The organism is Cupriavidus taiwanensis (assembly GCF_900249755.1).
GTDB lineage: Bacteria > Pseudomonadota > Gammaproteobacteria > Burkholderiales > Burkholderiaceae > Cupriavidus > Cupriavidus taiwanensis_D.
Window position 1 is genome coordinate 55,302 of the sequence record NZ_LT976853.1, and the last position, 55,005, is coordinate 110,306.

Genomic DNA, 55,005 nt, shown 5'->3' on the forward strand with positions numbered 1-55,005 from the left:
GATTCGCCGAAGTCGCCGTGGCACGACGCGCACTTGCCGTCCCAGACCTTCTGCCCCTGCGCGACCGTGCCGCTGCCCTTGGGCAGGCCCTGGAAGTCCGGGCGCACGTCGATGTCCCACGCGGCCACCTCGGCCGGCGTGGCGGTGCGGCCAAGTGCCGCACGCGCATCGGCCGTGCCCGCCCATGCCGGCGCGGCGCAGCCGGCCGCCAGTGCCAGCGCCGCGGCGATCCGAAGCTCAACCCACATGGACATTGGTCACCTCGCCGCCCGCCGCCACCTGCCAGCTCTGGATCGCGTTGTTGTGATAGATCGAGCGCGTGCCGCGCACCGCGCGCAGCTGCCCCAGCTTCGGCTGCACGTAGCCGGTCTCGTCGATGGCGCGGCTTTGCAGGATGGCCGGGCCGCTGGCCCCCCCATCCCAGACCCAATCCAGGTTGAAGCGCGTCAGGCACTTGGACAGCACCGGCGCCTCCAGCCGCGCGGTGCGCCAGTTGCGCCCGCCGTCGGTCGAGACATCGACACGCTTGATGCGCCCGCGCCCCGACCACGCCAGCCCGCTGATGTTGTAGAAGCCCTTGCCCACCAGCTGCTGCCCGCCCGACGGCGTGGTGATGACCGACTTGCACTCCTGGATCGAGGTGTACTGGCGCAGCTTGCCGTCGGGCATCATGTCGACGTAGTGGATGGTCTCGTCCTTGGCGTTCCAGGGCTGGTCGCCCAGTTCGAGCCGGCGCAGCCACTTGACCCACGACACGCCCTGCACGCCCGGCACTACCAGCCGCAGCGGGTAGCCGTTCTCCGGGCGCAGCATCTCGCCGTTCATGCCCCAGGCGACGATGATCTCGTCGGCCAGTTCCATCGGGATGGTGCGCGTCATCGACGAGCCGTCGCCGCCTTCGGCGAGCAGGTAGCGGCCGCGGCGCAGGTCGGCGCCGGCGTCGTCGAGCAGCACGCGCAGCGGCACGCCGGTGAATTCGCAGCACGACAGCATGCCGTGCGTGTACTGCACCGTCGGCACCGCGACATTGCCCCACTCCATGCCGGTATTGGCGCCGCATTCGATGAAATGCATGCGCGACACCGCCGGCAGGCGCATCAGGTCGTCCATGGTGTAGACGCGCGGCGTGCGCACCAGGCCGTTGAGCATCAGGCGGTGGCGGGCCGGGTCGATATCGTGCCAGCCCTGGTGGTGGCGCTCGAAATGCAGGCCGTTGGGGGTGATGATGCCGAAGAAGCCCTGCAGCGGCGCGAAGGCCACCGAAGCAGCGGAGACGCGCGTCAGGCCCGGCGATTCGCGCCGGATCAGGTTTTTCTCATGGACAGAGGGCTGGCCGTACGGACGCGCCGCCACCGGCTGGCCCAGCGACGTGGCCCAGGGCTGAGGCTGCAGGATGGCGGGATCGCCGTCGGCCGCCAGCGCCTGGCGGCCCGCCGTGGCGGCGGCAATCCCCGCGGCGGCGCCCAGGAAGCTCTTGCGCAGGAAGTCGCGCCGCGGCGCGTCCAGGCCGTGCCGGCCGATGTCCTGCTGCAGCGATGCGCTGACGAAGTGCTCGGGCGCGGGCACGATGCGCCCGGGCCGGTTCCGTTCCTGCAATGCGGTCTCCTCCGGCGCGCTCGCCACGGTCGGTCGGACCGGTCGGCGTGCCTGTTATCGGGCCGCTGCAGCGGGTGCGGCAGCGCTCCGTTTGCCGGAAGAGCTGAACTAGCCTGCGGTGCGCCGCCGGCGCGCCGGGGCTTCGGGTGTCGGCTGTGCCATGAAGCGGTCGACCACGCCGGAGGGCAAGGCATTGTCCTCCAGCCGGCTCGCCACCTGCACGCAGACCGTGCGGCACAGCTCGATCACGCTTTCGTCCGCAATGGCGTAGAACACCAGGTTCGCCTCCTTGCGGCGCGACAGCACGCCCGAGCGGTACATCGCGTTGAGATGCCGCGACACGTTGGTCTGCGACGAACCCACCGTCTCGACCACCGTGCTGACCGGCTTCTCGCCATCGCACAAGGCGTGCAGGATCTTCAGCCGCGTCGGCTCCGCCAGCAGGCTGAAATAACCCGATACCTTTTCGAACACGCGATCCAGCTCTTCCATGCCGTTCAATATATTCGTATATGCGTGAATGCGCATATAGTGTTTACCCATGGATGCATCACAACATAAGGCGCCGCGCGCGCGGCGGCTCAGCGGCGCGCCAGCGCCCTGCCCGCCCACAGGCGCTGGCCGAACACGTTGAGCAGCAGCCCCGCCATCACCACCGCGGCGCCGATCCACTGCGCGCCGGACAGGTCCTCGCCCAGCAGCGCGTGCGCCGACACCAGCCCCACCACCGGCACCAGCAGCGTCAGCGGCGCCACCTGGCTGGCCGGATAGCGCGTCAGCAGCCGGCCCCACATGGTGTAGCCGAACACCGTCGCCGCGAACGCCAGGTACGCCACCGCAAACAGCGCCAGGCCCGACACCTGCGTCACGCTTTGCACGATGCGCGCCGGGCCCTCGAACCATAGCGACAGCAGCGCGAACGGCACGATCGGCACCAGCGCGCCCCAGATTACCAGCCCGAGCAGGTCCACGGGGCCGATCTTCTTGCTGACGATATTGCCGCTGGCCCAGCAGAACGCCGCGCACAGCGTCAGCACGAAGCCTGCGACGCTCATGGCGCCGGTGCCCCCGGCGCCGGCGCCGATCAGGGCAAGCCCGCACGCCGCCACCGCCATGCCCGCAATGTTGTGCCAGCGCACCGGCTCGCCCAGCCACAGCGCGGCGATCGCCAGCGTGAAAAAGGCCTGCGACTGCAGCACCAGCGACGCCAGGCCGGCCGGCATGCCGACCGCCATGGCGTAGAACAGGAAGGCGAACTGGCCCAGGCTGATGGTCGCGCCGTAGGCCAGCAGCAGCCGCCATGGCACGCGCGGGCGCGGCACGAAGAAGATCGCCGGGAACGCCACCAGCAGGAAGCGCAGCGCACCCAGCAGCATCGGCGGCACGCCGGCCAGCCCGACCTTGATGACAACGAAATTGACGCCCCAGACGCAGACGATGGCGAGGGCGAGAAGGCGGTCTCTGGCTTGCATGGGATTGCCGTGCGCGGGCGCGCGGGAGGTCGATCGGGACGCCTAGCGTAGCAGCGCCGCCGCGCGCGGCATTGCACGTTCCTGCGGTTTTGTGCGGGCAGCGCCGGCGGCCCGCACCACCGGACGCGCTAGCCCAGCATCTCCGCCCAGATTCCCTTTGCCCAGGCCAGCGCGTAATCGCCCTCCAGCGCCGTCGGCGCCGGCGACAGGCCGCCCGAGCCCGGCACCGTGACCATGGTCTTCTGCGCCGCGTCGTAGCGATGCACGCTGGCCACGTGCACCGCCTCGCGGTCCGAGGTGAAGCTGTAGCAGGTGTTGTTGTACAGCGGCTCCGGGTCCGGGGCGCGGCCCGACAGCAGCGCCACCAGCGCCGCCGCGGCGACCTTGCCGTGCTGGTTGGCCATATGGCCGGACTTGGGCATCAGCGGCGCGATCTGGATGGCGTCGCCGATCACATGGATATGCGCCGCGGCGCGCGACTCGAAGCTGACGAAGTCCACCTCGCACCACTTCGCATTGGCCGTGGCCAGCCCGGCCGACACGGCGATCGCGCCGGCGCGCTGCGGCGGCAGCACGTTGAGCACGTCGGCGCGCACATCGTCCTGGACCTCGAACTTGAGCGTGCGCGTGGCGGGGTCGACATCGGCCACTTCGTGCTGCGGCCGGTATTCGACCATGCCCGGGTATTGCGTGGCCCACACCTGGCGGAACAGCGCGGCCTTGGAGGTGATATCGGCGTTGGCGTCGAGGATCAGCACCTTGCTGCGCGGCTTGTGCTGTTTGAAATAATGCGCGACCTGGCAGGCGCGTTCGTACGGTCCCGGCGGGCAGCGGTACGGCGCCAGCGGCACGCTGATGGCATAGGTGCCGCCATCGGGCATCGCCTCCAGCTGGCGGCGCAGCGCGACGGTCTCGGGCCCCGCCTTCCATGCGTGCAGGATCTGGTCGCCGCCGGGCCGCTTCAGCCCGGGCAGCGCTTCGCGCATCATCTCGACGCCGGGCGACAGCAGCAGGCGGTCATAGGGCAGCACGCTGCCGCCCGCCAGGCGCACCGTCCGCTTGGCCGGGTCGATCGCGACCGCGGTGTCGCGCACGAGCCGAACACCGTGGCGGCGCACCAGCGCATCGTACGGCAGCGTCAGGTCGCCGAGCTGGCGGCTGCCGCCGAGCACCAGGTTCGACAGCGGGCACGAGATGAAGGCCGGATTCGGTTCGACCAGCGTCACCTCGATGGCCTGACCGCTCCATTCGCGCAGGTAGCGCGCCGCCGTGGCCCCGCCATAGCCGCCGCCGACCACCACTACCCTGGCGCGGGCCGCGGCGCGCGCCGGCCGGATCCCGGCCGTACCCAGTACTGCGGCGCCCGCGGCGCCGAGGAAGCTTCGTCTCTGCATGGCTCGCTCCTGTCAGCGCACGGCGGCAAACCACGCCGCGATCGCGGCGATCTGGTCGTCGCTGTAACCCTTGGCTATCTGGTGCATCACCGTGGCCGGGCGCGTGCCGGCCTTGAAGGCCTGCATCTGCGCGGCCAGTTCCGCCTGCGGGCGGCCGGCCAGCGCCGGGATCGTGCTGCCCGCCGGGGTGCGGCCGGACGGGCCGTGGCAGCTGGTGCAGGCGGCGGCCTGGCTGCGCGCGCGCAACGCGGTATCGATGGCGGGGGCGGCGGCGGGGGCGGGGGCGGCGGGCACGGCGGCTGGCGCACCGCCGGGTTCGGCCGACAGCGCCGGCTGGGCGCACAGCATTGCTGCCAGCAGCGTCCATCGCGGCGAAACACGCCAGGCAGGCCGGGGGGTCGTTGTTGTCATGGTCTCGCTCCGTCTGGGGCCGGCGCAGCGCTATCGCGATCCGCCAGCGTGGCAACCGTAGCACATCGGCCGGCCCGGTGTGCGTTGGAAACCGCAGAACAAAAAACGGCGCCCGCATAAGCGGACGCCGTCCTGACCAGCCCGAAAGCAGCGACTGTGCGCAGCCTCAGGGCAGGTTGCGGCCGGGCGGCAGCGCCACCGGCGACGTGACCGGTGCCGCGACCGGCGCGGTGGTGGCGCCAGCGCTGCCCGCGGTACCGGGCGCGGCACCGGGCGCGGCACCGGCCGGCGCATCGATCGGCCCGCCCACGCCAGGCACCGACTGCACCGGCGCCGGCGTGCCGACGCTGCCATCGAACGACGGGTTCTGTGAGGTCGAGGCCGCATCCAGGCGCGCGCGCTCGGCGTCGTTGACGTAGTCGAAGGCCTTGACCACCTTGGTCACGCCCGAGGCATTGCGCGCCACGTCGGTGGCCCGGTCGCCCTCGGCGCTGGTGACTACGCCGAGCAGGTAGACCACGCTCTTTTCCGTGGTGACCTTGATCGAGTTCGACGGCACGCCATCGGCGGTCATCAGCAGCGTCTTGACCTTGCTGGTCAGGTACGCATCCTGGCTCTGCGTCATGAAGCCCGGCGAGTTGACCACCTCCAGCTCATTGATCACCACGCGCGCATTCTGCAGGCCGCGCACGTACTGCTCGATCTGCTGCTTGACGCTGTCGTTCTTCGCCTCGCCGGTCAGCAGCACCTTGCGGTTGAAGACGGTCACGTTGACGCGGGCCTGGCCGCTGAAGCGCGAGTTGATGGTGTTCTCGGCCTCGAGCTGCAGCCCGCGGTCGACGGTCTGGGTGGCGGCCGGGCGGCGGTCGGTGGCCATCGCCACGCCGGTGCCCATGGCGCCGGCGATCACCGGGAAGCAGCCGGCCAGCTGCGTGGCGCACACCAGCGCGGCCGCGGCCAGGCCGGCGCGGCGCAGGCCGGAGCTGGCCAGGGGGCGGGAAGGATGGCGCGCGTCCGCGCCGTTCCGGGGAGCTTGCGTAGTGGGCAGATGGGTCATGCGGTCCTTGCTGTGTCGGGATGTTGGGAATGGGAGGGTCGGCGCATGCGCGGCATCACGCTTCGCCGAGCAGGGCCTCGTCGATGCCGTTGCACAGGCAGTGCAGCGTCAGCAGGTGCACTTCCTGGATGCGCGCGGTGCGCTCGCTCGGCACGCACAGGTGGATATCGAATTCATCGAGCAGGCCGGCGATGGCGCCGCCGCCCTTGCCGGTCAGCGCCACCACCGCCATCTCGCGCTGATGCGCGGCGGCCACGGCGGCCATCACGTTGTCAGAATTGCCCGAGGTGGAGATCGCCAGCAGGATGTCGCCAGGCTGGCCGAGCGCCTCGACCTGCTTGGAATACACCTTGCTGAAGTCATAGTCGTTGCCGATCGCGGTCAGGATCGAGCTGTCGGTGCTCAGTGCGATCGCGGCCAGCCCGGGCCGCTCGCGCTCGAAGCGCCCGACCAGTTCGGCGGCGAAATGCTGCGCCTGCGCCGCCGAACCGCCATTGCCGCAGGCCAGGATCTTGTTGCCGCTGGTCAGCGCGCCGACCATCCGTTCCACCGCGGCGTCGATATAGGGGGCCATCACCGCCGCAGCCTGTCGCTTGGCTTCGGCGCTGTCTAGGAACTGTTGCTGGATACTGTCGATACTCATGGCTCTGGGGCCTGGTTGTTCCCATGGCGATCCACGGATCGCCGTTCGTGTCTGCCGCGCATTATGACCCAGCCCCGGCGGCATCCGCGTCAAAGGCGTGCTGCAGCCACTCCAGCCGGCCGGGCTCGAGCGCCACCACGTCGAAGCGGCATGGCGGCACCCGCGCCAGCGTGGCCAGGTAGTGCCCGGCCGCCAGCAGCACGCGCCGCTGCTTGGCCGGCGTGATGCTGGCCGCGGCGCCGCCGAAGCCGCGCCCGCTGCGCTGGCGCACCTCGACGAACACCAGCGTGCCGTCCGGCGCGCGCATCACCAGGTCGATCTCGCCGCCTTTGCAGCGATAATTGCGGACCACGGGCTCCAGGCCCTGGCCTCGCAAGTGCGCCAGGGCCCGGTCCTCTGCCTGCGCCCCGCGTGCCTGCCGGCTCGGCTCCTGCGTGGATTTGAATGATCGCATCACCGGAAGTTCTCAAGCATGAGTGACTGGATCTCCCTGGCGGCAAGCCAGTCGTACCCGGCCGGCACGCTGTATGTCGTGGCCACGCCCATCGGCAATGTCGCCGACCTGTCGCTGCGCGCGCTGCACGTGCTGGGGCTGGCCGACGCCGTGGCCTGCGAAGACACCCGCAATACCGGCCAGCTGCTGTCGCGCGTCGGCCTGCAGCGCCCGCTGGTGGCGGTGCACGAGCACAACGAGCGCGAGGCCGCGGGCCGCATCGTCGAGCGCCTGGCGGCGGGCGAGCGCATCGCCTATGTCTCGGACGCCGGCACGCCCGGCATCTCCGACCCCGGCGCGCGGCTGGTCGAGGCCGTGCGTGCCGCCGGCCATCCGGTGGTGCCGCTGCCCGGGCCCAGCGCAGCGGTGGCGGCGCTGTCGGTGGCAGGCGACCTGCTCGACGCCGGCGCGGGCCGCTTCACCTTCGCCGGCTTCCTGCCGCCCAAGCCCAAGGCCCGCGCCGAGGCCATCGCCCGCCTGGCGGCGCTGGACCACGCCTGGGTCTGCTACGAGGCGCCCCACCGCATCGCCGACACGCTTGCCGCGCTGGCGGCGGGCCTGCCCGGCGAGCGGCGGCTGCTGGTCGGGCGCGAACTGACCAAGCTGTTCGAGGACATCGCGGTGTTGCCGGTGGCGCAGGCGCCGGCCTGGCTGGCGGCAGACCCGAACCGGGCCAGGGGCGAATTCGTGCTGGTGGTGGAAGGGGCCGGCAGCGCCGCCGCCGATGGCCTGCCGGATGCCGAAGCGCAGCGCGTGCTGTCGCTGCTGCTGGCCGAATTGCCGGCCAAGCGCGCCGCCAAGCTGGCAGCCGCGATCACGGGCGCTGGCACCGACGCGCTGTATCAACTGGCGCTGGCGCAGCGTGCCGGCGACGCCGACGATTGATGCCGCGGCTCGCGCGCAAGCGCGGGCCGGCTGGTGGGAATGTAAGGGGAAGGTATCAGCGCGCGGCGGCATGCGGCAGCGCTGGCCCGGTCAGCGGCGCTTGCGCTTGACGGACTTGCCGCTGGCCTTGCCGGCCTTGCCCGACTTGGCGGGCGCCAGCGAATTGGCCAGTTCCGGCACGGACACGTCGTCATCGCCGCTGCCGTCGCCGGCCTCGGTGCCGCCGGCATCCACCTGCGGGCCCAGCGCGGCCACTTCGGTGCGGGTCAGGCGGCGGATCTCGACGTTGGTGGCGCCGCGCTCGACAAAGCCCAGGCGGCGCGCGGCGCCGTACGACACATCCAGCACGCGGTTGCCGTGGTAGGGCCCGCGGTCATTGATGCGCAGCACCGCGACCTTGTTGTTGCGCAGGTTGCGCACCAGCACCCAGCTGTCCAGCGGCAGCGACGGATGCGCCGCGGTCATGGCGCGCATGTCGAAGCGTTCGCCGTTGGCGGTCTTGCGGCCATGGAAGCCCTTGCCGTACCACGAGGCCACGCCGCGCTGCTCGAACGTGCCGATGTCGGCGCGCAGGCCTTCGAGCGAGTTGCCGCTGCGGCCTTCGTCGGGGTCATAGCCGAACAGGTTCCAGCTGCCGGTGTCGGGCGCGCGCGCGGACGGCTTGTTCTCGGCGCGTTCGGTCCGGGCCGGCTTGCCGTTTTTTGCCGCGCGCGTGGGCACGGCATCGCTTGCGTCGGTGCCGGCGATATCGCTTTCCGGAGGCGTGGCACAAGCGGCCAGCACCACGGCGCATGCGGTGCATGCGCCGAGCTTGGCCAGCCGTTGCCAGCGCTTGGTGAGAGCGGAGATCCGTAACATGGGCGGCAGTCTAACATTGACTGTTTGGGACTATCTCTTTCAATTTGTTACGAAATCTGTGCGATTTCGCACGATCGGGGCCTAACTGGCCGGAATCCCGCTTGTGGCAAGGGATTCAGGCCCCTGTGGCACGACGCCGGCCGGGTAGTCGATTCGTCACACCGATCGCGCCGGGCCTGCCCAACGTCCCCGGCGCTACAATGCTGGGCACCGCCGCCGATCGCGCCGCCAAGACGCCTGGGCCGGCACGCGCCGGCCAGACAAGACCTCCATGAAAGCCCTGCTCATTCCCGTCACGCCCTTCCAGCAGAACTGCTCGCTGCTGATCGATGAAAGCACCGGCACCGCCGCGGTCTGCGATCCCGGCGGCGACCTCGACCGCATCCGCGCGGCGGTGAAAGAGCAAGGCGTCACGCTGGAAAAGATTTTCCTGACGCACGGCCACGTCGATCACTGCGCGGGCGCCGCGGCGCTGTCGCGCGAACTGGGTATCCCGATCGAGGGCCCGCAGCAGGACGAGCGCTTCTGGATCGAGCAGCTGCCCGAGCAGACGCGCCGCTTCGGCTTCGGCCATGCCGAGAGCTTCGAGCCCGACCGCTGGCTCGAGAACGGCGACACCGTGCAGTTCGGCAACGAGACCCTGGAGGTCTACCACTGCCCCGGCCATACCCCGGGCCATGTGGTGTTCTTCTCGCGCCCCAACCGGCTGGCCGTGGTTGGCGACGTGCTGTTCGCCGGGTCGATCGGCCGTACCGACTTCCCGCGCGGCAACCACGCCGACCTGATCCGCTCGATCCGCACGCGGCTGTGGCCGCTGGGCGAGGACGTGACCTTTATCCCGGGGCACGGCCCGGTCTCGACCTTCGGCGAGGAGCGCCGCAACAACCCGTTCGTCGCCGATCACGTGGTCGAGGCGGGCTGAGGCCATGGCCAAGCGACAGGCGCCCGACACCCGTCCCGATATCTACGTCAGCACCGACGTCGAGGCCGACGGCCCGATCCCGGGCCCGCACTCGATGCTGTCTTTCGCCTCGGTGGCGATGCTGGCGGACAAGACCGTGCTGGGCACCTTCTCGGCCAACCTCGAAACCCTGCCCGGCGCCGCCGGCCATCCGGTGCAGATGCAGTGGTGGCAAACCCAGCCCGAAGCCTGGAGCGCCTGCCGGCGCGACCCGCAGCGCCCCGAGGACGCCATGGTGCGCTACGTCGAATGGGTCGAGGCCCTGCCCGGCAAGCCGGTCTTCGTCGCCTTTCCGGCGGGCTTCGATTTCACCTGGATGTTCTGGTACATGATGCGCTTCGCCGGGCGCTCGCCGTTCGGCTGGGCCGCGCTCGACGTCAAGACGCTGGGCTTCGCGCTGACCGGGCGGCCCTATCGCAAGACCGTCAAGGCGGCCTTTCCGGCGGGATGGATGGATCCGCTGCCGCACACGCACGTGGCGCTCGACGATGCGATGGAACAGGGCGCGCTGTTCTGCAACATGCTGGCCACGCTGCGCGAGCGTGAAGCGGCGCTGGCGGCGCTGGCGCCGGCTCAGGCCGCTGACGCAAGCGTGCCCTCACCTCCTGCGTCCCAGTCCTGATCGTTCATTGCGCCGCGTCAAGCGCGGCGGCATGTCCCTTGCAGGCCCGCGCTCGCATCTGGCGCCAGCCCGGCTATAGTAGAAGCGGATATGGCGTTACCGGGCGAAACGAGCCATGACTAACCGGCGCACTTGCGCAGCCACGCCATATGCCGTTTGAGCCATCTTGCCCGGACCGCGCGGCGCCTGCCGAGGAGGTGTCGATCATGCGTTTCCCTACCGACCTGCACTTGAGAGACCTGGCTGGCCGGATCCATTGGCCGCATGCCACGCGGGACGCCACGCCCATTACCCATCGCCATTCCTCGGATGAGGACGCCGAAGTCGCCAAGGCCACGCTCTACGTCAGCACCGTGACGCTGGTGGTGCTGCTGGTGGTGCTGGCGGCCATCGCTTTCGGTCAGGAGGCCATGCACTGGCTGGGTGTTCATTAGACGACCCGCCTGAAGCAGACTGCCTCGCAGACCGGGCCGGCCCCCACACACCGTGGGGGCCGGTTTTATTTCAGGCCAGCAGCGGCGCGACGTTCTCGGGCGGGCGCCCGATCGCGGCGCGGCGGTTGCGCACCACCACCGGGCGCTGCAGCAGGATCGGGTTGTCGGCCACGGCGGCCAGCAGCTCGGCGTCGGTCAGGCCGGGGTCGGCCAGGCCCAGCTCGGCGTACGGCGCTTCGTTGTCGCGCAGCATCTCGCGCACCGGCACGCCCAGCAGCGTGTGCAACTGGCGCAGCGTCGACAGCGACGGCGGATCCTTCAGGTACTCCACGATCTCCACCGGTTCTCCCAGCCGCCCGGCGGCGGCCTGGACCAGGGCGAGGGTCTCGCGCGACTTGGAGCAGCGGGGGTTGTGGTAGATGGTGATCATGGCAGGTCCTTTCTTGTCATGGCCGCGCCCCGCGGCGGGGCGTCGGCACTCATGTGGTGCAAATCAAGCCGCACTATATACAAGACCACGGCCGCCGCGCAGCATCATCCGATGACTGTCCGCCGGCACGCATCCTGCGTTGTACCGGCTTCCTGCCCCCAGGCGCCATTTCCGATGACCTCCCTTCCTGTTCCCGCCACCGGCCCACGCAGCCAGGGCACGCGCCAACCCCGCCCCGCCTTTACGCTGCGCGACGCCACCCGCGCCGACATTGCCGCCATCCACGCCATCTACGCCCACCACGTGCAGCACGGGCGCGCCTCGTTCGAGGAAGTGCCGCCGGGCGTCGACGAGATGCAGCTGCGTTTTGCCGAAGTGCGCCGCAAGGGGCTGCCCTACCTGGTCGCCGAGCGCGACGGCGAGGTGCTGGGCTACGCCTATGCCTCGGCCTATCGCGCGCGCAGCGCCTACCGCTTCGCCATCGAAGACTCGATCTATATCGACCACCGCCACGTTGGCGAAGGCCTGGGCCAGGCGTTGCTGGCCGAGCTGATCGCGCGCTGCGAAACCGGCCCGTGGCGCCAGATGGTCGCCGTGATCGCGTGCACCGCCGGCGGCGAAGGCGCAGGCTCGATCGCCGTGCATGAACGGCTGGGCTTCCGCACCGTCGGCCGGCTGGAGGCGGTGGGGTTCAAGCATGGCCAGTGGATCGACACGGTGCTGATGCAGCGGGTGCTGGGCGCGGGGGCGGCGACGCTGCCGGTGTAGGCGGAATCGGCTGCGGCAAGTTCAGACGGGTCTTATCGACGTGCAGGTGTGGTGGCTTCGACAATGCCTATACTTTGTCATCACAAGGACACCGGACATGCTTGTGTCGGAAGAAACCACGTTCACCCTCACGCTGAACTCTCAATTGCGTGATGCATTCATCGCCGAGGCCGCAGCGGAAGGCCTGACCACCTCGCAAGTGGCCGAGGCTTTGATTCGTCAGTATCTCGCGCAGTGCCAGCAAGCCCGCGACGAGGAAGCCCTTTTTCAGCAGATGGTCGAAGAGGGGCGCGCTTCGATGCGGGCGGGCATCGGCATATCGAACGAGCAGGTGGAAGCCGAATCCGCCGCCTGGTGTGCAGCGCTCTTGCGGCAGCCTTGAAGCTCATATGGACGCCACAGGCACTGCAACAACGTACAGCGATCCGGAGCTTCATCGCACAGCATGATCCGGTTGCCGCTGTCCGGATGGAAAAGCGGTTCAATGAGGCGGCTGCGCGGCTGCAGCAGTTCCCCGAACTCGGAACGGCGAGCCGCGCGGCCGGCGCTCGTGAGTACGTGGCGCACGAGCACTACCGGCTGATTTACGAACTCAATGAAGGAGTCATCTGGATAATAGGAATCGCCCACACATCGCGACGTCCTTCCTAGGCAGTCAGGACGATGATGGCAACCAGCCTGGCGAGTCCTTAAACAAAGCAAAGCGCCACGGGAATCCCGTGGCGCTTTGCTTTTGTATCGGCCAGCCGCCTGTTGGCGTGCCGGCAATTCATGACCTTTACTTCATCAGATCCGACAGCGCCAGCGCCACCACCTTGGTGGCACGGTTCAGGTCGTTCAGGCGCAGGTTCTCGTCCGAGTTATGGCCGCGCGCCTCCATCAGCGTGCGCGGGCCGGCGCCGTACAGCACGGTGGGGATGCCGCGCTTGGTGTAGTGGCGGGCATCGGTGTACAGCGGCACGCCCTGCACCGGGATCTCCACGCCGAACACCGACTCGGCACGGCTCTTCAGCGCGCCGATCAGCTTTTCCACGCCCGGCAGTTCCGACAGCGGCTCGGCCAGGATAATGCGCTCGACCTTCACTTCGATGCCCGGACGGTCCTTGGCGGCCTTCTCGACCACGGCGCGGATCTCGCCTTCGGCGTCGAAGCCGATCTCTTCGGGAATCATGCGGCGGTCGACACGGAAGGTCACCAGGTCGGGCACCACGTTGGTGTTGATGCCGCCCTTGATCAGGCCGACGTTCAGCGTGGCGGTGTCGATGCCCGGCACCTTGGACTTGCGCGTCGCCAGTTCCGCGCGCAGGCCGTAGATGGCTTGCAGGATGTGGGTGGCGGCCTCGATCGCGTCGACGCCGGTGTGCGGCATGGCGGCGTGGCCTTGCTTGCCCTTGACCGTCACCTCGACGTGCAGGCAGCCGTTGTGCGACGAGGTGATGCCGTACGAGAACCCGGCCGAGATCGCGTAGTCGGCCTTGCTAAGGTTGTTGTCCAGCAGGAACTTGGGACCGATGTCGCCGCCGGTCTCTTCGTCATAGGTGAACTGCAGCTCGACCGCGCCGTTGATCTTCGCGCCCTGCTTCTCGGCTTCCATCAGCGCCAGCACGGCGTAGGTGTAGGTGGCGAAGTCCGACTTGGACACCGCCACGCCGCGGCCGTACATGACCGGGCCGTGCTCGCTGTCGGCAATCTCGCCGCCGTACGGGTCCTTGGTCCAGCCCAGGCCCGGAGGGACCACGTCGCCGTGGGCATTCATGGCGATGGTCGGGCCGCCCGTGCCGAACTGCTTGCGCACGATCAGGTTGGTGGCGCTGATCATGCCGGCGGCCTTGACCAGCTCGTCGGGCACCTTGTGCGCCTCCACCGCGAAGCCCAGGCCCTCCAGCAGTTCTTTGGCGCGCTTGCCGTGCGCGTCGCAATCGCCGGCCGGGTTGTCCGAGGGCACCTTGACCAGTTCCGCCAGGAAGGCTTCCTGTTGCGGACGGTGCTGGTCGATGAACTGCGTCAGCGTGGTTTCAGTGGGGTTCATATTGTCTCGTGCGGTCATGACTTGTTCTCTTAACTACGGAGGGGTTCGGGTGGGTTCCGGGGAATCTGCGCTGGCTTACTTCGGCAGCCGGAAGTGCTCGACGAAATCGCTGAACACGCGCGCGGACAGTGCGGCATCCTCGGCGGTCATGGTTTCGGTGGGATGGTGGCTGATGCCGCCGTTGCCGCAGCGCACGAACAGCATGGCGACATCGGCGATGGCGGCAATGGCCATGGCGTCGTGGCCGGCGCCCGACGGCAGGTGGCGCACCGGCACGCCCTGGCGGGCAATGGCGGCGGCCCATTGCTCTTGCAGCCACGGGGCGCAGGGAACGCTGCTGGCCTCGTGGGTCTTGCGGATCTGCGCGCGCACGTTGCGGCGCGCGCAGACGCGCTCGATTTCGGCCAGCACGTCATTGACGGCGGCCTCGCGCTCGGCGTCCTCGCCGGCGCGGATGTCGATGGAGAACACCGCGCGGCCCGGCACCACATTGGTGGCGCCGTTGGGCACGTTGAACTGGCCGACGGTGCCGACCAGGCCCGGCTTGCCGCCGCAGCGCTTCTCGATATACAGGCCGATCTCGGCGCCGGCCATGGCGGCATCGCGGCGCATGTCCATCGGCACGGTGCCGGCATGGCCGGCCAGGCCTTCCAGCTCGACCAGGAAGCGGGTCGCGCCGGAAATCGCGGTCACCACGCCCACCGGCAATCCTTCGTTGAGCAGCACCGGGCCCTGCTCGATATGGACTTCGATAAAGGCCGCCACCTTGCTGCGGTCATGCCTGGCCGCGGGCAGCGCGTCGGCGTCGAAGCCGGCTTCGCGCATGACCTCGCGCATGGTCTTGCCGCTGTCGTCGACATTGTCCAGCACCTTGGTGTCGAAGGTGCCGGCGATGGCGCGGCTGCCGAGCAGCGTGGCCTTGAAGCGCACGCCCTCTTCCTCGGCGAAGCCCACCACCTCGAGCGCAAACGGGAAACGCTTGCCCTGCCGGTTCCATTCCGCCACGCAGGCGATCGGCAGGATCACGCCGAGGTTGCCGTCATAGCGGCCGGCGTCGCGCACGGTGTCGAAATGCGAGCCGGTCAGCAGCGCCGGCGCGTCCGGCGTGGTGCCCTCGTAGCGGCCGATCACGTTGCCGGCGGCATCGCGCCGCACCGTCATGCCGGCCTGCTGCATCCACTCGGTCAGCTGCGCGGCGGCACCGTGGTGGGCCTCGGTCAGGTAGGTGCGGGTGAGCATGCCGGGCTGCTCGGTGTGGGCGGCCAGGGCGTCGGCCCAGGCCATGATGCGCGTGCCAGTCTCTGCGGCGGACGGCGACGGATTTGCTGCCATGCGTGTCTCCTGCTGGAAGTGCGTGAAAGCCCGGCGGCGAGGCTGGCGGGGTGCCAGTGCGGGCGGTGACGCCCATGGCCGAAGCTCTATTCTGCGCGATCCATGGTAGCACAGTGAATTCAAAAATTGCATACAAAAATGATATGCACTATATTCGCTTCCACGTTCAGACAATGCGCTGCGGACAATCCGGTCCGGACAACGCATTGCGTGGAGTCCGCCCCAACAGGGGGGCTCTCCGCGGCGGCGCGTTCCCGACCCGGAACCCTGCGCCAGGACGTAAGGCCGGCAGCCCACCCAGCCGTCAGAGCAGCACGGGGCCGCCGGTGATTCCTGGATCGACATGGGCCAGCCAGCGCACAGGCGCCGGACCGGCCCCGCACGGAGACAACCATGCAGCACGCAGTTCCCTCGCAGCCACGCCCGGGCACCCCCCGCCTGCACGCCCGCTTCACCCGCTCGCTGTTCGGCCAGGTGCTGATCGCCCTGGTGATCGGCACTGCACTCGGCCTCGCCGTCCCCGAATTCGCCGCCAAGCTCAAGCCGCTCGGCGATGCCTTTATCAAGCTGATCAAGATGCTGATCGGCCCGATCGTGTTCTGCGTGGTGGTGGCCGGCATCTGCGGCGCCGGCGAGCTGAAGAAGGTCGGCCGCGTCGGCATCAAGGCGGTGGTGTACTTCGAGGTCGTCACCACCATCGCGCTGGCGCTGGGCATCGTGCTGGCCTACGTGTTCCAGCCGGGCGTGGGCATGAACGTCGACCCGCGCTCGCTCGACGCCTCGGCCATCGCCGGCTTTATCGACAACGCGACCAAGGTCAAGGACCAGGGCACGGTCGATTTCCTGCTCAAGCTGATCCCCAATACCGTGTTCGGCGCCTTCGCCAACGGCGACGTGCTGCAGGTGCTGGTGGTGTCGATCCTGTTCGGCTGCGCGCTGTCGCTGGTGGGCGAGCCGGGCCGGCCGCTGGTCAGCCTGATCGATACCTTCTCGCACACGCTGTTCAAGATGATGGGCTTCATCATCAAGCTCGCGCCGCTGGGCGTGCTGGGCGCGGTGGCGTTCACGGTCGGCAAGTACGGCATCGGCTCGCTCAAGCAGCTGGGGTTCCTGGTGCTGCTGTTCTATGGCGCGGTGATCGTGTTCGTGCTGGGGGTGCTGGGCGGCATCATGCGCGCGTGCGGCTTCTCGGTGATCAAGCTGATCCGCTACCTGCGCGCCGAGCTGCTGGTGGTGCTGGGCACCGCCTCGTCCGACAGCGTGCTGCCGCAGGTGATGAAGAAGCTGGAGTTCATGGGCATCAAGAAGTCGGTGGTGGGCCTGGTGATCCCGACCGGCTACTCGTTCAACCTGGATGCGTTCTCGATCTACCTGACGCTGGCCGCGGTCTTTATCGCGCAGGCGACCAACACGCCGCTGGCGATGGCCGACCTGCTCGGCATCCTGGCGGTGGCGCTGATCACCTCCAAGGGCGCGCACGGCATTCCGGGTTCGGCCATCGTGATCCTGGCCGCGACGCTGTCGGCGCACCCGGCGATCCCGGCGATCGGCCTGGTGCTGGTGCTGTCGGTGGACTGGTTTATCGGCATCGCGCGCGCGCTGGGCAACCTGATCGGCAACTGCGTCGCCACCGTGGTGGTGGCCGCGTGGGAGAAGGACATCGACCGCGCCCGCGCCCATGGGGTGCTGAACGGCACCATCGAGACGAGCGACCTGGATGCCGGCCTGGCCGCGATGGCGCAGGACGCCGCCGCCCCGGCCATCGTCCCGGGCCATGTCGCGGGGCGCTAGAATCACGCATCTCCCCTACCGCGCAGCCTCTGCGCAAGTGCGCTGCCATGCCCGAGCATATCGATCCTGACATGACCGCCGAGGCGATTGCCGAAGACATCGTCGCGGCCATCGTTTCGCACCGCCTGCCGCCCGGCACCAAGCTGCGCGAGGAGGCGCTGGCCAGCGTCTACCGCGTCAGCCGTACCAAGGTGCGCGCGGCGCTGCTGATGCTGTCCAAGGACAAGGTCATCCAGATCGTGCCGGACAAGGGGGCGTTCGTGGCCAAGCCCAGCGCCGAGGAAGCGCGCGAGGTGTTCGCCGTGCGCCGCATTCTGGAAGCCGCGCTGGCACGCGAGTTTGTCGCCAGGGCCACCCCCGCCGACTACAAGCGCATCGACCGCCACCTGGCGGCCGAGCGCAAGTCGCTGGCGGGCAACGATGCCCAGGTGCGCACCCGGCTGCTGGGCGACTTCCATATCGTGCTGGCCGAGGTGGTCGGCAACGGCGTGCTGACCGAGATGATGCGCGAGCTGTCGGCGCGCAGCGCGGTCATCACCATGCTGTACCAGTCGCGCCGCGACGCGGCCTGCTCGTCGGACGAGCACCGCGAGTTTATCGAGGCCGCGCGTGCCGGCGATGTCGAGCGCGCCGTCACGCTGATGGTGGAGCACCTGGGCCATGTGGAAGGCGCGCTGCATTTCGAGGAAACCGCGCCGGTGGCGCGCGGCAAGGACCTGGTCGCCGCGCTGCTGGCCTAGCCACCTTTCCCTCTTTCCGGCCTTTGGCGGCCGCTTGACGTGAGTCAAAGCACCGCGGGGCGCCCGCGCGCAAACTTCATCTCGCCATGAAGACGCGGGGGCGCACTTCATGAGCACTTGCCTGCCGGCACCTCATCGTTGGCAGGCTGCCCGCACGCTGCAACGGTGTGCGGGCTTTCTTTTTTCTGAGGACGGGGTTCCGCGCCGCAAAATGGCGCGCCGCCCCGCCCCCTCCATCCGTGCCGCCCGGCATCGGATTTTCCCTTTCCCGACAGCAGGTTGCAGCGCCCCGGCTCACGCTCCGGGTCCCCCGGCGCGGTCGCGCCGCGCGCGTTTGCGGTGCCCTGTCGCACAAGCTACGGATGAAATCGAATCCCGCCTTCGGGTTAGGATGCCGCAGGCCCTGACAGAGGCCCGCGCCGCCCCGCCATGCTTGCGGGCGGCCGCACACGATAACGATCACAGGGAGACGATTCATGCGCCATTGCGCGATACCTGCCGTGCCGCCGCGCCGCCGGCGCTAGCCTTGTTCCCTGCACCCGCCCGGTTCCCCGATCGAAAAGGACTTCCCATGCCCAGTGCCTTCCGCCCCGATGCCTTTGCCGGCAAGACCGTATTCGTCGCCGGCGCCTCGTCCGGCATCAACCTTGGCATCGCGCACGGCTTTGCGCGCGCCGGCGCCCGGCTGGCGCTGATCAGCCGCACCGCCGAGCGCATCGAGGCCGCCGCCGGCACCATCACCGCGGCCGGCGGCACCGCCATCGGCATGGCCGCCGACGTGCGCGACTACGCCGCGGTCGAGGCCGCCTTCGCCCGCGCGCAAGACCAGCTGGGCCCGATCGACGTGGTCATCTCCGGCGCCGCCGGCAATTTCCTCGCGCCGGTGGTCGGCATGTCGGCCAATGCCTTCAAGACCGTGGTCGATATCGACCTGCTCGGCACCTTCAACGTGTTCCGCGCCAGCTTCGATCACCTCAGCAAGCCGGGTGCGTCGCTGATCGCTATCACCGCGCCGCAGGCGGTCAACGCCATGATGTTCCAGGCCCATGCCTGCGCCGCCAAGGCCGGCATCAACATGCTGGTCAAGTGCCTGGCGATGGAGTGGGGACCGGCCGGGGTGCGCGTGAACGGCATCTCGCCCGGCCCGATCGCCGATACCGAAGGCATGGCGCGGCTGGCGCCGACGCCCGAGATGGAGGCCCGCTACAAGGCGCGCCTGGCACTGCGCGACTACGGCAGCAAGGACGACATCGCCGACGCCGCGATGTACCTGAGCTGCGACAACGCCCGCTACGTCACCGGCACCATCCTCGACTGCGACGGCGGCAGCAAGCTGGGCGACGCCTCGGCCGACGCGCTGAAGAAGCCGCAGTAGTTTTCGCACCCGCACCGAACCACGACCCAGCAACAAGGAGAACCAACCATGACCGCAACCGTCCTCTATCAAGCCAGCGAAGGCGTGGCCACGCTGACGCTGAACCGCCCCGACGTGCTCAATGCACTGAACGCCGACATCCTGCGCGAACTGCGCGAGGCGGTGGATCGCGCCGCGGCCGACGCTGAAGTCCGCGCCGTGCTGCTGACCGGTGCCGGCCGCGGCTTTTGCGCCGGCGCCGACCTGGCCGCGCGCCAGGGCGGCGGCGTGTCCGACTCCGGCACGCTGCTGCGCGAGCGCTACCACCCGATCATCATGGCGCTGCGCGAGATGCCCAAGCCGGTCATCACCGCGGTCAACGGCGTCGCCGCCGGTGCCGGCATGAGCCTGGCGCTGGCGGGCGACGTGGTGCTGGCGGCGCGCTCGGCCAGCTTCCTGCAGGCGTTCTCCAAGATCGGCCTGATCCCCGATGCCGGCAGCACCTACTTCCTGCCGCGCTATGCCGGCGAAATGCGCGCCCGTGCGCTGGCCATCCTGGCCGAAAAGATCGACGCGGAAGAAGCCCACCGCATCGGCCTGGTATGGAAGGTCCACGACGACGCCGCGCTGCAGGACGAGGCCGGCAAGCTGGCGCGCCACCTGGCGGCCATGCCGACCATGGCCTACGCCATGATCAAGCAGGCCCTCAACCAGAGCTTCGCCAACGACCTGCCCGCGCAGCTCGAAGTCGAAGCCACGCTGCAGTCGCGCGCCAGCCGCAGTGAAGACTGCCAGGAAGGCGTGGCCGCTTTCGTCGAGAAGCGCAAGCCGCAGTTCAAGGGCCGCTGAGCGCGGCCGCCGCGCACCACCGCCACTTCCACGGAGCCAACGCATGAGCGCCAGCAGCAACGAACGTATCCTCGTGACGATCGACGGCGGCGTCGCCGACGTCCGCCTGAACCGCCCCGACAAGATGAACGCGCTCGACCAGGCCATGTTCGACGCGCTGATCGAGACCGGCGAGCAACTGGCGCGCCTGCCTGACCTGCGCGCGGTGGTGCTGTCCGGCGAAGGCCGCGCCTTCTGCGCCGGCCTGGACATGGGCCGCATGGCCGGCATGCTGTCCTCGGACGACGCGGGCGCGTCGCAGCACGACAGCATCGGCGCGGGCCGGCTCGGCGCGCGTACCCACGGCATCTCCAACCGGCCGCAGTACGCCTGCATGGTCTGGCGCGAGCTGCCGGTGCCGGTCTTCGCCGCGGTGCATGGCGTGGCCTTCGGCGGCGGGCTGCAGGTGGCGCTGGGCGCCGACGTCCGCTACGTCGCGCCGGATGCCAGGCTGTCGGTGATGGAGCTGAAGTGGGGACTGGTCCCGGACATGGCGGGCATGGTGCTGACGCGCGGGCTGGTGCGTCCCGATGTGCTGCGCGAACTGGTCTACAGCGCGCGCGTGCTGAGCGGCACCGAGGCGTGCGAGCTGGGGCTGGGCACCTATCTCGCCGACGACCCGCGCGCCGCGGCGCTGGCCGCCGCGCGCGAGGTCGCGCACAAGAACCCGGACGCGATCCGCGCCGCCAAGCGCCTGATGGCTGTTGTGGAGCGCGGCGACAATGCCGCCATCCTGCAGGCCGAATCGGACGAACAGGACCGGCTGGTAGGCTCGCCCAACCAGCGCGAGGCGGTGCTGGCCAACCTGGAGAAGCGCGCGCCGCGCTTCACGCCGGCAGGCTGAAGACGCTCGCTCAGCGCCTGGAATGGTGGTGGCGCCGCCGGCGCCACCACAGCGCATAGATTGCGACGTTCACCGCCAGCACCACCAGGCCCAGCCACAGCTGCACCGCCGGCGTCAGCCCCGCCGGATAGATCAGCGGCAACAGGTAGCGCTCGACAAAGCCGCCGCTGTACCCGGCCTGCCCCGCGGCCCGGCGCAGCAGGTTCTCCAGCGGCGTCAGCGGGCAGATCCAGCCGGACCATTCGATCAGCACGCCCCACACCGCCGCCGGCAGGTGCAGCCAGGCAACGCGCGGCCAGCGCAATACCAGCAGGCCGCCCGCGACCACGAACACGATAAACAGCCCGTGCACGATGACCACCAGGTCGGCCAGCCAGGCTGTGATCGGCATCGCGAGCGGCGGCGGCGTCAGTTGCCGCCGGCCGTCTCCATCCAGTAGCCCGGGCGCGCGAACTGCGCCTTCAGGTGCTCGATGAAGAAGCGGATCTTGGCCGGCACCGGACGCTGCTGCGGGTACACGGCGAGGATGTCGTAGGCGGGCAGCGCGTATTCGTCCAGCACCGTGATCAGCTCGCCGCTCTCCAGCTGCGGCAGGATCTCCCAGGTCGAGCGCCAGCCCAGGCCCAGGCCCTCGCCGGTCCAGCGGTGCAGCAGCTCGCCGTCGTTGCAGTCCAGGTTGCCGTTGACGCGCACGGTCACGGTCTTGCCGTTTTGGCTGAAGTACCAGCCGCGCTGCTGGCCGCCCTGCAGGTTGAACGCCAGGCAGTTGTGCTGGGCCAGGTCGTCCAGCGTCTGCGGCACCCCGTATCTGGCGAAGTACGCCGGCGTGCCGCACACCACGCGCTTGTTCGACGCCAGCTTGATCGCGACGAAGTTCGGATCGATGGCGCCGCCGATGCGGATGCCGACGTCATAGCCTTCGCGCACCAGGTCGACCACGCGGTCGGTCAGGTTGAACGAGATCTGCACCTCCGGGTTGGCCGACAAGAACGCCGGCGCATGCGGCGCCACGTGCTTGCGCCCGAACGCCGCCGGCGCCGACACGATCAGGTGGCCGGTGGCCTTGTGCTTGCCTTCGGCGATCAGCATCTCGGCGCGGTCCAGGTCGGCCAGCGCCTTCTTGCACTGCTCCATGAACACCGCACCCTGCTCGGTCACGGCGATGCGGCGCGTGGAACGGTGCAGCAGCTTGACGCCGATGCGCGCTTCGAGCGCGTTGATGCGGCGGCCGATCATCACCGGCGTGACGTTCTGCGTCAGCGCCGCGGCCGCCATGCTGCCGTGCTCCACCACGGCGATAAAGGCTTCGATTTGCTTGAGTTTGTCCATCGGATATTCGTCTCCCGGGCGCCATTGTGCGGCATCGCCGGGGTTGTGGCATTCCTGCGCGGCTGATGGGCCGAATCGGGGCCACCGCATAAGGGTCGCCGCCAGCGCCCGTCACGAGCACCCGGCGGCACCTGGGCGCACGTGCGGGGTCACCCTGCGCCAGCGGCGCGCTTGCTGACCTGCGCGTTCATCTCGGCCGCCTCGCCCAGCACATGGGCCAGGCGCCGCAGCGGCCGGCTGCATTGCAGGTGCAGGTACAGGTAGCAGGCGGCGCCGGTCACCACCATCACGCCGTAGAGCCACAGCAGCGTGCCGGCCAGCGCCTGCTGGCGCGGCAGCGCGGCCATCACCGCGGCGGCCGGCGCCAGCGCCAGCAGCACCGCCAGGGTACGCGCCGCGCCCTCCCACAGCCGCAGCTGCAGCGCCACGCGCCGCTGGCGCGCCTGCAGCTGCTGCGGCGGAATCCGCGCCAGCCGGCGCAGCAGCGCGTCCTCGGCGGCGCTGTCGCGGTCCAGCTCGGCGGCCTGCCAGCGCAGCGGATGGCGCAGCCGCGCCAGCACCGTGCCGGCACGGGCCAGCCCCGCGCCGACATAGCAGGCCGCGGCCACGGCCAGCAGGGCCTCGAAGCCGCGCAGCGACCAGGGCGGCACGGCCTGCTTCAGCCCGAGGCGCCAGATCGCCAGGCCGGCGCCGCACAGCAGCGTCGCCGCCAGCGCGGCGATAAAGCCCAGCCACAGCGTGCGGCCGAGCCGGCCGACGGGCGCCGGCGGCAAGGGTGCGGACGCAGGCGCGGGCGAGGCCGCAAGCGCTTCCAGCAGTTCATAGGTGGACGGCAGCCTGGAATACATGGTCAGCCCGGATGGCATGGAATGCCGCCATTTTGCCGCAGGGCGCTGGCGTACCCGCCGCTGCGCGGCGTGGCCGTACCGTCACACCACATATTCAATGGCAGGCATCGGCGACCCTGCGCCGACCGTCCGGTGTGGCTTTCCACCCCGCATTGCGTACCACAGGTATCGAATCAACTGATCGCCCTTCTGTTTATCCCAACCGGCTTGCGGGAATAGGATCGACTCCAACGAAATTCCCACCATTACCGGAGACAAGATCATGGCAAAGATGAGAGCAATCGACGCGGCAATCGCCGTGCTGGAGAAGGAAGGCGTGACCACCGCGTTCGGCGTGCCGGGCGCGGCCATCAACCCGTTCTACTCGGCGATGCGCAAGTCGGGCAACATCAACCACGTGCTGGCCCGCCACGTCGAGGGCGCCTCGCACATGGCCGAAGGCTACACCCGTGCCGAACCCGGCAACATCGGCGTCTGCGTCGGCACCTCGGGCCCCGCCGGTACCGACATGATCACCGGTCTGTACTCGGCCTGGGCCGATTCGATCCCCATCCTCTGCATTACCGGCCAGGCCCCGCGCGCCCGCCTGTACAAGGAAGACTTCCAGGCCGTCGATATCGAATCGATCGCCAAGCCCGTGACCAAGTGGGCCGTGACCGTGCGCGAGCCGGCGCTGGTGCCGCAGGTGTTCCAGCAAGCCTTCCACATCATGCGTTCGGGCCGCCCGGGTCCGGTGCTGATCGACCTGCCGTTCGACGTGCAGGTCGCCGAGATCGAATTCGATATCGACACCTACCAGTCGCTGCAGCCGTACAAGCCGGCCGCGTCGCGCGCCCAGATCGAGAAGGCCATCTCGATGCTGAACGCGGCCGCGCGCCCGCTGATCGTGTGCGGCGGCGGCGTGATCAACGCCGATGCGGCGGATCTGCTGGTCGAGTTCGCCGAACTGGTCAACGTGCCGGTGGTGCCGACGCTGATGGGCTGGGGCGTGCTGGCCGACGACCACCCGCTGCAAGCCGGCATGGTCGGCCTGCAGACCTCGCACCGCTACGGCAACGCCACGCTGCTGGCATCGGACTTCGTGATGGGCATCGGCAACCGCTGGGCGAATCGCCACACCGGCAGCGTCGACGTCTACACCAAGGGCCGCAAGTTCGTGCACGTCGATATCGAGCCCACCCAGATCGGCCGCGTGTTCGGCCCGGACCTGGGCATCGTGTCCGACGCCAAGGCCGCGCTGGAGCTGTTCGTCGAAGTTGCCCGCGAAATGAAGATGGCCGGCCGCCTGCCGTGCCGCAAGAGCTGGGTCGCCGACGTGCAGAAGCGCCGCCGCACCATGCAGCGCAAGAGCGATTTCGACAACGTCCCGGTCAAGCCGCAGCGCGTGTACCGCGAGATGAACCAGTACTTCCCGCGCGACGTGCGCTACGTCAGCACCATCGGCCTGTCGCAGATCGCCGCGGCGCAGTTCCTGTCGGTCAATGAGCCGCGCCACTGGATCAACTGCGGCCAGGCCGGCCCGCTGGGCTGGACCATTCCCGCCGCGATCGGCGTGAAGACCGCGTCGCCGGACTCGGACGTGGTGGCGATCTCGGGCGACTACGACTTCCAGTTCATGATCGAAGAACTGGCCGTGGCCGCGCAGTTCAAGGTGCCGTACATCCACGTGGTGGTGAACAACTCCTACCTCGGCCTGATCCGCCAGGCGCAGCGCAACTTCGAGATGGACTACTGCGTGCAGCTGGCCTTCGACAACGTCAACGCGCCCGAGCTGAACGGCTATGGCGTGGACCACGTCAAGGTGGTCGAGGGCCTGGGCTGCAAGGCGATCCGCGTGTTCAAGCCCGAAGACATCGCCCCGGCCTTCGCCGAAGCGCGCGACCTGATGGCCGAGTTCTCGGTGCCGGTGGTGGTCGAGGTGATCCTGGAGCGCGTGACCAATATCGCGATGGGCACGGAGATCGACAACATCAACGAGTTCGAGCCGATCGAAGACCTCGAGGACATCGAGGAAGCGATCCTGAAGGAAGAAGTGGAAACGGCGTAAGACGCTATCGCCCCTTGCAGACCGACACGTCATTCCCGCACAGGCGGGAATGACGAACAAAAACCAAGTCACAGGAGATGACAAATGACGAAACTTGCGGCCAACCTCACCATGCTGTTCAACGAAGTCGGTTTTCTCGACCGCTTCGAAGCCGCCGCGCGCGCGGGCTTCCGCGGCGTGGAATTCCTGTTCCCCTACGCGTTCCATGCGGACCAGATCGCTGACCGCCTGAACCGCTTCCAGCTGGACCTGGTGCTGCACAACCTGCCCGCCGGCAAGTGGGACGCGGGCGAGCGCGGCATTGCCTGCCACCCGGACCGCGTCGGCGAATTCCAGGACGGCGTGGGCGAGGCCATCAAGTACGCCAAGGTGCTGGGCGTGCGCCAGCTGAACTGCCTGGTCGGCATCCTGCCGCAGAACGTCAAGCGCGAGCAGGCGCAGGAAACGCTGGTGGAAAACCTGCGCTTCGCCGCCGGCGCGCTGGCCGCCGAGCAGATCGACCTGCTCATCGAGCCGATCAACACCTTCGACATCCCCGGCTTCTTCCTGTCGCGCACGCAGCAGGCGCTGGACCTGATCAACCAGGTCAACGCGCCCAACCTGTACGTGCAGTACGACATCTATCACATGCAGCGGATGGAAGGCGAGATCGCCAACACCATCAAGGCCAACCTGCCGAAGATCAGGCACATCCAGCTGGCCGACAACCCGGGCCGCAACGAGCCGGGCACGGGCGAGCTGAACTACCAGTTCCTGTTCAAGTATCTGGACGAGATCGGCTACAACGGCTGGATCGGCTGCGAATACAAGCCGAAGACCACCACGGAAGCCGGGCTGGGCTGGCGCGCTGCGCACGGCGTGCAGTAACACCGTCAGTCTTCAATTCCCGCTTGTTTGCTCCCCTCTCCCGCCTGCGGGAGAGGGGCCGGGGGTGAGGGCCGGAGGGTCAAAGGCTGAGGCCTGCGAGTTAAAAACCGTAGGCCCCGCTTGATGTGGCTCCCAGCTAGCCCACCCCTCACCCCAACCCTCTCCCCATGAGGGGAGAGGGAGAACACCTTGCTTGGGCCAGTTCGGGCGGCTTGGGAGCACCCAACACCGCGCTCCCTTTCTGTGCCGGGGCTTCAGAACTACCAGCTTCGATTTCATTCTTCTAAGGAGACATCAACATGGCAACCACTCGCAACGTCGGCTTCATCGGCCTGGGCATCATGGGCGCACCGATGGCGGGCCACCTGCGCGCCGCCGGCCACACCCTGTTCGTGCATGACGTCAACCCGGCCCCGCAAGCGCTGGTCGATGCAGGCGTGACCGTCTGCACCAGCGCCGAGGAAGTCGCCAAGCGCGCCGACATCATCGTCATCATGGTGCCGGACACCCCGCACGTCGAAGCCGTGCTGTTCAGCGAAAAGGGTGTCGCCGCCGCGTTCAAGGCCGCCGGCAAGGAAGCCAGCTACAGCAAGATCGTGGTCGACATGAGCTCGATCTCGCCGATCGCCACCAAGGACTTCGCCGCGCGCATCAACAAGCTGGGCGCTTCGTACCTGGACGCACCGGTGTCGGGCGGTGAAGTGGGCGCCAAGGCCGCGTCGCTGACGATCATGGTTGGCGGCCCGCAGGAGGCCTTCGACCAGGTCAAGCCGCTGTTCGAGCTGATGGGCAAGAACATCACGCTGGTCGGCGGCAACGGCGATGGCCAGACCACCAAGGTGGCCAACCAGATCATCGTCGCGCTGAACATCCAGGCCGTGTCCGAAGCGCTGCTGTTCGCCTCCAAGGCCGGTGCCGATCCGGCCAAGGTGCGCGAGGCGCTGATGGGCGGCTTCGCCGCGTCGCGCATCCTGGAAGTGCACGGCGACCGCATGGTCAAGCGCACCTTCGACCCGGGCTTCCGCATCGAGCTGCACCAGAAGGACCTGAACCTGGCGCTGCAGGGGGCCAAGGCGCTGGGCGTGGCGCTGCCCAACACCGCCACCGCGCAGGAGCTGTTCAACACCTGCTCGGCCAACGGCCTGGGCAAGCAGGACCACTCGGCCCTGTGCCGCGCGATCGAGATCATGTCCAACCACCAGATCGCCAACGCCAAGTAAGCCGCAACCCCGTCGTCCCCGCCCTGCGGGGACGACACGCTTTGCAGTCCCCGCTTTGCATTTGAAGTCCCCAGCGTACCCGTCAGCACCCAGGATTCTCCATGCTCGTCACCGAACCCCAAGCCGCCCTGCTGTCGCCCCAGCGCACCGCAGCCAACGCTGAACCGCGCGCGCTGCTGCGCGAGCTGTTCGATACCGCGGTCGCGTCCGTCAGCGCCAGCCACTGCCTGCCGCCGCACCTGCCCACGCCGCCCAGGGGCCGCACGGTAGTGATCGGCGCCGGCAAGGCCGCTGCCGCGATGGCGCAGGCGGTCGAGGCGAACTGGCAAGGCGAGCTGTCGGGCCTGGTGGTGACGCGCTACGGCCATGGTGCCGATTGCCGGCGCATCGAAGTGGTCGAGGCCGCCCACCCCGTTCCCGACGAAGCCGGCGCGCGCGCCGCGCAGCGCATGGTGGAGCTGGTGCAGGGGCTGACCGCCGACGACCTCGTGCTGTGCCTGATCTCCGGCGGCGGCTCCGCGCTGCTGGCCGCGCCGGCGCCGGGACTGACGCTGGCCGACAAGCAGGCCGTGAACAAGGCGCTGCTCAAGAGCGGCGCCAGCATCGGCGAGATGAACTGCGTGCGCAAGCACCTGTCCGCGCTCAAGGGCGGCCGCCTGGCGCTGCACTGCGCGCCGGCACGGGTGGAGACGCTGCTGATTTCCGATATCCCCGGCGATGACCCGACGCTGATCGCCAGCGGCCCGACGCTGCCCGACGCGACCACCTGCGCCGATGCGCTGGCGGTGATCGCCAAGTACGGCATCGACGTGCCCGCCAACGTGCGCGCGCACCTGGAAAGCGGTGCCGGCGAAACGCCCAAGCCCGGCGATGCGCGCTTCAACGGCCACCGCAGCGTGACGCTGGCGACCGCGCAGCAGGCGCTGGAAGCCGCCGCGGCGCGCGCGCGCGAACTGGGCCTCGAGGCCCACATCCTGTCCGACTGCATCGAGGGCGAAGCCCGCGAAGTGGCCGAAGTGCATGCCGCGATCGCGCGCCAGGTCGCGCAGCGCGGCCAGCCGTTCAGCAAGCCGTGCGTGATCCTGTCCGGCGGCGAAACCACCGTGACCGTGCGCGGCAAGGGCCGCGGCGGGCGCAATGCCGAGTTCCTGCTGGCGCTGGCGGTGGCGCTCGACGGCCTGCCCGGCGTGCATGCGATTGCCGGCGACACCGATGGCATCGACGGCTCGGAAGACAACGCCGGCGCCGTGCTGTCGCCTGACACGCTGACCCGTGCCGGCGCGCGCGGGCTGCATGCGCGCGCGCACCTGGAGAACAACGACGGCTACGGCTTCTTCGCCGCGCTCGACGACCTGATCGTCACCGGCCCGACCCGCACCAATGTGAACGATTTCCGGGCGATTCTGATTACCTGATTTGTTGTCGTTCCCGCGCAGGCGGGGACCCAGTGACTTTCAAAAGACGCTGGATTCCCGCCTGCGCGGGAATGACGAAGTGAACCGCCAACGTAGTACCGACTGACTCGCGGCGCCGACGCGCCGCTACCGAGAATGGAAGAGGAGACATCATGAGACGCCAGCGCAAAGCGAAGATCGTGGCCACGCTCGGCCCCGCCAGCACCGACATCGCGGTGATCCGCGCGCTGTTCGAGGCCGGCGCGGACGTGTTCCGGCTGAACTTCAGCCACGGCACCCACGACGACCACCGCGCGCGCTACGACGCGGTGCGCCAGGTCGAGGCCGAGACCGGCCGCCCCATCGCCGTGCTGGCCGACCTGCAGGGCCCCAAGCTGCGCATCGGCACCTTCGCCGCGGGCAAGGTCGCGGTGCGCACCGGCGACGTGTTCGTGCTCGACAGCGATCCCACCCCGGGCGACGGCACCCGCGTCTACCTGCCGCACCCGGAGCTGTTCCAGGCCGCGCAGCCCGGCCAGTCGCTGCTGATCGACGACGGCAAGGTGCGCCTGGCGATCGAGTCGGTCACCACCGGCACCATCACCACGCGCGTGGCCAACAACGGCACGCTGTCGGACCGCAAGGGCGTGAACGTGCCCGATGCGGTGATCCCCATCCCCGCGCTGACGGCAAAGGACCGCAAGGACCTGGACTTCGCGCTGGCGCTGGGCGCCGACTGGATCGGCCTGTCGTTCGTGCAGCGCCCGTCCGACATCGTCGAGGCGCGCGAGATCGTCGGCACCCGTGCCGGCATCCTGTCCAAGATCGAGAAGCCGGCCGCGCTGCAGCAACTGGAAGAGATCGTGCGCGTGTCCGATTCGGTGATGGTGGCGCGCGGCGACCTCGGCGTGGAACTGCCGCCGGAGCGCGTGCCCGGCGTGCAGAAGCGCATCCTGCGCGTGTGCCGCCAGCTGGGCAAGCCGGTGGTGATCGCCACGCAGATGCTGGAATCGATGATCGACTCGCCGGTGCCGACCCGCGCCGAAGCGTCGGACGTGGCCAGCGCGATCTACGAGGGCGCCGATGCGGTGATGCTGTCGGCCGAGTCGGCCAACGGCCGCTACCCGGTGCCGGCGGTGTCGATGATGAACCGCATCGTCACCGAGGTCGAGCGCGACCCGCTGTACCGCAACCTGCTCGACGCGCAGCACGAGACCCCGCTGAACACGCGCCAGGATGCCATTTGCGCCGCGCTGCGCGAAGTCACGCAGATCATCGGCGCGGCGGCGACGGTGACCTATACCTCGTCGGGCGCCACCGCGCTGCGCGCCGCGCGCGAGCGGCCGTGCGCGCCCATCGTCAGCATCACGCCCAACCTGGAGATCGCGCGCCGGCTGGCGATCGCGTGGGGCATCCACTCCACCGTCAGCCCGGACGTGCAGAGCGTCGACGAAATGGTCGAGGCCGCCACGCGCGCCGCCGTCGCCGAAGGCTACGCCGCGCCGGGTGACCAGATCACCATTGCCGCCGGCATGCCCTTCGGCCAGGGCGGCACTACCAACCTGCTGCGCGTGGCCGAAGTCAGCGCCAGCGCCGTGGCCGCCGCGCCAGTCGCGCGCGAGGCCGCGCTGGCCTGAGCGCGCTCGCGCCCTGGCGCGTTCCGGAACCGGGTGCAAACCCGGTTTCTTCGCTTTGCCGCGCACCGCCCGCATTGCCCGTCTCCAGGGCGAGTGGGCGGTGTTTTTTTTGTCGCGCCGCTGCGCGCGTGCCGCCGGGACCAGCGCCGAAGCGCGGATTGCTATACTGGATTCCACCTTTCCTGCCTTCCCCAAGCACCGGAGCCCCCATGCGCCTAGATGACGAAGCCGAGAGCCAGCACGTTGAAGACCGCCGCGGTGGATTCGGCGGGCTTGGCGGCAAGTCGATCGGCATCGGCACCGTCATCATCGCGCTGGCGGCGTCGTACTTCTTCGGCATCGACCCGATGCTGATCATGCAGGGCGCGTCGGTGCTGCAGGGCTCCGGCCCGCAGCAACAGCAACAGCAGCAAGCCGATCGCCCGCCCGCGACGGACCAGATGACCGTGTTCACGCGCAAGGTGCTGGGCAATACCGAGCGCACCTGGCAACACATCTTCGAAACCCAGCTCAACCGCCGCTATGCGCCGCCGACGCTGGTGCTGTTCTCCGGCGCCACGCCCACGGCGTGCGGCACCGGCCAGTCGGCGATGGGCCCGTTCTACTGCCCCGGCGACCAGAAGGTGTATATCGACCTGGCCTTTTATGACGAATTGCGCCAGCGCTTCGGCGCCGGCGGCGACTTTGCCCAGGCCTATGTGATCGCGCACGAGATCGGCCACCATGTGCAGAACCTGCTGGGCGTGTCGGACAAGGTCGACAGCGCACGCCGGCGCATGGGCGAGGCGCAGGCCAACCAGCTGTCGGTGCGCATGGAGCTGCAGGCCGATTGCCTGGCCGGGGTCTGGGCCGCCACCGCGCAGCGTGCCAACCAGCAGCTGCTGGAACCCGGCGATATCGAAGAAGGCCTGAAGGCCGCCGCCGCGATCGGCGACGACCGGCTGCAGCGCCAGTCGCAGGGCTATGTCGTGCCCGAAGCGTTTACCCACGGCTCAAGCGAGCAGCGCGTGCGCTGGCTGCGCCGCGGCATCGAGTCCGGCGACATCCGCAAGTGCGACGCCTTCGCCGAGCGCAACCTGTAGTTCCCGTTCCCGCCCCCAACCTCGGTGGGGGGCCGGCAATGTGACGTTTGCGTTGTCCGGCCTGGCTTCCGTGTCTATAATCGCCGCCAAGGCCGCAGCATGACGGCCTCGCCGGCGCCGATCCTCACCGGTCTTTTCGCGCCGCAGCGCCGGGTCCTTCCCCACCGGACCCCATATCCCGGTATCCCGGTATTCCGATACCCCGGGGTACGCGCCAACTTGCCGCAGTCGTTGCGGCGTCTCCGCACCCAAGCCGTTCCGTTCCAACCGCACCGGAGCCACGGCCGATCTTCACTTGCCGTGCGCCCGTGCCAGCCCTGACCTGACATGGCGTCGTTTTTCCTGAAGCGCCCGGCGTTCGCCTGGGTGCTGGCCATCCTGACCGTGGTGGCGGGCCTGCTGGCCCTGAACCGCATCCCCATCGCCCAGTATCCGGCGGTGGCGCCGCCGACGGTAATCATCTATGCCGATTACCCCGGTGCGTCCGCGCGCACGGTGGAAGACCGCGTCACCGCGGTGCTGGAGCAGCAGATGCACGGCATTCCGGGCCTGCTCTACCTGGACTCCAGCAGCGAGGGCGGCACCGCCACGGTGACGCTCGGTTTCCGCCAGGGCACCGACCCGCAGCTGGCGCAGGTCAATGTGCGCAACCGCGTGGCGCAGGCCGAGCCGCTGCTGCCCGAGGCGGTGCGCCGCGGCGGCGTCTATGTCGACCAGGCCAGCAGCAGCGCCTTCATGTATGTGTCGCTGGTCTCGAACAGCGGCCAGCTCGACGAAACCGCGCTGGGCGACTTTGCCGCCGGCTCGGTGCTGCCGCTGCTGCGGCGCCTGCCCGGCATCGGCAAGGCCGAGCCCTACGGCGCCGAGTACGCGCTGCGGATCTGGTTCGACCCCGACAAGCTGCACGCCTTCAACCTGACCACGGCCGAGGTCGAAGCCGCCATCCGCGCACGCAACGGCAACGTCACGCCGGGCCAGCTGGGCGGCGCGCCGGCGGTGCCGGGCCAGCCATTCCAGGCGATCGTGCGCCCGCCCGCGCCGATGAGCGACGCGCAGGCGTTCGGGCGCATCGTGGTGCGCGCCGCCACCGACGGCTCCGCCGTGCTGCTGCGCGACGTGGCGCGGGTGGAACTGGCCGCCAGCGACTACCGCTACGGCTCCACGCTGAATACGCGCAACGCCGCGTCGATCGGGCTGAAGCTGGCCGACGGCGCCAACGTGCTGCAGACCTCGCGCACCGTGCGCGCCGCGCTCGATGCCGCCAGCAAGGGCTTCCCGGGCGACGTGCGCTATGAGATCTCCTATGACGGCGCCACCTTCGTGCAGGCGTCGATCTCGCGCGTGGTGCTGACGCTGATCGAGGCCACGGTGCTGGTGTTCCTGATCCTGTACCTGTTCCTCGGCAACCTGCGCGCCACGTTGATTCCCTGCATCGTGGTGCCGGTGTCGCTGCTGGGCACGGTGGCGTGCCTGTATGCGCTCGGCCTGTCGCTCAACGTGATTACGCTGTTCGGCGTGGTGCTGGCGATCGGCATCCTGGTCGACGACGCCATCGTCGTGGTGGAAAACGTCGAGCGCATCATGCGCAGCGACGGCGTGGGCGCGATGCAGGCCGCGGCGCGCTCGATGCGCGAAGTCTCCGGCGCGCTGGTCGCGGTGACGCTGGTGCTGTGCGCGGTGTTCGTGCCGATGGCGTTCTTCGGCAGCGCGGTGGGCGTGATCTACCGGCATTTCGCCGTGACGCTGGCGGTGTCGATCGCGTTCTCGCTGTTCTTTGCGCTGACGCTGGCGCCGGCGATGTGCGCCAGCCTGCTGCGCCACAGCGCGGCGCCGGCGCGCGGCCCGCTGGCGTGGTTCGATGCGCGCTTTGCCGCGTTCACCGCGCGCTATGCCGGCTGGGTGCAGGCGCTGCAGCGTCGGCGGCTGCGCTGGCTGGCGGTGTACCTGGCGCTGACGCTGGCGTGCGGCTACGGCCTGTGGAAGATGCCGAGCGGCTTCCTGCCGGAAGAGGATACCGGCGAGATCGTGGTCGACGTGGAGTTGCCCGCCGGCAGCACGCAGGCCGACACGCGCCGGCTGGTCGCCGGCCTGGAACAGTGGATGCGCGACCAGCACTACCCGGTGCATTCCAGCTTTGCCGTGCTGGGCTGGTCCAGCGGCGGCAGCGGCGAGCAGCGCGCCAGCCTGTTTATCGGCCTGACCGATTGGAAGCAGCGCGGGCGCGAGCACACCGCACAGGCAGTGCTGGCGCGGCTGTCGGCCGGTCTGGAAACCTGGCCCGGCCGCGGCGCCGCGCAGCTGTTCGCCTACAACAGCTCGGCGCTGCCGGAACTGGGCAGCATCGGCGGCCTGGACATGCGCCTGGTGGCGCGCCAGCCGGTGGGCCGCGAGGCGCTCTTCGCCGCGCGCGACAAGCTGATCGAGCGTGCCCGCCAGGACCCGGTGCTGGGCGAGGTGCGGTCCACCACCGGCCAGCCCGTGCCGGCGCTGGACCTGAGCATCGACTACCGCAAAGCCGAGGCCTTCGGCGTCGATGCCGAAGCCGTGCACCACACGCTGTCGGCGACGCTGGGCTCGCGCTATATCGACGAAGTCGCGCGCGAGGGCCGCGTGCGGCGCGTGATCCTGCAGGCCGACGCGCCGTTCCGCATGCAGCCGGACCAGCTGGCGCGCGTGCATGTGCGCAACGCCCAGGGCGCGATGGTGTCGCTGGCCGCGTTCGCGTCGCTGGAATGGGGACAAGGCGAGGTCACGCTGGAGCGCTTCGATGGCTTCAGCTCGGTGCGCATCAACGCCGAAGTGGCGCCGGGCTACACCACCGGCGCGGCGATGGCGCGGCTGGCCGCGCTGGTGCGCGAGCTGGGGCCGGAATTCGACGTGCGCTGGACCGGCCGCGCCTATGAACAGGAACAGACCGGTACGCAGGCGCCGTGGCTGTTCGCGCTGTCGCTGCTGTTTATCTTCCTGTGCTTGGTGGCGCTGTATGAAAGCTGGACCCTGCCGCTGGCGGTGATCGCGATCGTGCCCACCGGCCTGATGGGCGCGGCCGCCGCGATCTGGCTGCGCGGCATGCCCAACGACGTCTACTTCAAGGTGGGCGTGGTGGTGATCATGGGCCTGGCGGCCAAGAACGCCATCCTGATCGTCGAATATGCCGAGCAGCTGCGGCGCGGCGCGGCGGGCGCCATGGATGCGGTCGAAGCCGCCACGCGCGCGGCGCGCCAGCGGCTGCGGCCGGTGGTGATGACCTCGCTGGCATTCGTGCTGGGGGTGGTGCCGCTGGCGATCAGCACCGGCCCGGGCGCGGGCGCGCAGCAGGCGGTCGGCACCGGCGTGCTGGGCGGCATGCTGGGCGCGACCGTGCTGGGCACGCTGGCGGTGCCGCTGCTGTACGCAGCGATCGCGCGCCGGTTGCCGCGCGCGCAGCCGTCACCAGAACTCGTTGAACCCGCTGCGGAACGGGCGGCAGCGCCGTCTACGGAATAAGAAAACGCCTGCCTGGCGAAGAGAGAAGGAGGAGGAGGTCGGCCGGGCAGGCGGGAGAGAAAACTTGCGGCCACCGCGGTGGCCGCGTCGGGTCCTGGGAAGACCCGGGTATCAGACGCGATAGCCGTACAGCGAGCCGTCGCCGCTGCGCGAGTTGTCGAGCGCGCGCTCGGCCACGTCACCGGTGAAGGTGTGCGTGCCTTCGCTGAAGGTATCGAACTTGCCCTGCTTCGAGATCTCGCCGCTGAAGCTGCGCGCGCCTTCGCTGAAGGTGTCGAACTTGCCGTCGCGGCGCGAGCCTTCCGAGTACGGGTCGAAGCGGCCGGTGCGGGCGCCGTCGGTGTAGGTGTCGAACTTGCCTTGCTTGGCGCCGTCCGTATACACATCGTACTTGCCGACCCGCAGCGCGTCGGCATACACATCGAACTTGCCAACCTTGCTGGCAGCGGGGGCAGCCATCGCTGCAGCGGACGCGGCCACTGCCGCGAACACGAGCGCGCCGCCAAGGATACGTCTGGCGATCATTTGGGACTCCTTCAACTGATTTCGTCGTTCTTTCTTGTCTGGTCCGGGCTCCGGCCGCTCTGCAATCTATGTTGCGATGCGAGCACGGACTGAAGATTAGTCACAGCCCGCGCCAGCAGAAATACCGCTGCGACGAATGGTGCGTTGCGAGTCGTGAAACGACTCGCTTGCCGATGAATGGTGTCCCTGGATCGCCGACGACACGCCGCCACGGTGCGGTGCGCGTGGCGGCGGCCGCACCCCCGGGGGCGGGCTCAGAGCGTGTACTGGCCGCTGGCTTCGGGCTGGAAGGCGATCTCGGCGATGCTCACTTGCTGCTCGCGGCCATCGGGCAGGCGGTAGCTGACGGTCTGGCCGGCGCGCGCGCCCAGCAGCGCCTGCCCCACCGGCGACAGCACCGACAGCCGGCCCGCGTCGAAGTCGGCGGCGTCGGGATACACCAGCGTCCAGTGGCGCGGCGCCTGCTCGCCCGGCAGCGTGCACACCACGCGCGTGTTCATGGTCACCACATCGGTCGGAATCTCTGCGGGCGCGACGATGGTGGCGCGCGCCAGCAGGCTGTCGAGCATGTCCTCGAGCTGGGCCGAGCCGGGGCGGCTGGCGATGCGCTCCAGGCGGGTGACGTCGAGTTCGGTCAGGTACAGGGTGGCGGTCTGGGTCTTGGTGGCCGTCATGGCGGGTCCTCCGGCAGTCGTGGGTAGGCGCGGCCGGCCAGCATGGCGGGCGGCGGCGGTCAGGTCTTGCGGGTTGGCGTGCCGCGACAGCGGCGCGCGCATCAACGGATCGGCAAAAGCGTGGCGGCAATCGCCGGCAACAACGGAAACGCTGGCTCGGGCCCGGTTCGGCCCGGGCTCCGCTGTGGGAGACGAATCAGGCTGGGAACCGGGCGGAATCAGGCGGTGCGCTGATCCGGCGGGGAGACATCGCGCGCTTGGCGCGCTGGGGCAGGCTGGGGCCCTGGGCGACCGCGGACGTGCGCGCGCGGCCGGTCCGCAGCGGGCGGACAGGCGCATCGGGCATCGGCGTCAGGCGATCGGTCATGGTCATTGCGGAAAAGATAAGCGGCAGCGGATGGCTTGCTGCAACGGCGAACAGGGAAGTGGTGGCTCACCTGCCTTGCTGCCCCGGATCGTGCACCGTGCTGGTGCGAAGCCGGAGCAGCCATCGTAGCACAGGGTTCCCGTCGGGGTCGTCACCCGTTGGTGGCATGGCACTCGCACCCCGCCCCTGCCGCCGCCTGCTGCAGGTTCTGCAGGATGCCGCACGCGCTGGCCGGCTGGTGATGGCGGCAGGTCTCGCGCAGCGCGCGCAACTGGCCTTCCAGCGCTTCCAGCGCCACGCGCTGGGCGTGGATCTGCGCGATCTGGCGATCCAGCAGCGTGTTGATGTCGTCGCAGTCCTGCGACGGGTTGCGCTCGAACTCGCGCAGCCGCCTGACGTCGGACAGGCTCATCCCCAGCGAACGGCAATGGCGCACGAAGTTCAGCTGCACCACATGGCCGTCGTCATAGCGGCGGTAACCATTGGCCTCGCGCCGGGGCGCGTCGAGCAGCCCTTCGCGCTCGTAATAACGGATGGTCTCGACATCGCAGCCGCTGGACCGTGACAGTTCGCCGATACGCATATGCCTGTTCCTTGCCATACCCTGTAACGACTACAGGGTTTGCGATAGTGTAGGCCAGTCCGCCGCATCCTGCAGGATGGCGATGGCGCGCGCGGATCCGGCCCCCCTCGCGCCCATGCGCGGTGTGCTATGGCCGCCACGGGCGGCGCCCGCGCCTTGCCGCATCCTGTAGAATTCCTTCCACTTCCATCGATAAGCCGTCCCCTTTCGTGCGCGCCCTGCGGCTGCTCCTGCTGGTCATGATGCTCGCCTTCCTGCCCCTGCCGGGCTGGGCGGCCGCATTCGCGCACGCCGTGGTGCCCGCCACCGAAGCCGCGGCCGTACCCGGCGCTGCGCTCGGCGCTGCCGATCAAGCCGCCGTGACCGCCGACCCGGCCGGCGATCCCCTGCCGCTTCCCGAAGCCGCCGAGCCGCAGTGGCAGCCCGGCGCCGACCTGGCCGAGCAACTGCTGCCCGCCGCCCCGCTGCGCCTGGCCCCGTGGGCCGGCCGCGCCGGGCCGCCGCGCTATGCCGGCGCCCTGCTGCCCGCGCCCGACCTGCCGCGGCTGCCGCGTCCGCCGCGCGCCTGATTCCCGACGGCGCGCACTTTCGCGCCCGCCCGAACCCGCGTGCCGCGCCCTCCGGTGCGGCGCGCGCCTGCGGTCCGACCGCATCCTTGCGCCGCCTGGCGCGACCTACCACTGCTCCACACACACATGAAACGCGTACTGCTTTTCCTGGCGACCAACCTCGCCGTCATGCTAGTCCTCAGCATCACCGCCAGCGTGCTGGGGGTGAACCGCTTCCTGACCGCCAACGGGCTGAACCTGGGCATGCTGCTGGGCTTTGCCGCGCTGATGGGCTTCGGCGGCGCCTTTATCTCGCTGCTGATGTCCAAGACCATCGCCAAGTGGTCGACCGGCGCGCAGGTCATCACCCACCCCAGCACCAGCACCGAGCTGTGGCTGGTGCAGACCGTCGAGAAGCTGGCGCAGCGCGCCGGCCTGCCGATGCCGGAAGTGGCCATCTACGACGGCGAACCCAATGCCTTCGCCACCGGCGCCACCAAAAACAGCTCGCTGGTGGCGGTGTCCACCGGCCTGCTGCAATCGATGTCGCATGAAGAGGTCGAGGCCGTGCTCGCGCACGAGGTCGCGCACGTGGCCAACGGCGACATGGTCACGCTGACGCTGATCCAGGGCGTGGTCAACACCTTCGTCATCTTCCTGGCGCGCGTGGTCGGCTACTTCGTCGATTCGATGCTGCGCAAGAACGACGAGCAATCGAGCGGCCCCGGCATCGGCTACATGGTCACGGTGATCGTGTGCGAGATCGTGTTCGGCATCCTGGCCAGCATCATCGTGGCGTGGTTCTCGCGCCGGCGCGAGTTCCGCGCCGATGCCGGCGCCGCCGGCATGATGGGCACGCCCACGCCGATGGTCGCGGCGCTGCGCCGCCTGGGCGGGCTGGATCCGGACGGGCTGCCGCAGAACATGCAGGCGATGGGCATCGCCGGCGGCAAGTCGTGGATGGCGCTGTTCTCGAGCCACCCGCCGATCGAGCAGCGCATCGCCGCGCTGCAGTCGGCGCGCTGAGGCCGCTGAAGCCGCTGACGCCGCTGAAGCAAGGGCTCAGTCGAACACCCTGCCGCGCAGCGACTTGACCTGGCTGCGCTGGCTCTTGCTCTCCAGCCGGCGCTGGCGCGATGCCAGCGTGGGCCGCGTCGGCCGGCGCACGCGCGGCGGCGTGGCCACGCTGCGCACCAGTTCGTGCAGGCGCCGCACCGCATCGTCGCGGTTCTGGTCGAGGCTGCGGAACTGCTGCGCCTTGATCACCACCACGCCGTCGCGCGTGATGCGGTGGTCATGCAGCGCCAGCAGCCGTTCCTTGTGGTCGGGCGCGAGCGACGACGCCCGCACGTCATAGCGCAGGTGCACGGCATTGGATACCTTGTTGATGTTCTGGCCGCCCGCCCCCTGGGCCCGGATCGCGGTGATCAGGTATTCGTGGTGGGGGATGACGAGGTCGTCGGTCATGCCTCGATCATAGCAAGCAGCGCCGGCGCTAGCGCCAAGCATAGGCCAGGCCGACCCCGTACGTGACCTGGTTGCGCGTGCCGCGCTGGGTCACGATGGGGCTGTCGGCGGCAGCGCCGGTCAGGCGCTGGCCGTACACCATCGCCCCGCCATACCAGTGCTTGTCCAGCTGCCAGATCAGCGCCAGCCAGCCGGTTAACTGCTCCAGCCCGCCGCCCGGGCTGTACGCCGGCAGGCCGCTGGCGGCCGCATCGGCTTGGGTCACGCCGAAATAGGTGCGGTTGAAGCTGCCGCTGACCCAGCTCGCGCCCAGCCCCGCGCCCGCATAGAGGCGATGGTGCAGCGGCACCCACAGCGAGCCGGTGGCGTTGACGCGCGCGCCGCCATAGACGATGCCGGCGTTGCTCATCACGTTGATGCCGCCACGCAGCCGCCACGGGATGCGCCCCGCGTTGAGATATTCGTAGCCGATAAAGCCGCCAGCCTCGACCGTGGTGTCGATCTCGTGCAGGCGCGCCACTACCGGGTCGTCGACGTTGTTGCGGCCCAGCCGCAGGCCCGCCGCCGGCCCCCACTGGAACCCGGTCAGCCCGCCGAAGTTGAACTGTGCATAGGGCCCGTACCATTCCAGCAGCCGCCCGCCCGGCGTAACGTAGCGCAGCCCGGGCACCACGCCGACCATGCGGTCCTTGCCGCCGGCAAACTCCGTGGTGGAGCCAACGCCCAGCCCTGCCATGCTGGGCAGTGCGCCCGGCAGCGTGGGCGGCGTCGCGCCGGCCGTCGCGGCGGCGCCGGACAGGGCCAGGGCTGCGATCGTGTGGAGGATCGTGCGGCGGCTTGAGGTCGTGACCATGGACGGATCGCGGATGGGATCCGGTGAATCTATCAGCACCCGGGCCATGGGTCGGCGGCCTGGCGTCATGAAAGTTTTCAGCGGCCCCCTTTAGACATGGCGATGGCCGGGACCGGCCGAGCGGGCTGAATGTGCCAACCACGGCCCTTTGCATGGCGCGTTATTGCGGACATGGCAATGGTCCATGGTGCCGCTTTGCCTTTTGTTCCACGTGATCCATGATGTAGCCAGCTTGCCCGGCACCACGGAACCGGCACCACCGATGCCGCGGGAGACAATCCGGACGAGCCTTCGTGGAGTCCGCCATGCGCCCCCGCCTTTCCGCCCTGCTCGACCGCCTGTGGGAGCAAGCCTTGCGCACGCCGCAGCGCTTCGTGGTGCTGTCGTTTGCCGTGGCATCGCTGTTGCTGCTGCTCATCGCCGCGCACGGGCTGACACTGCTGCGCGACCATGAAATCCAGTCGTTGCAGCAAACCCAGCAGTTGCAGGTCGCCGGCATCAGCTCGGTACTCAACGTCGAGGCCGAACGGCTGATGAGCGTGCGCAGCTTTGCCGAGCACCAGATCCGGCTGCAGACGGGGCCGCACGCGGTGGCGACCGATCCGCCGTTGCAGCAGGCGTACAACCAGCGCAACCAGGACCTGTGGATGCTGCCGGTGCCCGAAGGCGACGCGGTGCTGCTAGGCGTCGGGCCGCGCCTGCTGTCGGGGCTGGCGGGCTTCGCGCGACGCGACCGCGACCTGCTGCCCGGCCTGTTCGTGGCCCGCGGCCTGAGCCACCTGCTCAGCGCAGAGCCGCCCAGCCCGCTGGTCGCGCGCCGGCTGCTGTACGTCTCGACCAACGGCTTCTTCGTCGCCCATCCGCCCGTTCCCGCCACCGCCGCGGCAGCAACGCTGCAGCATGTCGCCGGCGCCGGCTACCTCACCATGCACACGGCCGCTGCCAATCCGCAGCGCACCCTCCGCTGGGACATGCAGGCCGCGTCAGACGGCAGCGGCGACAGCGCCCTGGCGCTGAGCGTGCCGGTCTATCTCAACGACGTCTTCCGCGGCGTCGCCATCACCGAGCTCTCGCAGCCCAGCCTGGACCAGTACCTGAGCCGGACCTCGCGCCCGAGCGTGCAGAGTTTCCTGGCCGATATCGATGGCAACCTGATCGCCGCCAGCGCCGGCAGTGTCAGGCGTGGCGAAACCCTGTCGATGGTGCTGCCGCCCGCCTGGCGCGAAGCCACCGCCGCCGAAATGTTCCGGCGCGGCGCGGGCACCATGCGCTTCCACGACGGCAGCCGCATCGTGTTCCAGCGCATCGGCAGCACCGGCCTGGTGCTGGTGGACTACTTCTCGGCCACCCAGATGCTGTGGCGTGTCGTGTCGCAGCTGAGCGCGTCGCTCGCGGCCGCCGCGCTGTCGCTGGGCTTGCTGCTGTGGGTCACGCTGAGGGGATTCAACCAGCTGTTCTCGCACTACCTGGCGCGTGGCGAGGCGCTGCGCGAGATGGCCGAGACCGACGCCCTGACCGGGCTGGCCAACCGCCGCGAGTTCGAGTCGCGCTTCGGCATCGAGTACCGCCACAGCCTGCGCGAGCGGGCGCCGATGTCGCTGCTGATGATCGACATCGACCGCTTCAAGCGCATCAACGACCACTGGGGCCACGCCAGCGGCGACCGCGTGCTGCGCACGCTGGCCGACGTGCTGCGCGCCACGCTGCGCACGATCGACGTGCCGGCGCGCATCGGCGGCGAGGAGTTTGCCGTGCTGCTGCCGCGCACCGGCCTCGACGAAGCCACCCGGCTCGCCGAACGCCTGCGCGAGGTGCTGGGCCAGACCCCGTGCGACCCCGCCGCCGACGCCAGCGACAAGGGCCCGATCCGCTTCACGGTCTCGATCGGCGTCGCCGATGCGGGCGCGGACGGCACCGACGGGCTCGACACCATGCTGATGGTGGCGGACCGGCGGCTCTACGCCGCCAAGAACGCCGGGCGCAACCGCGTCATCAGCGATGACTGCGTGCCCGAGCCGAGGCCGGAGGTGCCGGCACCGATGGGGGGGTGAGTCGCGCCTGCCCGGGTCGGTGGCAGAAAAGTCTTCAGGGGGAAGAAAGTTGGCGCGCCCGGCTGGGATCGAACCAGCAACCCCTGCCTTCGGAGGGCAGTACTCTATCCATTGAGCTACGGGCGCACAGGACGGTTTTGCAACCGGTTTTGCGGGTACAGCGGTTGCGGCGGGCGGATGCCGCCGCAGGAAAGTCGCATAGGATACCGCTTTTGCCGGGCGCCGTCCATGCGAGGCCGACGCGGGCGTCGGGGAACGTCTCGCAACCGCCGCTTTTTGGCACTGGCAGGGGGGCTTTGGCGCTATAATCGCCAGCTATTTGCGTCAAATCGTGCCCGTCGCGCCGTCGGCGCAGCGAGTCGACCGGGGTCAAATCCGGGCGGCTGGTTGTGAGCGACAATCGGGCCCCGGTCCGGGAGACAGTCCGAGGCACGCAAATGGCAACAGACCCAAGTCAGGCAAGGGCCGCAGGGGAGCGCGGGCGGTCCGGATGGGGCCGGATAGTGGTCAGCGAAGGGCCACACCAGGGCCAGAAAAAGCAAGCCGAGCGTAAGCGGCCAGAAGGTTTCCTGCAAAACTGAGAGTTCTGTATGAGCGACGTCCACAACGAACACCCCGAGCACGAGTCTCCCATCAAAACCCCGAAGCAGTTGATCGCAGTCGTGATCGCGGCGTTCCTGGTGCCGATCATCGTGATCATCCTGCTGGTCAACTTCGTCGGACACGGCTCGACCGAAAGCGCCGGCGCGACCACCACCGCCGAAGCCGTCAACGACCGCATCAAGCCGGTCGCCTCGCTCGAAATCAAGGATCCCAACGCGCCGCGCGTGTTCAAGACCGGCGAGCAGGTCTACAAGGAAATCTGCGCCGCCTGCCACGCCACCGGCGCGGCGGGTGCGCCCAAGTACGGTACCGCGGCCGACTGGACCGCGCGCATCGGCCAGGGCTTCGAAGGCCTGATGAAGTCGGTGCTCAACGGCAAGGGCGCGATGCCGCCGCGCGCCGGCAGCACGCCTGACGACTACACCGATTACGAACTGGCCCGCGCGGTGGTCTACATGGCCGACGCCGGCGGCGCCAAGTTCCCCGAGCCGGCCGCCCCGGCCGCAGCCGCGCCGACCACGGCCGCTGCCCCGGATGCCGCTCCCGCTGCTGCGGCAGCGCCCGCCCCTGCCGCGCCGGCGGCTCCGGCAGCCGCTGCCGCGCCCGCACCGGCCGCCGCTGCTGCTCCGGCCGCGCCGGCCGCTGCCTCGGCCGAAGTGGGCAAGAAGGTCTACGAGCAAGTCTGCGCCGCCTGCCACGCCGCCGGCGTGGCCGGTGCGCCCAAGTTCGGCGACAAGGCCGCCTGGGCGCCGCGCCTGAAGGAAGGCATGGACGCGGTCCACAACTTCGCGCTCAAGGGCAAGGGCGTGATGCCGCCCAAGGGCGGCTATGCCGGCCCGGACGCCGACGTGATCGCCGCGTCGGACTACATGGCCAACGCCGCCAAGTAAGCCGGCCCAGCCCTGACAAAAAAACCCGCGCATCAGGCGCGGGTTTTTTTTCGTGCCGCCGGCGCGGGCCGGCGTTGCGCGCCTACACCACGCGCGAGTAGCGGGGCACCATGCGGATCGGCTGGGCGCCATCGTTGGCGGCGCGCGCGCCATTGTCGACGGGCCGGGCGGCGTCGTCGCGCAGGTAGCGGTCGAACACCATCGCCACGCGGCGCACCAGCAGACGGCCCAGCGGCGTCACGGTGATGCGGCCGGGTTGGCAGTGCACCAGTCCGTCCGCGGACAGGTGGCCCAGCTCGGCCAGCTCCGCGGCAAACGTGCGCTGGAAATCGATGCCATGCCGCGCCTCGATGCGCGGGAGGTCGAGCACGCCATGGCACATCAGGTCGCCGATCAGCTCGCGCCGCAGGTGGTCGTCGGCCGTCATCGACACGCCGCGCGCCAGCGGCAGGCGGCCCTGGTCGAGCGCCCCGTAGTAGTCGTCGAGCGTGCGCGCGTTCTGCACGTAGCGGCCCGCGATCGCGCCGATGGCGGAGATGCCGAGCCCGACCTGGTCGTAGCCGGCGTGCGTCGAATAGCCCTGGAAATTGCGCTGCAGCCGGCCCTCGCGCTGGGCCACGGCCAGGTCGTCGTCCGGCAGCGCGAAGTGGTCCATGCCGATATAGACGTAGCCCTCGGCGGTGAGCCGCTCGATGGTCGAGACCAGGATGTCGAGCTTCTCGCCGGCCGGCGGCAAGGCGCTTTCGTCGATGCGGCGCTGCGGCTTGAACACATGCGGCAGGTGGGCGTAGCTGTAGACTGAAAGCCGGTCGGGACGCAGCGCCAGCACCTGGTCGATGGTGCGGCCAAAGCGTGCCGCGGTCTGGTGCGGCAGGCCGTAGATCAGGTCCAGGCTGACCGAGCGGAAGCCGAGCGCGCGCGCGGCGTCGACCACGGCGCGGGTCTCTGCGAACGGCTGGATGCGGTGGATGGCCTGCTGGACCTCGGCATCGAAATCCTGCACGCCCAGGCTGACGCGGTTGAAGCCGAGTTCGGCGAGCAGCGCCATGCGGTCCGGGTCGACGCGGCGCGGGTCGATCTCGATCGAGTGCTCGCCATCGGCCGCCAGCGTGAAATGCGTGTTCAGCAGCGCCATCACCCGACGCATTTCTTCCGAATTCAGGAAGGTTGGCGTGCCGCCGCCCCAGTGCGACTGGACCACCTGCCGGCGCGTACCGAGCCGCTCGGCCACCAGCGCCATCTCGCGCCCCAGGTAGCCGACGTAGCGCGCGCTGCGGCCGTGGTCGCGGGTGATGATCTTGTTGCAGCCGCAGTAGTAGCAGATGTTCTCGCAGAACGGGATATGCAGGTACAGCGACAACGGCGCCGGCGCGGCGCTGCGGCACGCGTCCAGCGCGTCGTGGTACAGCGACAGGTCGGGACCGTTGAGGAAGCGGTCCGCGGTCGGGTACGAGGTGTAGCGCGGACCGTTGCCGTCGATGCGCCCGGCGAGCGCGCGGAAGTCGGAAAGCGCGCGGCGGTCGAGCGCGGGGGAAGTCATGGCGGACGGGTTCATGGGGGCGCGGGGGAATGGGTGTGCGACACGCCATCGTAGGACCGGGCCGGCGCCAGCAGCTTGACCGCCGTCAAGCCGCGGCCTGAGCCACCGCCCTCGCCGCGGGCCGGCATGCGCGCGTACGTCACATCGGCGTCACAGGTGCCGGGTACGCTGCGTGCCACCGCGCGCGAACGAGATCCTTTACCCTCACCGCCGTGTCGATTTCCCGCCAGACCTCCATGACACCGCCGCAGCGGCTCAGCCCGCGGCCGCCTTGCCGCCGCTGCCACCATTCCCGAGCAGCGCCTTGAGCGCGCCGAGGCGGTCCTTCGGGCTCATCGCCGGGGTCGCGTCGACCGGCGCGGGCGCCTCTTCCAGCTTCATCTCGCCGATAAAGCGCGACGGCTGGCACGAATAGGTCTCGCGCGCACGCTTGCGCTTCTTGCACCAGCTGACATGCAGGCTGCGCTGCGCACGCGTGATGCCCACATACATCAGGCGCCGCTCTTCCTCGATCTTGTCGTCGCTCATGTCCTCGTCCTCGCGGCAGTGGGGCAGGATGCCCTCCTCCACGCCGACCAGGAACACATGCGGATACTCCAGCCCCTTGGACGCATGCAGCGTGGACAGCCGCACCGCGTCCGGGTCTTCCTCGCGCCCTTCCAGCATGCTCATCAGCGCCACGGTCTGCGTCAGTTCGAGCAGGTTCTTGCCTTCGCTGCCGAAGCCGTCGGCGGTGTCGAAGCCGGTGGCCCCCTCGCCTTCCGCGCCTTGCGCGCCCTCGGGCTTGGTGCCCTTGCGCTTGAGCCAGTCGAGGAATTCCAGCGTATTGGTCCAGCGCGACTGCGCCTGCCGTTCGTCGAAGCTGTCGTACAGGTAGGCCTCGTAGTGGATGCCGGCCATCAGGTCATCGAGCACCTCGGTGGCCGGATCCTTCGCCGCGCGGTCGGCCAGCCGCACCATCGATTCGCAGAACACGCGCAGCGGTTCCAGCTGGCGCGGCTGCAGCTTGCCTTCGATGCCGCCCATCATCGCCGCCTCGAACAGCGACACCTTGGCCTGGCCGGCGAAGGTGCCCAGCACTTCGAGCGTGGTGTTGCCCACCCCGCGCCGCGGCGTGGTGATGGCGCGGATAAAGGCGGGATCGTCGTCGGGATTGGCGATCAGGCGCAGGTAGGCGCAGATGTCCTTGATCTCGGCCTTGTCGAAGAAGCTCTGGCCGCCCGACAGCACGTAGGGGATGCGTTCGCGCCGCAGGATCTGCTCGAACAGCCGCGCCTGGTGGTTGCCGCGGTACAGGATGGCGTAGTCGCGGAACTGCGCGCGGCGCTCGAACTTGTGCGCGGACAGGCGGAACACCACCGACTCGGCCTCGTGCTCCTCGTCGTTCATCGGGTGGATGGCGATGGGGTCGCCCATGCCGTGCTCGCTCCACAGCTTCTTGTCGAACAGCTTGGGGTTGTTGGCGATGACGGCGTTGGCTGCTTCCAGGATGCGCACGGTGGAGCGGTAGTTCTGCTCCAGCTTGATCACCTTCAGGTCGGGGAAGTCGGTCTGCAGCCCGCGCAGGTTGTCCAGCGTGGCGCCGCGCCAGCCATAGATGGCCTGGTCGTCGTCGCCCACCGCGGTGAAGGCCGGCGCGCGCAGGTGCGAGCCGCCGGCCAGCAGCTTGAGCAGCTGGTACTGGCAGGCGTTGGTGTCCTGGTATTCGTCGACCAGGAAGTAGCGCAGGCGGTTCTGCCATTTCAGCCGTACCGCTTCATCGCGCGCGAACAGTTCCGCCGGCAGGCGGATCAGGTCGTCGAAATCCACTGCCTGGTAGGCGTGCAGCGTGGCCACATAGTTGTGGTAGACCAGCGCGGCCTGGTGCTCGTCGGCATTGGCGGCCTGCGCGATCGCGGCCTCCGGATCGACCATGCCGTTCTTCCACAGCGAGATGGTGCTTTGCACGCCGCGGATCAGCTTCTTGTCGGTGGTGCCGAGCTGCTCCTGGATCAGGCCGAAGCAGTCGTCCGAATCCATGATCGAGAACTGCGGCTTCAGGCCGACGCGCTCGGCCTCCATGCGCAGGATCTGCACGCCCAGCGAGTGGAAGGTGCAGACCGTCAGCTGCCTGAGCGGGATGCGCTTGCCCTCGCGCGTGGTCTTGCCCTCCATCAGCTTGGCGATGCGCTCCTGCATTTCCTTGGCCGCCTTGTTGGTGAAGGTGACGGCGGCGATATGGCGCGGCTCGAAGCCCTTGTCCTCGATCAGATGCGCGATCTTCTGCGTGATCACCCGGGTCTTCCCAGAGCCCGCGCCAGCCAGCACCAGGCAAGGCCCGTCCAGGTAGCGGACGGCTTCGGATTGGGCGGGGTTCAGGCCATGGGTCATGCGGGGCGGGCGTTGGGGGCGGCAGCGGAATCGAACGAAACGGGCGGGATTTGCCGGCATCCCGTCGGCGGGAACGCGGCAAAGCTGCCGATGTTAACACGCGCGCCATGGCAGGTCAGTCAGCAAAATCCGCGACCACGGGCCTGGCTTGTGTCACCGGCGTAACACTTCGTAAAGAGCGGAGCCATTGGCATAACGCGACGCTCTAACCAGTGTGTCCCCCGGCCCGCCGGGCTGCATGGGCATGCACGAATCATCACATCGGAGCCAGCAATGAAAACCCTGCAAACTTTGACCAAGGTGACCCTGATCGGCATGACGGTCGCGGCCTTCGCGGGTTGCGCGGACATGACCCCGAAACAACGTAATACCGCCATTGGTGCCGGTGCCGGCGCGGTGGGCGGCGCCGTGCTGACCGACGGCAGCGCGCTCGGCACGCTGGGCGGCGCGGCAGTGGGCGGCGTGATCGGCAACGTCGTCACCGACGACAAGAAGAAGTAAACCGGGAAGCCGGCGGGAAGCAGCCCGGCCCCGCAGCGGTGGGTACGGCAGGCCTCTGCCGTGGTTTGACAAAGGCCGGGGCCTCCCGTACATTGCGCGCATCCAACCGGGAGAGCGCGCATCGCCTGCGCCGCCGAAGGGGTATCACCCGAAAACTCTCAGGCACCACGGACCGGTAGGATCGGCATGCAACATGCACACGATGCATGCCGCACTCTGGAGAGCGGCACCCGCCATTCGTGCGAGCGTGCCCACCGAAGGGGCGCGCGAGGATGGGATCCCACGGATCCGTCTCGTAATCTCTCAGGTATCGAGGACAGAGGGGTCATCCGCCGCAGCGGATTGCTTGCCATATTGGCGTAGCGATCGTTGCGGCGGATGACCCTTTTTTCGTTTTCGCCAACCGAGACTGCCCCGAGGATCCCATGACGCTCCAGGCCACGCCCCTCAACGCTATCCACCGCGCCCTCGGCGCCCGCATGGTCGACTTCGGCGGCTGGGACATGCCGGTCAACTATGGCTCGCAGATCGAAGAGCACCACGCCGTGCGCAACGATGCGGGCATGTTCGACGTCTCGCACATGTGCGTGGTCGACCTCGCCGGCGCCAATACCCACAGCTTCCTGCGCGGCCTGCTGGCCAACAATGTCGACAAGCTGCAGACGCCCGGCAAGGCGCTCTATTCCTGCATGCTCGACGAGAACGGCGGCGTCATCGACGACCTGATCGTCTATTTCTTCGCCGAGGACCGCTTCCGCCTGGTGGTCAACGCCGGCACCGCGGTGGGCGATATCGACTGGATCCGCGCCCGCAACGACGCCACCGGCAGCGGCGTGACCATCACGCCGCGCCGTGAAGATGTCGCACCCGAAGGTGTGGAACCGCTTGCGATCGTCGCGGTGCAGGGGCCCAACGCGCGCGCCAAGGTGTGGAGCACCTTCCCGTCGACCCAGCCTGCCGATGCGCTCAAGCCGTTCAACGCGGTGGTGGTGCAGGACCCGGCCCTCGGCGAAGTGATGGTGGCGCGTACCGGCTACACCGGCGAGGACGGCTTCGAACTGGTGGTGCCGGCCGCGAGCGTCGCCGGCCTGTGGGAAAAGCTCAATGCCGCGGGCGTGCGCCCGGCCGGCCTGGGCGCGCGCGACACGCTGCGCCTGGAAGCCGGCATGAACCTGTACGGCCAGGATATGGATATCAAGGTCTCGCCGCTGGATGCGGGCCTGGCGTGGACCGTCGACCTGCAGAGCGAGCGCGACTTCACCGGCAAGGCGGCGCTGGCGGCCCAGGGGCAGCAGCAACAGTTCCTCGGCCTGATCCTGCGAGACAAGGGCGGCGTGCTGCGCGCCCACCAGAAAGTCATCACCCCCGCCGGTGACGGTGAAATCACCAGCGGCACCTTCAGCCCCTCGCTGTCGCAATCGATCGCGTTCGCGCGCCTGCCCAAGGGCGTGAACGTGGGCGACACCGTGCAGGTGGCCATCCGCGACCGCAAACTCAACGCGACTGTGGTTAAACTGCCGTTTGTGCGTCATGGCAAGGCACTCGTGAGCTAAGGGCACGCCCCGCTCACCCAACGGTCGCCCTCGCCTGCCGGCAGCGTTGCCGGGCAGGCATCACCCAACAAGAAACAGATCTGAATCCGGAGAACCTTCATGAATTTCCCCGCTGACCTCAAGTACACCGAGTCGCATGAGTGGGTGCGCGTCGAAGCCGACGGCACGCTCACGATCGGCATCACCGACCACGCCCAGGACGCGCTGGGCGACATCGTCTTCCTGGAACTGCCCGAAGTGGGCAAGTCGGTCGGTGCCGGCGACGCGCTGGCCGTGGTGGAATCGGTGAAGGCCGCGTCCGACATCTACGCCCCGGTGGCCGGCGAAGTGATCGCCGTGAACGAGGCCGCAACGGCCGCGCCGGAAAGCGTCAACGCCGACGCCTTCGACGCGTGGCTGTTCAAGCTCAAGCCGGCCAACGGCGACGACGTCAACGGCCTGATGTCGGCCGACGCGTACAAGGCCAGCGTCGGCGCCTGATTCTCGTCGTTCCCGCCTGCGCGGGAACGACAAGCGAAATTGAAGCGCAGCAGCACGGCTGACCACCTGCTTCTGCGCCCCCACGAGGTTCTTGCCAATGAACGCCCCGCTTCCCATGACCGCCGCCCAAGCAAACCGGCCCACGCTGGCCGAACTGGAGGCGCGCGACGCCTTCGCCGCCCGCCATATCGGCCCCGATACCCCGGAACAGCAGCACATGCTGAAGGTGCTCGGCTATGACAGCCGCGCCGCGCTGATCGACGCCGTCATCCCCGCCGCCATCCGCCGCCGCGACGGCATGCCGATGGGCGAGTTCACCGAGCCGCTGAGCGAGGAAGCGGCGCTGGCGAAGCTGCGCGGACTGGCACGCAAGAACAAGGTGCTGAAGAGCTTTATCGGCCAGGGCTACTTCAACACCATCACGCCCGGCGTCATCCTGCGCAATATCTTCGAGAATCCGGCCTGGTACACTGCCTACACGCCGTACCAGCCCGAGATCTCGCAGGGCCGGCTCGAAGCGATGCTGAACTTCCAGCAGATGGTCACCGACCTGACCGGGCTGGATATCGCCAATGCGTCGATGCTCGACGAAGGCACCGCCGCGGCCGAGGCGATGACGCTGCTGCAGCGCGTGAACAAGCACGATTCGAATATCTTCTTCGTCGCCGACGACGTGCTGCCGCAGACGCTGGAAGTGGTGCGCACGCGCGCGCTGCCGCTGGGCATCGAAGTGAAGGTCGGCCCCGCCGCCGACGCCGCCGCCGCGGGCGCCTTCGGCGTGCTGCTGCAGTATCCGGGCGTGAACGGCGACATCAATGACTACCGCGCCATCGCCGACGCCGTGCACGCCGCCGGCGGCCTGGTGGTCGCTGCCGCCGACCTGCTGGCGCTGACGCTGATCGCCGCGCCGGGCGAATGGGGCGCCGACGTGGCGGTGGGCAACTCGCAGCGCTTCGGCGTGCCGCTGGGCTTCGGCGGCCCGCACGCCGGCTACATGGCGGTGAAGGACGCGTTCAAGCGCTCGATGCCGGGCCGGCTGGTCGGCGTGACCATCGATGCGCAGGGCAACAAGGCCTACCGGCTGGCGCTGCAGACGCGCGAGCAGCATATCCGCCGCGAGAAGGCCACCTCCAACATCTGTACCGCGCAGGTGCTGCTGGCGGTGATGGCGTCGATGTATGCGGTCTACCACGGCCCGCAGGGCCTCAAGCGCATTGCGCAGCGCGTGCATCGCCTGACCGCGACGCTGGCCGCCGGCCTGCAGGCGCTGGGCTTTGCGCGCACCAACGCCAGCTTCTTCGACACGCTGACGCTGGAAACCGGCTTCAATACCGATGCCATCCACGCCGCCGCCACCGCGCGCGGCATCAACCTGCGCCATGCCGGCGCCACGCGCGTCGGCATCTCGCTGGACGAGACCGCCACCCGCGCCGACGTGATCGCGCTGTGGGAGATCTTTACGCAAGGCAAGCCGCTGCCCGCCGAGGTGGACTTCGACAAGCTCGAGGCCGCCGTGCAGGATGCCTTCCCGCCGGCGCTGGCGCGCAGCAGCCAGTACTTGACGCACCCCGTCTTCAACACGCACCACGCCGAGCACGAGATGCTGCGCTACCTGCGCATGCTGGCCGACAAGGACCTGGCGCTGGACCGCACCATGATCCCGCTGGGCTCGTGCACGATGAAGCTGAATGCCACCAGCGAGATGATCCCGGTGACCTGGCCCGAGTTCAGCCAGATCCACCCGTTCGCGCCGCTGGACCAGACCGTCGGCTACCGCGAGATGATCGACCAGCTCGAGGCCATGCTGTGCGCGGCCACGGGCTACGCCGCGGTCAGCCTGCAGCCCAACGCCGGCTCGCAGGGCGAGTATGCCGGCCTGCTGATCATCCACGCCTACCACGCCAGCCGCGGCGAGAGCCATCGCGACATCTGCCTGATCCCGTCGTCGGCGCACGGCACCAACCCGGCGTCGGCGCAGATGGCCGGCATGAAGGTGGTGGTGGTGGCCTGCGACGAAAACGGCAACGTCGACCTGGAAGACCTGGCGAAGAAGGCCGAGCAGCACAGCAAGAACCTGGCTGCGATCATGATCACCTACCCGTCGACGCACGGCGTGTTCGAGCCGGGCGTGCAGCAGATCTGCGAGATCGTGCACCAGCACGGCGGCCAGGTGTACGTGGATGGCGCCAACATGAACGCGATGGTCGGCACCGCCGCGCCGGGGCAGTTCGGCGGCGACGTGTCGCACCTGAACCTGCACAAGACCTTCTGCATTCCGCACGGCGGTGGCGGCCCGGGCGTGGGCCCGGTCGCGGTCGGCGCGCACCTGGCGGACTTCCTCCCCAACCAGGACAGCGTCGGCTACCGGCGCGACGAGCGCGGCATCGGCGGCGTGTCGGCGGCGCCGTTCGGCTCGGCCAGCATCCTGCCGATCTCGTGGATGTATATCGCGATGATGGGCTCGGCCGGCCTGACCGGCGCGACCGAGAACGCGATCCTGGCCGCCAACTATGTCGCCAAGCGCCTGGCGCCGTACTACCCGGTGCTGTACACCGGCCAGCACGACCTGGTCGCGCACGAGTGCATTCTGGACCTGCGCCCGCTGCAGAAGGAAACCGGCATCAGCAACGAAGACGTGGCCAAGCGCCTGATGGACTACGGCTTCCACGCCCCCACCATGAGCTTCCCGGTGCCCGGCACGCTGATGATCGAGCCGACCGAGAGCGAGGCGCTGCACGAGCTGGACCGCTTTATCGACGCGATGATCGCGATCCGCCAGGAAATCGGCCGCGTCGCCGACGGTACTTTCGACCGCGACGACAACCCGCTCAAGCACGCGCCGCACACCGCCGCGGTGGTTTCCGCCAACGAGTGGACCCACCAGTACACGCGCGAGGAAGCCGCCTACCCGGTGGCGTCGCTGCGCACGCAGAAGTACTGGCCGCCGGTCGGCCGCGCCGACAACGTGTACGGCGACCGCAACCTGTTCTGCGCCTGCGTGCCGGTCAGCGATTACGTGGTGGACTGAGCCGGCAACCCGGCCACAAGCTAAGCTGTACTCAGGGCGCCGCGCAACGCGGCGCCCGCCGGCATGGTCCGGCGTCAAACTGGAGGCCGTCCGTGGCAGTCAGCGTTTTCGATCTGTTCAAGGTGGGCATCGGCCCGTCGAGCTCGCACACCGTGGGGCCGATGCGCGCGGCGCTGATGTTCGCGCAGGGACTGGAGCGCGACGGGCTGCTGCCGCAAGTCGCCAGCGTGCGGGTGGAGCTGTACGGCTCGCTCGGCGCCACCGGCAAGGGCCACGGCACCGACAAGGGCGTGATCCTGGGCCTGATGGGCGAGGCGCCCGACACCATCGACCCGGATTCCATCGACACGCGCCTGGCGGCCCTGCGCCAGACGCGCGAACTGTCGCTGCTGGGCCGCCACCTGGTGCCCTTCGTCGAGAAGGAGCACATCGCCTTCTACCGGCGCGAGGCCATGGCCGAGCACCCCAACGGCATGAAGTTCCACGCCTTCGATGCGGGTGGCGCGACGCTGCGCGAGGCGCGCTACCTGTCGGTCGGCGGCGGCTTCGTGGTCACCGCCGGCGCGCCCAATACGCAGGTGCTCAACGCCGCGCAGCAGTTGCCGCACCCGTTCCGCAGCGGCAAGGAACTGCTGGGAATGGCCAGCGCAAGCGGCAAGAGCATCGCCCGCTTGATGATGGAAAACGAACTGACCTGGCGTAGCGAGGCAGACGTGGTCAACGGCCTGCTGCATATCTGGGACGTGATGCAGGCGTGCGTCGCGCGCGGCTGCCGCACCGACGGCGAACTGCCGGGCCCGTTCAGGGTGAAGCGGCGCGCGCCCGAACTGTACCGCAGCCTGACCGAGCGCGCCGAGCGCACGCTGTCGGATCCGCTGTCGGTGATGGACTGGGTCAACCTGTACGCGATCGCCGTCAATGAAGAGAACGCCGCCGGCGGGCGCGTGGTCACGGCACCGACCAACGGCGCGGCCGGCATCATCCCCGCGGTGCTGCACTACTACGACCGCTTCGTGCCTGGCGCAAACCGCGAGGGCGTGGTCGACTTCCTGCTGACCGCGGGCGCGATCGGGCTGCTGTACAAGCTCAACGCGTCGATCTCCGGCGCCGAGGTCGGCTGCCAGGGCGAAGTCGGCGTGGCGTGCTCGATGGCGGCCGGCGCACTCGCCGCGGTCACGGGGGGCAGCCCGGCTCAGGTGGAGAATGCCGCCGAGATCGGCATGGAGCACAACCTGGGCCTGACCTGCGACCCGGTCGGCGGGCTGGTGCAGATTCCCTGCATCGAGCGCAACGCGATGGCCTCGGTCAAGGCGGTCAACGCGGCGCGCATGGCGCTGCGCGGCGACGGCACGCACTACGTGTCGCTCGATTCGGTGATCAAGACCATGCGCGAAACCGGCGCCGACATGAAGACCAAGTACAAGGAAACGGCGCGCGGCGGCCTGGCGGTGAATATCGTGGAGTGCTAGCGCGGGTGCGGCGTATCATGGCGGCGTTCCCCGGCCAAACAACAAGAGGACGGCCATGCAGACCTTCCACCAGCTGTTCGACGAGACCTCGTCCACCTTCACCTATTTGCTGATCGACGCCGCCACCGGGGACGCGCTGCTGATCGATCCGGTCGACCACCAGTTCGAGCGCGACCTGGCGCTGCTGCAGCAGACCGGCGCGCGGCTGGCCTGGGTGATCGAGACCCATGCCCATGCCGACCACATCACCTCGGCCGGCCACCTCGCCCTGCAGACCGGCGCGCATACCGCGGCGCCGTCCGGCTGCGACATCAAGCCCGCGCAGAAGCAGTTGATCGACGGCGACACCGTCGCCTTCGGCAAGCAGGTGCTGCGTGCCATCCATACGCCCGGGCATACCGCCGGCAGCATGAGCTACCTGTGGGAAGAAGCCACTGCCGACGGCATCGTGCGCCGCGTCTTTACCGGCGACGCGCTGCTGATCGACGGCTGCGGCCGCACCGATTTCCAGTCCGGCGACGCCGGCACGCTGTACGACAGCCTGACCCGCAAGCTGTTCGCGCTGCCCGACGACACGCTGGTCTACCCGGC

At 69.1% G+C, this 55,005-nt stretch carries 52 protein-coding genes, 1 tRNA gene and 2 riboswitches (2 of these 55 running past the window's edge); of the genes, 29 read left to right on the forward strand and 24 right to left on the reverse strand.

Going from position 1 to position 55,005, the window contains the following annotated elements; translation table 11 throughout:
• The 9 genes from CBM2594_RS00285 to CBM2594_RS00325 form a co-directional block, all read right to left on the reverse strand.
• Positions 1–254: the beginning of a c-type cytochrome gene (locus tag CBM2594_RS00285; RefSeq protein ID WP_116355083.1), read on the reverse strand. The gene continues 784 nt to the left of window position 1, outside the view; only the first 254 of its 1,038 coding nucleotides appear in the window; it begins with the start codon at positions 252–254; the stop codon falls past the left edge of the window.
• Positions 238–1,596 carry a sulfite dehydrogenase gene (soxC, locus tag CBM2594_RS00290; RefSeq protein ID WP_116355084.1) on the reverse strand — a complete coding sequence of 453 codons (1,359 nt, stop codon included), beginning with the start codon at positions 1,594–1,596 and terminating at the stop codon, positions 238–240. The genes CBM2594_RS00285 and soxC overlap by 17 nt, the downstream gene beginning before the upstream one ends.
• 108 nt (positions 1,597–1,704) lie before the next feature.
• Positions 1,705–2,124, reverse strand: coding sequence for an ArsR/SmtB family transcription factor (locus CBM2594_RS00295; protein WP_116355085.1), 420 nt, complete (start codon positions 2,122–2,124; stop codon positions 1,705–1,707).
• Positions 2,125–2,177: 53 nt separating this feature from the next.
• Positions 2,178–3,068 (reverse strand): EamA family transporter, encoded by an 891-nt coding sequence (locus CBM2594_RS00300; RefSeq protein WP_116355086.1) that lies wholly within the window; start codon positions 3,066–3,068, stop codon positions 2,178–2,180.
• A gap of 128 nt (positions 3,069–3,196) precedes the next feature.
• A complete protein-coding gene (locus CBM2594_RS00305) occupies positions 3,197–4,462 on the reverse strand; it encodes an NAD(P)/FAD-dependent oxidoreductase (RefSeq protein WP_116355087.1) in 1,266 nt (421 codons plus the stop codon).
• A 12-nt stretch (positions 4,463–4,474) separates the two neighbouring features.
• On the reverse strand, positions 4,475–4,873 hold the full coding sequence (locus tag CBM2594_RS00310; RefSeq protein ID WP_116355088.1) for a c-type cytochrome: 399 nt from the start codon (positions 4,871–4,873) through the stop codon (positions 4,475–4,477).
• Positions 4,874–5,039: 166 nt separating this feature from the next.
• Positions 5,040–5,930 (reverse strand): BON domain-containing protein, encoded by an 891-nt coding sequence (locus tag CBM2594_RS00315; RefSeq protein WP_116355089.1) that lies wholly within the window; start codon positions 5,928–5,930, stop codon positions 5,040–5,042.
• A gap of 55 nt (positions 5,931–5,985) precedes the next feature.
• Complete coding sequence (locus CBM2594_RS00320; protein WP_116355090.1) at positions 5,986–6,573, reverse strand: phosphoheptose isomerase; 588 nt, start codon at positions 6,571–6,573, stop codon at positions 5,986–5,988.
• A 61-nt stretch (positions 6,574–6,634) separates the two neighbouring features.
• Positions 6,635–7,027, reverse strand: a complete 393-nt coding sequence (locus CBM2594_RS00325; protein ID WP_116355091.1) for a YraN family protein — start codon at positions 7,025–7,027, stop codon at positions 6,635–6,637.
• An 18-nt stretch (positions 7,028–7,045) separates the two neighbouring features.
• Here CBM2594_RS00325 and rsmI point away from each other — a divergent pair, with 18 nt between their 5' ends.
• Complete coding sequence (gene rsmI / locus CBM2594_RS00330) at positions 7,046–7,951, forward strand: 16S rRNA (cytidine(1402)-2'-O)-methyltransferase (RefSeq protein WP_116355092.1); 906 nt, start codon at positions 7,046–7,048, stop codon at positions 7,949–7,951.
• A gap of 90 nt (positions 7,952–8,041) precedes the next feature.
• Here rsmI and CBM2594_RS00335 read toward each other — a convergent pair whose 3' ends face one another.
• Entirely contained in the window at positions 8,042–8,809 is a 768-nt protein-coding gene (locus CBM2594_RS00335) for a septal ring lytic transglycosylase RlpA family protein (RefSeq protein ID WP_116355093.1), read from the reverse strand.
• Positions 8,810–9,080: 271 nt separating this feature from the next.
• On the opposite strand from CBM2594_RS00335, the gene CBM2594_RS00340 reads away from it, so the two are divergent.
• The 3 genes from CBM2594_RS00340 (at position 9,081) to CBM2594_RS00350 (ending at position 10,826) form a co-directional block, all read left to right on the forward strand.
• On the forward strand, positions 9,081–9,731 hold the full coding sequence (locus tag CBM2594_RS00340; RefSeq protein WP_116355094.1) for an MBL fold metallo-hydrolase: 651 nt from the start codon (positions 9,081–9,083) through the stop codon (positions 9,729–9,731).
• A gap of 4 nt (positions 9,732–9,735) precedes the next feature.
• On the forward strand, positions 9,736–10,392 hold the full coding sequence (locus CBM2594_RS00345) for an exonuclease (protein ID WP_116355095.1): 657 nt from the start codon (positions 9,736–9,738) through the stop codon (positions 10,390–10,392).
• A gap of 206 nt (positions 10,393–10,598) precedes the next feature.
• Positions 10,599–10,826, forward strand: coding sequence for a hypothetical protein (locus CBM2594_RS00350; protein WP_012354224.1), 228 nt, complete (start codon positions 10,599–10,601; stop codon positions 10,824–10,826).
• Positions 10,827–10,896: 70 nt separating this feature from the next.
• On the opposite strand, the gene arsC is transcribed toward CBM2594_RS00350, so the two are convergent.
• The gene (gene arsC / locus CBM2594_RS00355; RefSeq protein ID WP_116355096.1) at positions 10,897–11,256 is read right to left on the reverse strand and encodes an arsenate reductase (glutaredoxin); all 360 of its coding nucleotides are present in this window, start codon (positions 11,254–11,256) and stop codon (positions 10,897–10,899) included.
• Positions 11,257–11,430: 174 nt separating this feature from the next.
• On the opposite strand from arsC, the gene CBM2594_RS00360 reads away from it, so the two are divergent.
• From CBM2594_RS00360 to CBM2594_RS27095, 3 genes are all read left to right on the forward strand, one after another.
• The gene (locus CBM2594_RS00360) at positions 11,431–12,024 is read left to right on the forward strand and encodes a GNAT family N-acetyltransferase (RefSeq protein WP_116355097.1); all 594 of its coding nucleotides are present in this window, start codon (positions 11,431–11,433) and stop codon (positions 12,022–12,024) included.
• Between the two features lie 97 nt (positions 12,025–12,121).
• Positions 12,122–12,406, forward strand: a complete 285-nt coding sequence (locus tag CBM2594_RS00365; RefSeq protein ID WP_116355098.1) for an antitoxin of toxin-antitoxin stability system — start codon at positions 12,122–12,124, stop codon at positions 12,404–12,406.
• On the forward strand, positions 12,379–12,675 hold the full coding sequence (locus tag CBM2594_RS27095; protein WP_350147387.1) for a type II toxin-antitoxin system RelE/ParE family toxin: 297 nt from the start codon (positions 12,379–12,381) through the stop codon (positions 12,673–12,675). The genes CBM2594_RS00365 and CBM2594_RS27095 overlap by 28 nt, the downstream gene beginning before the upstream one ends.
• Positions 12,676–12,802: 127 nt before the next feature.
• Here the strand turns inward: CBM2594_RS27095 and CBM2594_RS00375 are convergent, their stop codons facing one another.
• Together CBM2594_RS00375 and CBM2594_RS00380 are read right to left on the reverse strand one after the other, a co-directional pair.
• On the reverse strand, positions 12,803–14,071 hold the full coding sequence (locus CBM2594_RS00375) for a M20/M25/M40 family metallo-hydrolase (protein ID WP_116355100.1): 1,269 nt from the start codon (positions 14,069–14,071) through the stop codon (positions 12,803–12,805).
• Between the two features lie 57 nt (positions 14,072–14,128).
• Complete coding sequence (locus CBM2594_RS00380; protein WP_116355101.1) at positions 14,129–15,385, reverse strand: allantoate amidohydrolase; 1,257 nt, start codon at positions 15,383–15,385, stop codon at positions 14,129–14,131.
• A gap of 393 nt (positions 15,386–15,778) precedes the next feature.
• On the opposite strand from CBM2594_RS00380, the gene CBM2594_RS00385 reads away from it, so the two are divergent.
• The 5 genes from CBM2594_RS00385 to CBM2594_RS00405 all read left to right on the forward strand — a co-directional run bounded on the left by CBM2594_RS00385 (position 15,779) and on the right by CBM2594_RS00405 (position 21,002).
• A complete protein-coding gene (locus CBM2594_RS00385) occupies positions 15,779–17,176 on the forward strand; it encodes a C4-dicarboxylate transporter DctA (protein ID WP_116355102.1) in 1,398 nt (465 codons plus the stop codon).
• Positions 17,177–17,223: 47 nt separating this feature from the next.
• Entirely contained in the window at positions 17,224–17,916 is a 693-nt protein-coding gene (locus CBM2594_RS00390; RefSeq protein WP_116355103.1) for a GntR family transcriptional regulator, read from the forward strand.
• A 571-nt stretch (positions 17,917–18,487) separates the two neighbouring features.
• Positions 18,488–19,291, forward strand: coding sequence for an SDR family oxidoreductase (locus tag CBM2594_RS00395; protein WP_116355104.1), 804 nt, complete (start codon positions 18,488–18,490; stop codon positions 19,289–19,291).
• 48 nt (positions 19,292–19,339) lie between these two features.
• Positions 19,340–20,119 (forward strand): enoyl-CoA hydratase-related protein, encoded by a 780-nt coding sequence (locus CBM2594_RS00400; protein WP_116355105.1) that lies wholly within the window; start codon positions 19,340–19,342, stop codon positions 20,117–20,119.
• Positions 20,120–20,162: 43 nt separating this feature from the next.
• Positions 20,163–21,002, forward strand: coding sequence for a crotonase/enoyl-CoA hydratase family protein (locus CBM2594_RS00405; RefSeq protein ID WP_116355106.1), 840 nt, complete (start codon positions 20,163–20,165; stop codon positions 21,000–21,002).
• Positions 21,003–21,012: 10 nt separating this feature from the next.
• Here CBM2594_RS00405 and CBM2594_RS00410 read toward each other — a convergent pair whose 3' ends face one another.
• The 3 genes from CBM2594_RS00410 to CBM2594_RS00420 form a co-directional block, all read right to left on the reverse strand.
• Positions 21,013–21,393, reverse strand: coding sequence for a DUF2784 domain-containing protein (locus CBM2594_RS00410; protein ID WP_116355107.1), 381 nt, complete (start codon positions 21,391–21,393; stop codon positions 21,013–21,015).
• Positions 21,394–21,410: 17 nt separating this feature from the next.
• Positions 21,411–22,331 carry a LysR family transcriptional regulator gene (locus CBM2594_RS00415; RefSeq protein ID WP_116355108.1) on the reverse strand — a complete coding sequence of 307 codons (921 nt, stop codon included), beginning with the start codon at positions 22,329–22,331 and terminating at the stop codon, positions 21,411–21,413.
• A 149-nt stretch (positions 22,332–22,480) separates the two neighbouring features.
• A complete protein-coding gene (locus CBM2594_RS00420) occupies positions 22,481–23,179 on the reverse strand; it encodes a hypothetical protein (protein ID WP_116355109.1) in 699 nt (232 codons plus the stop codon).
• 262 nt (positions 23,180–23,441) lie between these two features.
• Between CBM2594_RS00420 and gcl the strand changes: the two genes are divergently transcribed.
• The 7 genes from gcl to CBM2594_RS00455 all read left to right on the forward strand — a co-directional run bounded on the left by gcl (position 23,442) and on the right by CBM2594_RS00455 (position 34,912).
• Positions 23,442–25,226 carry a glyoxylate carboligase gene (gene gcl / locus CBM2594_RS00425; protein WP_116355110.1) on the forward strand — a complete coding sequence of 595 codons (1,785 nt, stop codon included), beginning with the start codon at positions 23,442–23,444 and terminating at the stop codon, positions 25,224–25,226.
• An 84-nt stretch (positions 25,227–25,310) separates the two neighbouring features.
• Positions 25,311–26,093: a hydroxypyruvate isomerase gene (gene hyi, locus CBM2594_RS00430; RefSeq protein WP_116355111.1), complete on the forward strand. Its 783-nt coding sequence runs from the start codon at positions 25,311–25,313 to the stop codon at positions 26,091–26,093.
• A 299-nt stretch (positions 26,094–26,392) separates the two neighbouring features.
• Positions 26,393–27,313, forward strand: a complete 921-nt coding sequence (locus CBM2594_RS00435; protein ID WP_092316699.1) for a 2-hydroxy-3-oxopropionate reductase — start codon at positions 26,393–26,395, stop codon at positions 27,311–27,313.
• 101 nt (positions 27,314–27,414) lie between these two features.
• Positions 27,415–28,728: a glycerate kinase type-2 family protein gene (locus CBM2594_RS00440; RefSeq protein WP_116355112.1), complete on the forward strand. Its 1,314-nt coding sequence runs from the start codon at positions 27,415–27,417 to the stop codon at positions 28,726–28,728.
• Between the two features lie 152 nt (positions 28,729–28,880).
• Positions 28,881–30,344, forward strand: coding sequence for a pyruvate kinase (pyk, locus tag CBM2594_RS00445; protein WP_116355113.1), 1,464 nt, complete (start codon positions 28,881–28,883; stop codon positions 30,342–30,344).
• 209 nt (positions 30,345–30,553) lie between these two features.
• Entirely contained in the window at positions 30,554–31,426 is an 873-nt protein-coding gene (gene ypfJ, locus CBM2594_RS00450) for a KPN_02809 family neutral zinc metallopeptidase (RefSeq protein WP_116355114.1), read from the forward strand.
• A gap of 327 nt (positions 31,427–31,753) precedes the next feature.
• Positions 31,754–34,912 carry a multidrug efflux RND transporter permease subunit gene (locus CBM2594_RS00455; protein WP_116355115.1) on the forward strand — a complete coding sequence of 1,053 codons (3,159 nt, stop codon included), beginning with the start codon at positions 31,754–31,756 and terminating at the stop codon, positions 34,910–34,912.
• A 111-nt stretch (positions 34,913–35,023) separates the two neighbouring features.
• Here CBM2594_RS00455 and CBM2594_RS00460 read toward each other — a convergent pair whose 3' ends face one another.
• The 3 genes from CBM2594_RS00460 to CBM2594_RS00470 form a co-directional block, all read right to left on the reverse strand.
• Positions 35,024–35,437, reverse strand: a complete 414-nt coding sequence (locus tag CBM2594_RS00460) for a hypothetical protein (protein WP_116355116.1) — start codon at positions 35,435–35,437, stop codon at positions 35,024–35,026.
• Between the two features lie 254 nt (positions 35,438–35,691).
• Complete coding sequence (rnk, locus tag CBM2594_RS00465; RefSeq protein ID WP_116355117.1) at positions 35,692–36,111, reverse strand: nucleoside diphosphate kinase regulator; 420 nt, start codon at positions 36,109–36,111, stop codon at positions 35,692–35,694.
• Between the two features lie 518 nt (positions 36,112–36,629).
• Positions 36,630–37,061 (reverse strand): Cd(II)/Pb(II)-responsive transcriptional regulator, encoded by a 432-nt coding sequence (locus CBM2594_RS00470; RefSeq protein ID WP_116355118.1) that lies wholly within the window; start codon positions 37,059–37,061, stop codon positions 36,630–36,632.
• A 239-nt stretch (positions 37,062–37,300) separates the two neighbouring features.
• Between CBM2594_RS00470 and CBM2594_RS00475 the strand changes: the two genes are divergently transcribed.
• Together CBM2594_RS00475 and htpX are read left to right on the forward strand one after the other, a co-directional pair.
• Positions 37,301–37,630, forward strand: coding sequence for a hypothetical protein (locus CBM2594_RS00475; protein WP_198048078.1), 330 nt, complete (start codon positions 37,301–37,303; stop codon positions 37,628–37,630).
• A gap of 126 nt (positions 37,631–37,756) precedes the next feature.
• Positions 37,757–38,635 (forward strand): protease HtpX, encoded by an 879-nt coding sequence (gene htpX / locus CBM2594_RS00480; RefSeq protein ID WP_116355120.1) that lies wholly within the window; start codon positions 37,757–37,759, stop codon positions 38,633–38,635.
• A 36-nt stretch (positions 38,636–38,671) separates the two neighbouring features.
• On the opposite strand, the gene arfB is transcribed toward htpX, so the two are convergent.
• Together arfB and CBM2594_RS00490 are read right to left on the reverse strand one after the other, a co-directional pair.
• Entirely contained in the window at positions 38,672–39,076 is a 405-nt protein-coding gene (gene arfB / locus CBM2594_RS00485) for an alternative ribosome rescue aminoacyl-tRNA hydrolase ArfB (protein ID WP_116355121.1), read from the reverse strand.
• A 28-nt stretch (positions 39,077–39,104) separates the two neighbouring features.
• Positions 39,105–39,929: a MipA/OmpV family protein gene (locus tag CBM2594_RS00490; RefSeq protein ID WP_116355122.1), complete on the reverse strand. Its 825-nt coding sequence runs from the start codon at positions 39,927–39,929 to the stop codon at positions 39,105–39,107.
• 305 nt (positions 39,930–40,234) lie between these two features.
• Between CBM2594_RS00490 and CBM2594_RS00495 the strand changes: the two genes are divergently transcribed.
• Positions 40,235–41,980 (forward strand): diguanylate cyclase, encoded by a 1,746-nt coding sequence (locus tag CBM2594_RS00495; RefSeq protein ID WP_116355123.1) that lies wholly within the window; start codon positions 40,235–40,237, stop codon positions 41,978–41,980.
• Between the two features lie 50 nt (positions 41,981–42,030).
• Here CBM2594_RS00495 and CBM2594_RS00500 read toward each other — a convergent pair.
• Positions 42,031–42,106: transfer RNA gene (locus CBM2594_RS00500), tRNA-Arg, on the reverse strand.
• 464 nt (positions 42,107–42,570) lie between these two features.
• Between CBM2594_RS00500 and CBM2594_RS00505 the strand changes: the two genes are divergently transcribed.
• The gene (locus CBM2594_RS00505; RefSeq protein WP_116355124.1) at positions 42,571–43,473 is read left to right on the forward strand and encodes a c-type cytochrome; all 903 of its coding nucleotides are present in this window, start codon (positions 42,571–42,573) and stop codon (positions 43,471–43,473) included.
• An 82-nt stretch (positions 43,474–43,555) separates the two neighbouring features.
• Here CBM2594_RS00505 and hemN read toward each other — a convergent pair whose 3' ends face one another.
• Positions 43,556–45,028 (reverse strand): oxygen-independent coproporphyrinogen III oxidase, encoded by a 1,473-nt coding sequence (hemN, locus tag CBM2594_RS00510; protein WP_116355125.1) that lies wholly within the window; start codon positions 45,026–45,028, stop codon positions 43,556–43,558.
• 240 nt (positions 45,029–45,268) lie between these two features.
• Positions 45,269–47,383 (reverse strand): UvrD-helicase domain-containing protein, encoded by a 2,115-nt coding sequence (locus tag CBM2594_RS00515; RefSeq protein WP_116355126.1) that lies wholly within the window; start codon positions 47,381–47,383, stop codon positions 45,269–45,271.
• A 273-nt stretch (positions 47,384–47,656) separates the two neighbouring features.
• On the opposite strand from CBM2594_RS00515, the gene CBM2594_RS00520 reads away from it, so the two are divergent.
• From CBM2594_RS00520 to CBM2594_RS00545, 6 genes are all read left to right on the forward strand, one after another.
• Positions 47,657–47,884 (forward strand): glycine zipper 2TM domain-containing protein, encoded by a 228-nt coding sequence (locus CBM2594_RS00520; RefSeq protein ID WP_012354259.1) that lies wholly within the window; start codon positions 47,657–47,659, stop codon positions 47,882–47,884.
• Positions 47,885–47,981: 97 nt separating this feature from the next.
• Positions 47,982–48,069, forward strand: a riboswitch (glycine riboswitch).
• A gap of 21 nt (positions 48,070–48,090) precedes the next feature.
• Positions 48,091–48,214: riboswitch (glycine riboswitch) on the forward strand.
• Between the two features lie 95 nt (positions 48,215–48,309).
• A complete protein-coding gene (gene gcvT / locus CBM2594_RS00525; protein ID WP_116355127.1) occupies positions 48,310–49,437 on the forward strand; it encodes a glycine cleavage system aminomethyltransferase GcvT in 1,128 nt (375 codons plus the stop codon).
• 99 nt (positions 49,438–49,536) lie between these two features.
• Entirely contained in the window at positions 49,537–49,917 is a 381-nt protein-coding gene (gcvH, locus tag CBM2594_RS00530; RefSeq protein WP_010812169.1) for a glycine cleavage system protein GcvH, read from the forward strand.
• A 97-nt stretch (positions 49,918–50,014) separates the two neighbouring features.
• The gene (gcvP, locus tag CBM2594_RS00535; protein WP_116355128.1) at positions 50,015–52,945 is read left to right on the forward strand and encodes an aminomethyl-transferring glycine dehydrogenase; all 2,931 of its coding nucleotides are present in this window, start codon (positions 50,015–50,017) and stop codon (positions 52,943–52,945) included.
• Between the two features lie 92 nt (positions 52,946–53,037).
• Positions 53,038–54,414: an L-serine ammonia-lyase gene (locus CBM2594_RS00540; RefSeq protein WP_116355129.1), complete on the forward strand. Its 1,377-nt coding sequence runs from the start codon at positions 53,038–53,040 to the stop codon at positions 54,412–54,414.
• 55 nt (positions 54,415–54,469) lie between these two features.
• A protein-coding gene (locus CBM2594_RS00545; RefSeq protein ID WP_116355130.1) for an MBL fold metallo-hydrolase crosses the window boundary here: on the forward strand, positions 54,470–55,005 show its 5' portion. The gene runs 202 nt beyond the window's last position; the window shows 536 of its 738 coding nt (coding positions 1–536); it begins with the start codon at positions 54,470–54,472; its stop codon lies off the right edge, out of view.

Excerpts from the sequence above, each read along its gene's own strand:
- CBM2594_RS00295 (WP_116355085.1), bottom strand. The coding sequence starts at position 2,124 with ATGCGCATTCACGCATATACGAATATATTGAACGGCATGGAAGAGCTG.
- CBM2594_RS00300 (WP_116355086.1), bottom strand. The coding sequence starts at position 3,068 with ATGCAAGCCAGAGACCGCCTTCTCGCCCTCGCCATCGTCTGCGTCTGG.
- CBM2594_RS00305 (WP_116355087.1), bottom strand. The coding sequence starts at position 4,462 with ATGCAGAGACGAAGCTTCCTCGGCGCCGCGGGCGCCGCAGTACTGGGT.
- CBM2594_RS00310 (WP_116355088.1), bottom strand. The coding sequence starts at position 4,873 with ATGACAACAACGACCCCCCGGCCTGCCTGGCGTGTTTCGCCGCGATGG.
- CBM2594_RS00315 (WP_116355089.1), bottom strand. The coding sequence starts at position 5,930 with ATGACCCATCTGCCCACTACGCAAGCTCCCCGGAACGGCGCGGACGCG.
- CBM2594_RS00320 (WP_116355090.1), bottom strand. The coding sequence starts at position 6,573 with ATGAGTATCGACAGTATCCAGCAACAGTTCCTAGACAGCGCCGAAGCC.
- CBM2594_RS00325 (WP_116355091.1), bottom strand. The coding sequence starts at position 7,027 with ATGCGATCATTCAAATCCACGCAGGAGCCGAGCCGGCAGGCACGCGGG.
- rsmI (WP_116355092.1), top strand. The coding sequence starts at position 7,046 with ATGAGTGACTGGATCTCCCTGGCGGCAAGCCAGTCGTACCCGGCCGGC.
- CBM2594_RS00335 (WP_116355093.1), bottom strand. The coding sequence starts at position 8,809 with ATGTTACGGATCTCCGCTCTCACCAAGCGCTGGCAACGGCTGGCCAAG.
- CBM2594_RS00340 (WP_116355094.1), top strand. The coding sequence starts at position 9,081 with ATGAAAGCCCTGCTCATTCCCGTCACGCCCTTCCAGCAGAACTGCTCG.
- CBM2594_RS00345 (WP_116355095.1), top strand. The coding sequence starts at position 9,736 with ATGGCCAAGCGACAGGCGCCCGACACCCGTCCCGATATCTACGTCAGC.
- CBM2594_RS00350 (WP_012354224.1), top strand. The coding sequence starts at position 10,599 with ATGCGTTTCCCTACCGACCTGCACTTGAGAGACCTGGCTGGCCGGATC.
- arsC (WP_116355096.1), bottom strand. The coding sequence starts at position 11,256 with ATGATCACCATCTACCACAACCCCCGCTGCTCCAAGTCGCGCGAGACC.
- CBM2594_RS00360 (WP_116355097.1), top strand. The coding sequence starts at position 11,431 with ATGACCTCCCTTCCTGTTCCCGCCACCGGCCCACGCAGCCAGGGCACG.
- CBM2594_RS00365 (WP_116355098.1), top strand. The coding sequence starts at position 12,122 with ATGCTTGTGTCGGAAGAAACCACGTTCACCCTCACGCTGAACTCTCAA.
- CBM2594_RS00375 (WP_116355100.1), bottom strand. The coding sequence starts at position 14,071 with ATGACCGCACGAGACAATATGAACCCCACTGAAACCACGCTGACGCAG.
- CBM2594_RS00380 (WP_116355101.1), bottom strand. The coding sequence starts at position 15,385 with ATGGCAGCAAATCCGTCGCCGTCCGCCGCAGAGACTGGCACGCGCATC.
- CBM2594_RS00385 (WP_116355102.1), top strand. The coding sequence starts at position 15,779 with ATGCAGCACGCAGTTCCCTCGCAGCCACGCCCGGGCACCCCCCGCCTG.
- CBM2594_RS00390 (WP_116355103.1), top strand. The coding sequence starts at position 17,224 with ATGCCCGAGCATATCGATCCTGACATGACCGCCGAGGCGATTGCCGAA.
- CBM2594_RS00395 (WP_116355104.1), top strand. The coding sequence starts at position 18,488 with ATGCCCAGTGCCTTCCGCCCCGATGCCTTTGCCGGCAAGACCGTATTC.
- CBM2594_RS00400 (WP_116355105.1), top strand. The coding sequence starts at position 19,340 with ATGACCGCAACCGTCCTCTATCAAGCCAGCGAAGGCGTGGCCACGCTG.
- CBM2594_RS00405 (WP_116355106.1), top strand. The coding sequence starts at position 20,163 with ATGAGCGCCAGCAGCAACGAACGTATCCTCGTGACGATCGACGGCGGC.
- CBM2594_RS00410 (WP_116355107.1), bottom strand. The coding sequence starts at position 21,393 with ATGCCGATCACAGCCTGGCTGGCCGACCTGGTGGTCATCGTGCACGGG.
- CBM2594_RS00415 (WP_116355108.1), bottom strand. The coding sequence starts at position 22,331 with ATGGACAAACTCAAGCAAATCGAAGCCTTTATCGCCGTGGTGGAGCAC.
- CBM2594_RS00420 (WP_116355109.1), bottom strand. The coding sequence starts at position 23,179 with ATGTATTCCAGGCTGCCGTCCACCTATGAACTGCTGGAAGCGCTTGCG.
- gcl (WP_116355110.1), top strand. The coding sequence starts at position 23,442 with ATGGCAAAGATGAGAGCAATCGACGCGGCAATCGCCGTGCTGGAGAAG.
- hyi (WP_116355111.1), top strand. The coding sequence starts at position 25,311 with ATGACGAAACTTGCGGCCAACCTCACCATGCTGTTCAACGAAGTCGGT.
- CBM2594_RS00435 (WP_092316699.1), top strand. The coding sequence starts at position 26,393 with ATGGCAACCACTCGCAACGTCGGCTTCATCGGCCTGGGCATCATGGGC.
- CBM2594_RS00440 (WP_116355112.1), top strand. The coding sequence starts at position 27,415 with ATGCTCGTCACCGAACCCCAAGCCGCCCTGCTGTCGCCCCAGCGCACC.
- pyk (WP_116355113.1), top strand. The coding sequence starts at position 28,881 with ATGAGACGCCAGCGCAAAGCGAAGATCGTGGCCACGCTCGGCCCCGCC.
- ypfJ (WP_116355114.1), top strand. The coding sequence starts at position 30,554 with ATGCGCCTAGATGACGAAGCCGAGAGCCAGCACGTTGAAGACCGCCGC.
- CBM2594_RS00455 (WP_116355115.1), top strand. The coding sequence starts at position 31,754 with ATGGCGTCGTTTTTCCTGAAGCGCCCGGCGTTCGCCTGGGTGCTGGCC.
- CBM2594_RS00460 (WP_116355116.1), bottom strand. The coding sequence starts at position 35,437 with ATGATCGCCAGACGTATCCTTGGCGGCGCGCTCGTGTTCGCGGCAGTG.
- rnk (WP_116355117.1), bottom strand. The coding sequence starts at position 36,111 with ATGACGGCCACCAAGACCCAGACCGCCACCCTGTACCTGACCGAACTC.
- CBM2594_RS00470 (WP_116355118.1), bottom strand. The coding sequence starts at position 37,061 with ATGCGTATCGGCGAACTGTCACGGTCCAGCGGCTGCGATGTCGAGACC.
- CBM2594_RS00475 (WP_198048078.1), top strand. The coding sequence starts at position 37,301 with ATGATGCTCGCCTTCCTGCCCCTGCCGGGCTGGGCGGCCGCATTCGCG.
- htpX (WP_116355120.1), top strand. The coding sequence starts at position 37,757 with ATGAAACGCGTACTGCTTTTCCTGGCGACCAACCTCGCCGTCATGCTA.
- arfB (WP_116355121.1), bottom strand. The coding sequence starts at position 39,076 with ATGACCGACGACCTCGTCATCCCCCACCACGAATACCTGATCACCGCG.
- CBM2594_RS00490 (WP_116355122.1), bottom strand. The coding sequence starts at position 39,929 with ATGGTCACGACCTCAAGCCGCCGCACGATCCTCCACACGATCGCAGCC.
- CBM2594_RS00495 (WP_116355123.1), top strand. The coding sequence starts at position 40,235 with ATGCGCCCCCGCCTTTCCGCCCTGCTCGACCGCCTGTGGGAGCAAGCC.
- CBM2594_RS00505 (WP_116355124.1), top strand. The coding sequence starts at position 42,571 with ATGAGCGACGTCCACAACGAACACCCCGAGCACGAGTCTCCCATCAAA.
- hemN (WP_116355125.1), bottom strand. The coding sequence starts at position 45,028 with ATGAACCCGTCCGCCATGACTTCCCCCGCGCTCGACCGCCGCGCGCTT.
- CBM2594_RS00515 (WP_116355126.1), bottom strand. The coding sequence starts at position 47,383 with ATGACCCATGGCCTGAACCCCGCCCAATCCGAAGCCGTCCGCTACCTG.
- CBM2594_RS00520 (WP_012354259.1), top strand. The coding sequence starts at position 47,657 with ATGAAAACCCTGCAAACTTTGACCAAGGTGACCCTGATCGGCATGACG.
- gcvT (WP_116355127.1), top strand. The coding sequence starts at position 48,310 with ATGACGCTCCAGGCCACGCCCCTCAACGCTATCCACCGCGCCCTCGGC.
- gcvH (WP_010812169.1), top strand. The coding sequence starts at position 49,537 with ATGAATTTCCCCGCTGACCTCAAGTACACCGAGTCGCATGAGTGGGTG.
- gcvP (WP_116355128.1), top strand. The coding sequence starts at position 50,015 with ATGAACGCCCCGCTTCCCATGACCGCCGCCCAAGCAAACCGGCCCACG.